Annotated in this window: 52 protein-coding genes, 1 tRNA gene and 1 pseudogene (1 of these 54 cut by a window edge); 35 read left to right on the top strand and 19 right to left on the bottom strand. The window is 42.6% G+C overall.

All coding sequences use genetic code 11. The annotated features are described in order from the left end of the window. From AACW75_RS23520 to AACW75_RS23470, 11 genes are all read left to right on the top strand, one after another. Positions 1 to 666: the 3' portion of a DegT/DnrJ/EryC1/StrS family aminotransferase gene (locus AACW75_RS23520; protein WP_237297553.1), read on the top strand. It extends 513 nt beyond the left edge of the window; the window shows 666 of its 1,179 coding nt (coding positions 514–1,179); the start codon falls outside the window, past its left edge; the stop codon is at positions 664 to 666. Between the two features lie 62 nt (positions 667 to 728). After that, complete coding sequence (locus tag AACW75_RS23515) at positions 729 to 2,645, top strand: polysaccharide biosynthesis protein (protein ID WP_145570115.1); 1,917 nt, start codon at positions 729 to 731, stop codon at positions 2,643 to 2,645. A gap of 151 nt (positions 2,646 to 2,796) precedes the next feature. Further along, on the top strand, positions 2,797 to 3,912 hold the full coding sequence (locus AACW75_RS23510) for an LPS O-antigen chain length determinant protein WzzB (RefSeq protein ID WP_237297552.1): 1,116 nt from the start codon (positions 2,797 to 2,799) through the stop codon (positions 3,910 to 3,912). Positions 3,913 to 4,527: 615 nt separating this feature from the next. Then, complete coding sequence (locus AACW75_RS23505) at positions 4,528 to 4,767, top strand: hypothetical protein (RefSeq protein ID WP_017629890.1); 240 nt, start codon at positions 4,528 to 4,530, stop codon at positions 4,765 to 4,767. A gap of 138 nt (positions 4,768 to 4,905) precedes the next feature. Then, on the top strand, positions 4,906 to 5,610 hold the full coding sequence (locus AACW75_RS23500) for a YjbF family lipoprotein (RefSeq protein WP_237297551.1): 705 nt from the start codon (positions 4,906 to 4,908) through the stop codon (positions 5,608 to 5,610). 21 nt (positions 5,611 to 5,631) lie between these two features. Continuing rightward, positions 5,632 to 6,576 (top strand): capsule biosynthesis GfcC family protein, encoded by a 945-nt coding sequence (locus tag AACW75_RS23495; protein WP_237297550.1) that lies wholly within the window; start codon positions 5,632 to 5,634, stop codon positions 6,574 to 6,576. Further along, entirely contained in the window at positions 6,576 to 8,858 is a 2,283-nt protein-coding gene (locus AACW75_RS23490; protein WP_237297549.1) for a YjbH domain-containing protein, read from the top strand. The genes AACW75_RS23495 and AACW75_RS23490 overlap by 1 nt, the downstream gene beginning before the upstream one ends. A gap of 204 nt (positions 8,859 to 9,062) precedes the next feature. After that, a complete protein-coding gene (locus tag AACW75_RS23485; protein ID WP_237297548.1) occupies positions 9,063 to 9,362 on the top strand; it encodes a hypothetical protein in 300 nt (99 codons plus the stop codon). Position 9,363: 1 nt separating this feature from the next. Further along, a complete protein-coding gene (locus AACW75_RS23480) occupies positions 9,364 to 10,500 on the top strand; it encodes a polysaccharide export protein (RefSeq protein ID WP_237297547.1) in 1,137 nt (378 codons plus the stop codon). Between the two features lie 251 nt (positions 10,501 to 10,751). Then, positions 10,752 to 11,192 (top strand): low molecular weight protein-tyrosine-phosphatase, encoded by a 441-nt coding sequence (locus tag AACW75_RS23475; RefSeq protein ID WP_237297546.1) that lies wholly within the window; start codon positions 10,752 to 10,754, stop codon positions 11,190 to 11,192. A 171-nt stretch (positions 11,193 to 11,363) separates the two neighbouring features. Next, positions 11,364 to 13,535, top strand: coding sequence for a polysaccharide biosynthesis tyrosine autokinase (locus tag AACW75_RS23470; RefSeq protein WP_237297545.1), 2,172 nt, complete (start codon positions 11,364 to 11,366; stop codon positions 13,533 to 13,535). 384 nt (positions 13,536 to 13,919) lie between these two features. Here the strand turns inward: AACW75_RS23470 and AACW75_RS23465 are convergent, their stop codons facing one another. From AACW75_RS23465 to AACW75_RS23455, 3 genes are all read right to left on the bottom strand, one after another. Beyond that, positions 13,920 to 14,255: a hypothetical protein gene (locus tag AACW75_RS23465; RefSeq protein WP_016784030.1), complete on the bottom strand. Its 336-nt coding sequence runs from the start codon at positions 14,253 to 14,255 to the stop codon at positions 13,920 to 13,922. Between the two features lie 98 nt (positions 14,256 to 14,353). Next, positions 14,354 to 14,944 (bottom strand): N-acetylmuramoyl-L-alanine amidase, encoded by a 591-nt coding sequence (locus AACW75_RS23460; protein WP_237297544.1) that lies wholly within the window; start codon positions 14,942 to 14,944, stop codon positions 14,354 to 14,356. After that, positions 14,896 to 15,369 carry a hypothetical protein gene (locus AACW75_RS23455; RefSeq protein WP_237297543.1) on the bottom strand — a complete coding sequence of 158 codons (474 nt, stop codon included), beginning with the start codon at positions 15,367 to 15,369 and terminating at the stop codon, positions 14,896 to 14,898. The genes AACW75_RS23460 and AACW75_RS23455 overlap by 49 nt, the downstream gene beginning before the upstream one ends. A 287-nt stretch (positions 15,370 to 15,656) precedes the next feature. Between AACW75_RS23455 and AACW75_RS23450 the strand changes: the two genes are divergently transcribed. The 10 genes from AACW75_RS23450 to AACW75_RS23410 all read left to right on the top strand — a co-directional run bounded on the left by AACW75_RS23450 (position 15,657) and on the right by AACW75_RS23410 (position 25,587). Next, positions 15,657 to 16,832 carry a helix-turn-helix domain-containing protein gene (locus tag AACW75_RS23450; protein ID WP_237297542.1) on the top strand — a complete coding sequence of 392 codons (1,176 nt, stop codon included), beginning with the start codon at positions 15,657 to 15,659 and terminating at the stop codon, positions 16,830 to 16,832. Positions 16,833 to 16,964: 132 nt separating this feature from the next. Further along, a complete protein-coding gene (locus AACW75_RS23445; RefSeq protein ID WP_237297541.1) occupies positions 16,965 to 17,285 on the top strand; it encodes a hypothetical protein in 321 nt (106 codons plus the stop codon). A 331-nt stretch (positions 17,286 to 17,616) separates the two neighbouring features. Continuing rightward, positions 17,617 to 18,369: an acylneuraminate cytidylyltransferase family protein gene (locus AACW75_RS23440; RefSeq protein ID WP_237297540.1), complete on the top strand. Its 753-nt coding sequence runs from the start codon at positions 17,617 to 17,619 to the stop codon at positions 18,367 to 18,369. Next, positions 18,350 to 19,393, top strand: coding sequence for an N-acetylneuraminate synthase family protein (locus AACW75_RS23435; protein ID WP_237297539.1), 1,044 nt, complete (start codon positions 18,350 to 18,352; stop codon positions 19,391 to 19,393). The genes AACW75_RS23440 and AACW75_RS23435 overlap by 20 nt, the downstream gene beginning before the upstream one ends. Positions 19,394 to 19,396: 3 nt before the next feature. After that, positions 19,397 to 20,515 carry a UDP-N-acetylglucosamine 2-epimerase gene (neuC, locus tag AACW75_RS23430; protein ID WP_237297538.1) on the top strand — a complete coding sequence of 373 codons (1,119 nt, stop codon included), beginning with the start codon at positions 19,397 to 19,399 and terminating at the stop codon, positions 20,513 to 20,515. Between the two features lie 6 nt (positions 20,516 to 20,521). After that, on the top strand, positions 20,522 to 21,604 hold the full coding sequence (locus AACW75_RS23425; protein WP_237297537.1) for a glycosyltransferase family 4 protein: 1,083 nt from the start codon (positions 20,522 to 20,524) through the stop codon (positions 21,602 to 21,604). Further along, the gene (locus AACW75_RS23420; protein ID WP_237297536.1) at positions 21,601 to 22,596 is read left to right on the top strand and encodes a glycosyltransferase family 52; all 996 of its coding nucleotides are present in this window, start codon (positions 21,601 to 21,603) and stop codon (positions 22,594 to 22,596) included. Before AACW75_RS23425 ends, AACW75_RS23420 begins: the two co-directional genes overlap by 4 nt. A 1-nt stretch (position 22,597) precedes the next feature. Continuing rightward, complete coding sequence (locus AACW75_RS26610; protein ID WP_445329526.1) at positions 22,598 to 23,662, top strand: EpsG family protein; 1,065 nt, start codon at positions 22,598 to 22,600, stop codon at positions 23,660 to 23,662. After that, positions 23,625 to 24,848, top strand: a complete 1,224-nt coding sequence (locus tag AACW75_RS23415; RefSeq protein WP_237297535.1) for a lipopolysaccharide biosynthesis protein — start codon at positions 23,625 to 23,627, stop codon at positions 24,846 to 24,848. Before AACW75_RS26610 ends, AACW75_RS23415 begins: the two co-directional genes overlap by 38 nt. Beyond that, entirely contained in the window at positions 24,841 to 25,587 is a 747-nt protein-coding gene (locus AACW75_RS23410; RefSeq protein ID WP_237297534.1) for a glycosyltransferase family 2 protein, read from the top strand. Before AACW75_RS23415 ends, AACW75_RS23410 begins: the two co-directional genes overlap by 8 nt. Before the next feature lie 92 nt (positions 25,588 to 25,679). Here the strand turns inward: AACW75_RS23410 and AACW75_RS23405 are convergent. Next, a pseudogene (locus AACW75_RS23405) lies at positions 25,680 to 26,302 on the bottom strand (sugar transferase); the annotation flags it as partial. Positions 26,303 to 26,374: 72 nt separating this feature from the next. Between AACW75_RS23405 and galU the strand changes: the two are divergent. The 3 genes from galU to AACW75_RS23390 all read left to right on the top strand — a co-directional run bounded on the left by galU (position 26,375) and on the right by AACW75_RS23390 (position 29,058). After that, complete coding sequence (galU, locus tag AACW75_RS23400; protein ID WP_237297533.1) at positions 26,375 to 27,262, top strand: UTP--glucose-1-phosphate uridylyltransferase GalU; 888 nt, start codon at positions 26,375 to 26,377, stop codon at positions 27,260 to 27,262. Between the two features lie 217 nt (positions 27,263 to 27,479). After that, positions 27,480 to 28,490 (top strand): UDP-glucose 4-epimerase GalE, encoded by a 1,011-nt coding sequence (gene galE / locus AACW75_RS23395; RefSeq protein WP_237297532.1) that lies wholly within the window; start codon positions 27,480 to 27,482, stop codon positions 28,488 to 28,490. 142 nt (positions 28,491 to 28,632) lie between these two features. Then, positions 28,633 to 29,058 (top strand): VanZ family protein, encoded by a 426-nt coding sequence (locus AACW75_RS23390; protein ID WP_237297531.1) that lies wholly within the window; start codon positions 28,633 to 28,635, stop codon positions 29,056 to 29,058. A gap of 285 nt (positions 29,059 to 29,343) precedes the next feature. On the opposite strand, the gene AACW75_RS23385 is transcribed toward AACW75_RS23390, so the two are convergent. After that, positions 29,344 to 30,345, bottom strand: coding sequence for a sugar transferase (locus tag AACW75_RS23385; RefSeq protein ID WP_237297530.1), 1,002 nt, complete (start codon positions 30,343 to 30,345; stop codon positions 29,344 to 29,346). A 321-nt stretch (positions 30,346 to 30,666) separates the two neighbouring features. On the opposite strand from AACW75_RS23385, the gene gpmM reads away from it, so the two are divergent. Together gpmM and AACW75_RS23375 are read left to right on the top strand one after the other, a co-directional pair. Next, positions 30,667 to 32,199 (top strand): 2,3-bisphosphoglycerate-independent phosphoglycerate mutase, encoded by a 1,533-nt coding sequence (gpmM, locus tag AACW75_RS23380; protein ID WP_237297529.1) that lies wholly within the window; start codon positions 30,667 to 30,669, stop codon positions 32,197 to 32,199. A 381-nt stretch (positions 32,200 to 32,580) separates the two neighbouring features. Further along, positions 32,581 to 33,141, top strand: a complete 561-nt coding sequence (locus AACW75_RS23375; protein WP_237297528.1) for a hypothetical protein — start codon at positions 32,581 to 32,583, stop codon at positions 33,139 to 33,141. A gap of 46 nt (positions 33,142 to 33,187) precedes the next feature. Here AACW75_RS23375 and AACW75_RS23370 read toward each other — a convergent pair whose 3' ends face one another. Both AACW75_RS23370 and AACW75_RS23365 read right to left on the bottom strand, forming a co-directional pair. Then, the gene (locus tag AACW75_RS23370; protein ID WP_237297527.1) at positions 33,188 to 33,718 is read right to left on the bottom strand and encodes a methylated-DNA--[protein]-cysteine S-methyltransferase; all 531 of its coding nucleotides are present in this window, start codon (positions 33,716 to 33,718) and stop codon (positions 33,188 to 33,190) included. Positions 33,719 to 33,812: 94 nt separating this feature from the next. Beyond that, positions 33,813 to 35,156: an MATE family efflux transporter gene (locus AACW75_RS23365; RefSeq protein WP_237297526.1), complete on the bottom strand. Its 1,344-nt coding sequence runs from the start codon at positions 35,154 to 35,156 to the stop codon at positions 33,813 to 33,815. A gap of 215 nt (positions 35,157 to 35,371) precedes the next feature. Between AACW75_RS23365 and AACW75_RS23360 the strand changes: the two genes are divergently transcribed. The 5 genes from AACW75_RS23360 to AACW75_RS23340 all read left to right on the top strand — a co-directional run bounded on the left by AACW75_RS23360 (position 35,372) and on the right by AACW75_RS23340 (position 41,581). Further along, positions 35,372 to 35,662 (top strand): co-chaperone GroES, encoded by a 291-nt coding sequence (locus tag AACW75_RS23360; protein ID WP_004733324.1) that lies wholly within the window; start codon positions 35,372 to 35,374, stop codon positions 35,660 to 35,662. Between the two features lie 51 nt (positions 35,663 to 35,713). Next, positions 35,714 to 37,360 carry a chaperonin GroEL gene (groL, locus tag AACW75_RS23355; RefSeq protein ID WP_237297525.1) on the top strand — a complete coding sequence of 549 codons (1,647 nt, stop codon included), beginning with the start codon at positions 35,714 to 35,716 and terminating at the stop codon, positions 37,358 to 37,360. 410 nt (positions 37,361 to 37,770) lie between these two features. Further along, entirely contained in the window at positions 37,771 to 38,871 is a 1,101-nt protein-coding gene (locus AACW75_RS23350; protein ID WP_237297524.1) for a diguanylate cyclase domain-containing protein, read from the top strand. A gap of 350 nt (positions 38,872 to 39,221) precedes the next feature. After that, the gene (locus tag AACW75_RS23345; RefSeq protein WP_017076345.1) at positions 39,222 to 39,779 is read left to right on the top strand and encodes a VC2662 family protein; all 558 of its coding nucleotides are present in this window, start codon (positions 39,222 to 39,224) and stop codon (positions 39,777 to 39,779) included. A gap of 323 nt (positions 39,780 to 40,102) precedes the next feature. Further along, on the top strand, positions 40,103 to 41,581 hold the full coding sequence (locus tag AACW75_RS23340) for a sensor domain-containing diguanylate cyclase (protein ID WP_029225229.1): 1,479 nt from the start codon (positions 40,103 to 40,105) through the stop codon (positions 41,579 to 41,581). A 127-nt stretch (positions 41,582 to 41,708) separates the two neighbouring features. Here the strand turns inward: AACW75_RS23340 and AACW75_RS23335 are convergent, their stop codons facing one another. From AACW75_RS23335 to epmB, 3 genes are all read right to left on the bottom strand, one after another. Beyond that, complete coding sequence (locus AACW75_RS23335; protein WP_145570149.1) at positions 41,709 to 42,197, bottom strand: MgtC/SapB family protein; 489 nt, start codon at positions 42,195 to 42,197, stop codon at positions 41,709 to 41,711. A gap of 104 nt (positions 42,198 to 42,301) precedes the next feature. After that, positions 42,302 to 42,817 carry a prepilin-type N-terminal cleavage/methylation domain-containing protein gene (locus AACW75_RS23330; protein WP_065207279.1) on the bottom strand — a complete coding sequence of 172 codons (516 nt, stop codon included), beginning with the start codon at positions 42,815 to 42,817 and terminating at the stop codon, positions 42,302 to 42,304. A gap of 13 nt (positions 42,818 to 42,830) precedes the next feature. Continuing rightward, positions 42,831 to 43,853, bottom strand: a complete 1,023-nt coding sequence (gene epmB, locus AACW75_RS23325; RefSeq protein ID WP_237297523.1) for an EF-P beta-lysylation protein EpmB — start codon at positions 43,851 to 43,853, stop codon at positions 42,831 to 42,833. A gap of 33 nt (positions 43,854 to 43,886) precedes the next feature. On the opposite strand from epmB, the gene efp reads away from it, so the two are divergent. After that, on the top strand, positions 43,887 to 44,453 hold the full coding sequence (gene efp, locus AACW75_RS23320; RefSeq protein ID WP_004733338.1) for an elongation factor P: 567 nt from the start codon (positions 43,887 to 43,889) through the stop codon (positions 44,451 to 44,453). Between the two features lie 286 nt (positions 44,454 to 44,739). On the opposite strand, the gene frdD is transcribed toward efp, so the two are convergent. The 4 genes from frdD to frdA are packed head-to-tail and all read right to left on the bottom strand — an operon-like array spanning position 44,740 to position 48,128. Then, positions 44,740 to 45,144, bottom strand: coding sequence for a fumarate reductase subunit FrdD (gene frdD, locus AACW75_RS23315; RefSeq protein ID WP_004733339.1), 405 nt, complete (start codon positions 45,142 to 45,144; stop codon positions 44,740 to 44,742). 11 nt (positions 45,145 to 45,155) lie between these two features. Beyond that, complete coding sequence (frdC, locus tag AACW75_RS23310; RefSeq protein WP_017076351.1) at positions 45,156 to 45,539, bottom strand: fumarate reductase subunit FrdC; 384 nt, start codon at positions 45,537 to 45,539, stop codon at positions 45,156 to 45,158. A gap of 1 nt (position 45,540) precedes the next feature. Beyond that, a complete protein-coding gene (locus AACW75_RS23305; RefSeq protein WP_017076352.1) occupies positions 45,541 to 46,305 on the bottom strand; it encodes a succinate dehydrogenase/fumarate reductase iron-sulfur subunit in 765 nt (254 codons plus the stop codon). Next, positions 46,305 to 48,128: a fumarate reductase (quinol) flavoprotein subunit gene (frdA, locus tag AACW75_RS23300; protein WP_145570152.1), complete on the bottom strand. Its 1,824-nt coding sequence runs from the start codon at positions 48,126 to 48,128 to the stop codon at positions 46,305 to 46,307. Before frdA ends, AACW75_RS23305 begins: the two co-directional genes overlap by 1 nt. Positions 48,129 to 48,579: 451 nt before the next feature. Between frdA and epmA the strand changes: the two genes are divergently transcribed. Then, positions 48,580 to 49,551, top strand: coding sequence for an elongation factor P--(R)-beta-lysine ligase (epmA, locus tag AACW75_RS23295; RefSeq protein WP_237297522.1), 972 nt, complete (start codon positions 48,580 to 48,582; stop codon positions 49,549 to 49,551). A 70-nt stretch (positions 49,552 to 49,621) separates the two neighbouring features. On the opposite strand, the gene AACW75_RS23290 is transcribed toward epmA, so the two are convergent. The 5 genes from AACW75_RS23290 to rsgA form a co-directional block, all read right to left on the bottom strand. Next, the gene (locus AACW75_RS23290; RefSeq protein ID WP_237297521.1) at positions 49,622 to 50,509 is read right to left on the bottom strand and encodes a DMT family transporter; all 888 of its coding nucleotides are present in this window, start codon (positions 50,507 to 50,509) and stop codon (positions 49,622 to 49,624) included. A gap of 176 nt (positions 50,510 to 50,685) precedes the next feature. Next, a complete protein-coding gene (locus AACW75_RS23285; protein ID WP_237297520.1) occupies positions 50,686 to 52,566 on the bottom strand; it encodes a methyl-accepting chemotaxis protein in 1,881 nt (626 codons plus the stop codon). A gap of 283 nt (positions 52,567 to 52,849) precedes the next feature. Continuing rightward, positions 52,850 to 54,265 (bottom strand): SLC13 family permease, encoded by a 1,416-nt coding sequence (locus AACW75_RS23280; RefSeq protein WP_004733348.1) that lies wholly within the window; start codon positions 54,263 to 54,265, stop codon positions 52,850 to 52,852. Between the two features lie 297 nt (positions 54,266 to 54,562). After that, positions 54,563 to 55,489: an archaetidylserine decarboxylase gene (gene asd, locus AACW75_RS23275; RefSeq protein WP_108151395.1), complete on the bottom strand. Its 927-nt coding sequence runs from the start codon at positions 55,487 to 55,489 to the stop codon at positions 54,563 to 54,565. Between the two features lie 125 nt (positions 55,490 to 55,614). Further along, positions 55,615 to 56,670 (bottom strand): small ribosomal subunit biogenesis GTPase RsgA, encoded by a 1,056-nt coding sequence (rsgA, locus tag AACW75_RS23270; RefSeq protein ID WP_237297519.1) that lies wholly within the window; start codon positions 56,668 to 56,670, stop codon positions 55,615 to 55,617. Positions 56,671 to 56,819: 149 nt separating this feature from the next. Between rsgA and orn the strand changes: the two genes are divergently transcribed. Both orn and AACW75_RS23260 read left to right on the top strand, forming a co-directional pair. Continuing rightward, positions 56,820 to 57,365 (top strand): oligoribonuclease, encoded by a 546-nt coding sequence (gene orn / locus AACW75_RS23265; RefSeq protein WP_135459262.1) that lies wholly within the window; start codon positions 56,820 to 56,822, stop codon positions 57,363 to 57,365. A 179-nt stretch (positions 57,366 to 57,544) separates the two neighbouring features. Then, positions 57,545 to 57,620 (top strand) — tRNA-Gly (locus AACW75_RS23260). Positions 57,621 to 57,671 lie beyond the last annotated feature (51 nt).

Genomic DNA, 57,671 nt, shown 5'->3' with positions numbered 1-57,671 from the left:
ACCATTGGTCACATAGGTGCTTGGTCTTTCTGTCAAGATAAAATAATGACGACAGGTGGCGAAGGTGGGATGGTAACAACAAATGATCAAGAGTTATGGTCATTTATGTGGTCGTATAAAGATCATGGAAAGAGCTATGATGCTATTTATAACCGACAGCATTCTCCTGGCTTTCGTTGGTTACACGAAAGTTTTGGTACCAATTGGCGTATGACGGAAATGCAAGCTGCTATTGGACGTATTCAATTAGTTAGGATGAAAGAGTGGACTGAAAAGCGTCAACTGAATGCTAAGGCGATAGATCAAGCAACCCTTGATTTGACCGTTGTTCGTAACGTTCATATTCCTGATTATGTAGAGCATGCCGAGTACAAGCATTACCTTTTTGTTCAACCGGAAAAACTTAAAAAAGGTTGGACTCGAGATAGGATTGTTGATGCCATTGTTGAGAAAGGTATACCTGCATATCAAGGTAGTTGTTCAGAGGTTTATTTAGAAAAAGCATTTGATAACACACCATGGCGACCGAATAAGCGCTTGAAAAATGCACTTGAACTTGGTGATACAAGCTTGATGTTTTTGGTTCATCCAACACTAACAGAGTTAGAGATCAATGAAACTTGTCGTGTCTTACGTGAAGTCCTTTTAGTTGCACAGAATGGTTAACTCAATACTTTTTATTAAAATGCTAGTACAATACTAGCGTTTTGTTTTCGTTAGTGGATGATATGGCTAAGCTCAATTATATTTGGAATCTATCTCGTTTCAAGAAGCGCATGATTAGTATTTTTGTCGATACGATCTTTGTCATTACATCATTTTACGCAGCATACTGGACTCGCATTGGTCATATTAAACCTCTGGATGATGTAATAAACCAATACGTGTTAGTAGGTACTTTGGTTATAACACTTATTACATTTTCTAAACTAGGCTTGTACCGAGCTATTTTGCGATACCTTACCTTTCATGCGTTAGCTGTAGTCAGTTTAGGCACGCTAGTATCTGCTGCAACTGTTGCTTTCCTCGCTTTCTATTTGGATGCCTCTGTCCCTCGTTCTGTTCCTATTATCTATGGAACCTTCCTTTGTCTGCTTTGTGGTGGTTCTAGGTTGATTGTTCGTGTTTTAGTAACACAAGCGAATAGTAAAGGCCGTAAAAAAGTACTGATTTACGGAGCTGGGGCTGCAGGCCGTCAATTAGCATTAGCCTTAAGAACGTCTGAAAGTCACAAGGTTGTTGGTTTTATCGATGAAGATAAAACGTTGGAAAATACCATTATTATGGGTCTGCGTGTTTGTAGCATTCAAGAATCTGAAACTTTGCTCCTAAAGTATGATGTTGAACAAATTTTATTGGCCGTACCTAGTGCATCACGTTCAAGAAGAAAACAGATCTTAGGGTCATTGCTTCATTTGTCAGCAGAAGTTCTAACTATTCCTGACATGAAAGACATAGTTGAAGGTAATGCTAGTATAGATGAGCTTAAAGATGTGCCGATTGAGGATTTATTGGGCCGAGACCCAGTTGCTCCTCAACAGTCTTTAATGCAAGCAAATATCAAAGACAAAGTAGTTATGGTAACTGGCGCCGGCGGTTCAATTGGCTCAGAGCTTTGTCGACAAATTATAAAACAGAAGCCTACAACTTTGATTTTATTTGAGTTGTCTGAGTTCTTCTTGTATCAAATAGAACGTGAGCTTTCTTTATTGGTCAATAGTGAGCAATTAAGTGTTGAAATCATACCTTTGCTTGGTTCGGTACAAAGGATCAACCGATTGAGCAAAGTGATGACGAGTTTTAAGGTTCAAACTGTGTATCATGCTGCGGCCTATAAACATGTGCCTATGGTTGAATTTAACGTTGTTGAAGGTGTTCGTAATAATATTTTTGGTACTTATTACACTGCAAACGCTGCGATCGAAGCGAGAGTAGAATCTTTTGTTCTTATTTCAACTGATAAAGCGGTTCGTCCTACAAATGTAATGGGAACAACAAAGCGTGTTGCTGAATTAGGGCTCCAAGCTTTAGCTCAACAAGAGAAGGCAAAGCAAAACGGGACTCGTTTTTGCATGGTGCGTTTTGGTAATGTATTGGGTTCTTCCGGTTCAGTGATCCCCTTGTTTAAAAAGCAGATCGCTCATGGTGGTCCGGTTACAGTGACTCATCCCGATATAATTCGTTATTTTATGACTATCCCTGAAGCCGCCCAGCTTGTGATTCAAGCTGGAGCTATGGGTAAAGGTGGTGACGTATTCGTTCTTGATATGGGAGAGCCGGTCAAAATTACGGATTTAGCGGAAAATCTTATTTATTTGTCTGGACTAGAAGTTAAAGACGAACTTCACCCTTATGGGGATATAGAGATTAAATTTTCCGGCTTACGCCCGGGAGAGAAGTTATTTGAAGAGCTTTTAATTGGTGACAATGTTGAACAAACTGCTCATGAGCGCATTATGACAGCTACTGAATCATTTTTACCAATTGGTGAATTTGAAGATTTGATCGATAATTTAGATAAAGCATGCCATAACTTCGAGCATGAGAAAATACGTCAACTTTTGCTAAACGCCCCTGCTGATTTCTCACCTACGGATGGAATAGGTGATCTAGTTTGGTTACATGCGACAAATAAAAGTAATTAGTCGTTTAGAATGCCGGCTAATTGAGGTTCTTTGGAAAATTTGCGTATAATTTTTGGCTAGCAGAGTTCTACCTTATAGTTTGAAAATCACTCGTGAAAAACACGCGTGATGGCATATTGCCTATATTAATTTGATGTTTGAGAGATTTACAGTGAAGCAACAGATACAATCACCGATGTATTCCCCAGAGGATCCTCCGATGTATGGTCCAAAGGATGAAATTGTTTTTAAAGAACTGATTAAAGCTTTATGGAAGGATAAGTTAATAGTTATATTAACGACTATCGTATTCATGCTATGTAGTGTTTTCTTTGCACTGTCAGCGCAGGAATGGTGGTCATCTCGCGCCACAGTTGCAAAAGCTCAACCTCAAGATCTTGCAGAGTATCAACATCAGGTAAAGCAATTTCAACCGATTTTCAATGTTTATCAAGATGATGGTACAGTGTTGATTAGCAAAGAGTTAGATAACTTAATTAACTCTAAAGTATTGTTTCAGCGCTTTATTAATACGTTTGATTCTACGAATAATAAGCGTACTTTTTTAGATAGCAGTTCTGATTTTTTTGATGTTATTTCTACGAATGGGGCGGACATAAGTGAAGGGGCTACGCGTGCATTACATGCCGAGTGGTTTGACAGAATATCAGCTTCTATTACGGATAAAAAAAATAATAACTCACCTTACTTCGTTAGCTTTCAAACTACGACTAAGAAGAGTAGCTTCGATTTATTAACCTCTTATATTGCTGCTACCGAAGCCAAGGTTCAAGAAGATGCATTTAATAATTTACAAGCTGTGGTTAGTGGTAAGAGAAACGAATTAATCCAACAAAAAAAGGTGTTGGAGAACCAAGCTAAGAATCAATTGTTAGTTGAGACTGAGCGAGCTAAGTATGCTGTTATAATAGCAAATGCAGCTGGGGTCGATAAACCGATTCAAACAAGTAATCGTAGCGAGATATTTGGAATTGATTTAGGTTCCAAGGGCTTAGAAGCTAAAGTTCAAGCTTTGGAGTCGGTTAAAAACCTAAGTGTTATTGAGCCTCGTCTTCAGCAGATAAATGCAAAGTTGGAAATGCTAGGTGACCTTAAAATCGAGCGAGATATTGAATTCCATACTTTCCGTTTCCTTGATAATGTCGAGCAACCAATTGGTAGAGATGCTCCTAAACGTTCCATAATTGTTTTACTTGGAACATTATTTGGTGGAGCGTTTGGTGTAGTTATTGTCTTGATTCGGTTTGCATTTAAGAAAGAAGATTAACTCCCTCATATGGCTAGTGGATTCCCACTGGCCACTTCCAATGTCTCTAGTTATTCAATCTCTACAGACTAGGCCCTCATGTAGATCGTTCTTGTCTCTTTAATTGAGGGGGGGGGGGGGTGTAAAGTTCGATGGCAGATGATATTTGGCATCGATACGCTAGTGTTAATGCGTTATCAGCTATCTAATCGTGACATTATTCAAACCGTGTTAGGCAAAGGCACTGGCGACAAAGTGTAGTTAATAGTTAATAGTTAATAGTTAATAGCAAGCAGCTAATAGTAAAGAGTTGATGGCATCTTACCTCTAGGCTCTGGTGTGGTTTGTCTTCTGGGCTTGGCAGAGGTTTATCTTCTCAGCTTAACAATCGGTTTGTGTGCTTAACTTGCCTTATCTTACATAGGCATTAGCATGGGGATAGGTTTCTGCTTTGCACTCATATTTATGTGACGTTATTTCATAAATAATACTTTATAAGGTATTGTTTATGATTTATCCATTTACTTGATTGTGGTTATTATTTATCATGATCAATCAGTTGTTTAAGCTGAGCAACTGATTGAGGGTGTGAAAATCATCTTCTACATATAAACGTTTATATCAATGGAAATCATTATGAAAAAGATGGCTCTAGCAGCTGCATTAGCAGTTAGCTTCTCAGGTGCTGCATTTGCAGCAGAAGAAACAGCGGCAGCTGGTTCAAGTACTGGCACAGCAGCAGGTACTGGTGCATCTGCAGCAGCAGCTGGCACAGCAACAACAGTTGCAGTTGCGACAGCAGCAGTAGCAGCAGCGGCAGCTGTAGCGGTTGCTTCTAACGAAAGCGGTGCAACGACTACAACAACTACTCGATAATTTTTGAGTAATACATGTTTTAGTTAACGTATGTTTAAAACCATTTTATGTGAAAGCATAAAGTGGTTTTTTTATATCTAATTGATTAATTTCCATATTGGACAGCAGCAACCAGATTGCTAGGAAGCAGAACTCGTCATGCTTAAACCTCTAATCATATCTCTTGGTCTTTTTCTTGCTGGTTGTTCTCAGCAGTTTCAAGACGTTAATTCTACTTTTGATGAAGCCTTTTTTGGAAGCTCCGATGTTGAGCTATCAAAGGAATACATTCAGACCTTACCTTATTCCAGCATTTACGCGGAAGTGAATGACCAAGGCAAAATCTTCATGGTTTTGGCTTACGTAGGTGAAAACCCGCAAACGGGCGCAGAGCAGTTAAAGTGGATGTCTTCTGACAAAGCGATGATCGTCACTGAAAATGGACGTATCGTACAAACGCTATTGCTTCCTTACGAAAACCTTTCAGGTTTGGCATTCCAACCGTTAAATACGTTCTCGTCTGCAAACAGCTCGTCGGCAGACTCTTCTTCTACGTTTGATGTGTCAGCGAACCTTGGTGCTCAAAAGTGGCAAGCGGTGTACGACTGGCAACCTAACTATCGATTCGGCTATAAAGCAAATATCACCCGAACGTATGCGGGAAATGAAACGGTCGAAACTCCGTTAGCGTCTATCGATACCAAGAAGTTCCAAGAAAAAATTCAATTCCCAATGTTAGAACAAGAGATCACCAACAAGTATTGGGTCGACAGCAAAGGCAAAGTGGTCAAAACCATACAGTATTTAGGCCCTGATATGACAAGGCTTGAGTTAACCGTCCTTAAGCATTATCAAAGCAATTAACGAACAGGGTAATGAACTAAAATGATGAATTATATGAGTCATACATCAAAAATGACGGGGCGTCGGTTGCCTTTGGTGAGAGCTCTATTAATGATGAGCGCTGTGTTTGTTTTGAGCTCTGCTTCTGCGGCTTCTAATTTTAATACTGCTGCATCTATTGATAAAACTAATAGCGCTTCTTCAGTTAAAACAACAATCGAGCTTCCTCTTCAAGGTGTGACGCTTGAGTATAAAACTAACGTTCGACTGCTTCAGGTATTAGACGACGTGAATGCTAACTTTAATGCGAATGCTAGCTCTAACGAAAATGCTAGCGGCAGTATTGGTTACTTCCCCCTTTCGGCTCAACTGTTTGATGAAACCAATACTGAAGCGACTGCAGCTACTAGATTTAAAGAAGCTAACGAATCTATCGAAGCCAAAAAGCGCAATGTACTGAACCAGCTTGAAGCTTTCGCAGTAGAAGAGCCAGAAGCAAATTTAGTGCGCCAACAATTAGCCTCTTTCCAATATCTCAATCGAGTTTTTATTGAGCTAGACCGTAATGCCGTTATCTCGCAATCAGATAAGAATCCACTGCTTGTTTCAAGTTCTCGTACTAACAAGCCGTCAGCCAGTCAAACTCAAGCCTTTTCTCTGTACTTGCCACAACGACCAACGTCAATTCAGTTGATGGGGGCAATGAAAGAGTCGGTAACAATGAATCTGATTGAGCATGGAACCTTGAATGATTATCTCGATGCATTGCCGAACGGCTTTATTGGTGAATCCGCAGATAAAAGCGTGGCGTATGTTGTTCAGCCTGATGGCGTGGTGCAAACCATTCAATACGCTTACTGGAACGAACAGCCAGTTTACCTAGCACCCGGTGCCATCGTATTTATGGCGTTTTACTCTTTGCCATCGGAATACTCAACGTTGAACCAAGATATCGTCGATTTGCTACGTCATAAGGTTGGCCTGTAATGCTGAAACAGAAATCATTCCCTCTATCGGCAGTGTGCACAGCGGTTACCTGCGCCTTGTTAATAACGAACAGTGCACAGGTTTTTGCAGAGACGGTTTTTGCCGAAACAACCATTGATTCTTCTTCGATTCGAGCAGAAAAATCATCATTCGACGACACAGAATACAGAACCTCACAAATGAACTTTGGTGGTGTTGGCTTAATGCAAATGCCGACAGGCCGAATGGCACCAGAAGGTGAGTTCAACTTTAGTGCTTCGTTTAATAATGAATATTACTTCTATAACGTAAGCCTACAGGTGATGCCTTGGCTTGAAACCACCATTCGCTATACACAAACTCAAGATCTTTATTATAGCGGTAGTGGCAATCAAGATTGTTCTCAGAATTCATTCAGTGGTTGTACTAAGCACACAGATAAAGGCATCGACTTTAAAGTGCGCTTAATCGAAGAAGGGTATTACTTACCGGAAGTGTCGATCGGTGTACGTGACTTTGGTGGTACCGGTTTATTTGATGGCGAATTTGTTGCGGCTACTAAACGCTTTGGCCCTGTTGATTTTACCTTGGGCATGGCTTGGGGATACATGGGCACCAGTGGCAACTTCACCAACCCATTGTGTAAAGCCAGTGACAAGTACTGTGAACGCCCGTCTGATTTTAAAGGCAATGGTGGCAGTGTCGATTTTGAACGTTGGTTTAAAGGCGATGCGGCGATTTATGGCGGCTTTGAATATCAAACCCCGTATAAGCCGCTAACCTTGAAGCTTGAATACGATGGCAATGATTACTCTCAAGACTTCCCGGTTGTGCGCGGTGGTGTCGACATGACACAACACACGCCATGGAACGTCGGCGCTGTGTACCGTTTCACTGATTGGGGTTCGGCTAAAGTGAGCTATGAGCGAGGTGATACGCTAACCCTTGGTTTCGATCTCTCTACCAACTTCAATGAAATGTATTCTGTGTGGCGAGATACCGAAACAGCAGAGTTACGCCCAAGCGGTGTCGAGACGGTTGACGATATTGATATGGCGGCCCTTGCAGAAGAGCTTGAAACCGTCGCAGGCTATGAACAAGCGCAAATCTTGGTCGACGATAACAGCATTGTAGTAAAGGGCACTCAGGTTAAATACCGAGACAGAGATATCGCCCTTGAACGCGGTGCGACCGTGATCGCCAACGCGGTACCGAGTTACATCGATACCTATAGAATCATCGAAAACGATAAATCGATGGAACTCACTGAGACAACGGTAGATGCACAAGCATTCAAAGCGGCGGCTAACAATCATTACCTTAACGCTCAAACCAGCGACGCAACAAGTACTCACGAATTAGAACGCAAGAAATCCGTTATCTATCATGATGGGCGTGAGCGATTCGATGTGTCGATTTCACCAAACCTCGCTCAATCGTTCGGCTCGGCTGAAAACTTCTACTTGTACAGTTTGGGTTTATACACTAACGCTTCGTTCTGGGCGTTAAACAATGTCGAACTGTCGGGCTCGCTTTACGTTAACTTAGTCGATAACTACGACAAGTTTAATTATACCGTCCCTTCAGATGGCACTGACCAAACGCCAAGAGTAAGAACCTTGTTCCGCTCTTATGTTGATGATCCGGTTCGTTTAGACCGTTTACAACTGACTTGGTTTGAAGACTACGGCAGCGGTGTCTACACCCAAGCCTATGGTGGTTACCTTGAGAGCATGTTCGCGGGTGTGGGTGGCGAAATCCTGTACCGCCCATTCAACCAAAACTGGGCCATTGGTGCAGACATGACCGCGATAAGTCAGCGAGACCCTGAAAGCTGGTTCGGCACGTTTGATGATGAGATCCAAGTCAACCCAGATGACAGCAGCCGAACGTATAAAGTGATTGATCAAGGCACGACTGGCTTTATTACCGGTTACTACACCCCACAATGGGACTTCTTGAGCGATACCTTGCTGAAAGTCGGCGTAGGTAAATTCCTTGCGGGTGATATCGGTACTCGTGTCGATTTCTCTAAGCAGTTCAAGAGTGGCGTTATTGCCGGTGCGTTTGTCAGCTTAACCGACATGACAACTGAAGAGTACGGTGAAGGCAGCTATACCAAAGGCTTCTATGTATCGATTCCGTTTGATTTAGTCACAGTGAAACCAAGCTCAAGCCGCGCAGGCTTTACCTGGTTACCAATCACGCGTGACGGCGGCCAAGTGCTGAATAAGCAATACAACTTGTTCGATCAAACCGATGCTCGCTCACCTTGGTTCCAAAGACCAAGTAGCGTTAAGTAGATTTTGGGGCAGATACGAAATAAAGGTTGATGCGAGATAAAGGCAGATACGAAATAAAGACAGATGCGATTAACGAGATTTGAAGAGCTCTTCGCTTTCGTCTATTCGCATCTCGCTACTCTCATCCGCTCCTAGGCTCTCGCATCAGCCCTTAAGCTCTTTCATCTTGAAACCATTCAACTAGGTTGATAATAAGCGCAGATTGTGGATAATGCTTACGCAATAAAAGAACCGCGTGAAAGTACGGTCTTTGACTCGGTTTACGACAAAAAACTTCTATCTCAATTCCAAATAGATAGAGGCACATTAACTACGCAGTGTGATGTCGCGGAATATCAAAGGGCGGTAGCGTCCCACTTCCCAATCGTAAATGGGAGTAAGATCACGGCTCTTTCACTCCTTAGCTCTATTAAATACTGCGTAGCTGATAAAATGACTCGCTTCACTTCCTTTGGGTATCCTTCGGGGTATCACGACACATTCCGTTTCTATGAACTTGGTTAACATGAAGATTAATAAACATCGTCTCCTTATAGCGCTCCTTCCTGCATTGCTTGCAGGCTGTACGACTCCAGGAACACACCTTTCGACTGGCAATAAGAATGTGATTCAGCCTTCAGAGGAGCAGCAAGAGTCTGATATTTCTGACGTGGTTAATCTTTACCCACTCACGGCTCAATCGGTATCAAGCTACCGAAATGAATCTTTATCGGTGTCACAAGCAAACCCGGAACTTGATGTTGATATCGCGAAGTATGAATACCAAGTGGGTGTCGGTGATATCCTAAATATCACCATTTGGGATCACCCGGAATTAACCATTCCTGCCGGTTCTTACCGTAGTAGTACCGAAGCGGGTAACTGGGTTCATGCCGATGGCACCATCTTCTATCCGTACATTGGTACAGTAGAAGTAGCCGGTAAAACTGTTCGTGAAGTGCGTACTGATATTGCAACTCGCTTAGCTAAGTACATCGAAAGCCCTCAGGTTGATGTTAACGTTGCGGCTTTCCGCTCTAAGAAAACCTACATTACCGGTGAGGTTTCAAAACCTGGCCAGCAAGCGATTACCAATATCCCTTTAACATTACTGGATGCCGTGAACCGCTCTGGTGGTTTATCTGAAAATGCCGACTGGCGTAATGTTTCATTAACCCGTAATGGCGTGGAAGAGAACCTTTCTCTTTACGGCTTAATGCAACGTGGTGACCTAACTCAAAACCGCTTATTGCAAGCCGGTGACATTGTTCACGTGCCGCGTAATGATAAGCAGAAAGTGTTCGTGATGGGTGAAGTTAAAGAACCGAAGCTCTTGAAGATAGATAGAGTCGGGATGAGCCTGACGGAAGCGCTCAGTAATGTTGGTGGTATCAACGAACTCACTGCCGATGCAACAGGCGTGTTTGTAATTCGCACTTCCGATGACAAATCAGAGCGTATGGCTGATATCTACCAGCTCAATATAGAAGATGCCTCTGCCTTGGTGATTGGTACTGAGTTTGATTTAAAACCTTACGACATTGTTTACGTAACGGCAGCACCTATTAGCCGTTGGAACCGTGTTGTAGGGCAGTTACTACCAACCATCAGCGGATTTAATAATTTAACTGAAGGTGCGTTACGTGTCCGTAATTGGCCTTAGGCTAAGATAGATTAATCTTCAGGTCACATTTCACGTGTGGCCTGATTTTTTATGTTTAAAAGTAAATCTTGTTTGTAGGCACATTTGTCTTTTAAAACGTCTAGCTTATAAGAACGTTTGGCTTATAAGAACGTCTAGCATTGCAAATGCACTTGGCTTGTAGATGCTCTGCTTCCAAAAAACTCGTTTTATAAGTGCATCAGGTTTATAAATACGCTCGGTTTACGAAAAACTAACGTTATAAGTGAATTATGTTTAATAAAATTTTGGTGGTGTGCGTCGGTAATATTTGTCGTTCGCCGACTGGAGAACGTGTTCTTCAAAAACTGCTTCCCAACAAAGAAGTGGCCTCTGCAGGCATTGCTGCCGAAAAAAGTAGTTTAATCGGTAAGCCAGCAGATAACACGGCGATTTTGATTGCCTCTGAAAATGGTGTCGATGTTGAAAACCATCAGTCTCAGCAAGTGACGCCACAACTTTGTGCTCAGTATGATTTGATATTGGTGATGGAGAAGGGCCATATGGAGGCGCTCACTCAAATTTCACCGGAAGCGCGTGGTAAAACCATGCTGTTTGGTCAGTGGATTGGCCAAAAAGACATTCCCGATCCGCACCGTCAAAGCCGTGAAGCGTTTGAATATGCTTATAAGTTGATTGACGAAGCTGCGCAAGCTTGGGTAAAAAAACTGTAGGTTTAAAAATACAGTAGATTTAAATGCAGTAGGTTTTAAATAGACAGCTTTTTAAATGTCATGCACTACACGTAGGCGTGGCTAAGCCACCAACAGAATCATATAAAAGAGAAGTACGCGGAGCGTATATATCGTCTCTTAAATAGCAATAATTTAGGAAGTAGCAATCTGATGACAACACAACCATCTCAGCAATCACACACAGATAACTCTGATGAGATAGATTTAGGAAAACTGCTTGGTATCTTATTAGATGCTAAATGGCTAATCATGCTCACCACATTTGCTTTTGCTGTGTTTGGTATTGCGTTTGCCCTGCTTTCAACACCGATATACAAAGCCGATGCACTGATCCAAATTGAAGAGAAGAGCTCTGGCGGAATTTCATCGATGGTCGGTGACATGGGAGACATGTTCTCTCAGGAATCTTCTGCCACGACAGAAGTGGAGATCATCAAGTCTCGTATGATCTTGGGCGAAACGGTGGATAAGTTTAACCTAACTACTGTGACATCACCTAACTATGCACCCATCGTCGGCAAAGGGTTTGCACGCTTAACCGGCGACATCAACCACATCGCAGTGAGCCGCTTTACCTTGCCAAGCTATGCGAGCGATTACGCACATACCATTCAGATCGTCGATGCCGAACAGGGTACTTACCAACTGGTTCGTGACGATGAGCGCGTTATCTTGCAAGGCAAAGTGGGTGAGCTAGCCACAGCCGACGACTACAGCTTGTTTGTGGCAGGTTTTGAATCGCACAACGATTTTGAATTCTCGATTGGTCAACGCAGCCGACTAGAAGCGATCGAATGGTTGAAAGCTTCTTTGTCTCTGTCTGAGCAAGGTAAGCAAACCGGTATTTTGAAGTTAAGCTTTGAAGGTGAAAACAAGCAACAGATTTCTGAAATCCTTAATCATATTAGCCAGATCTACTTCTTACAAAACGTGAAGCGCAATTCAGCAGAAGCAGAGAAGAGCCTAGAGTTCCTAGAGAGTCATCTTCCGGGTATTAAATCTGAGCTAACTGGTTATGAAGACGTACTGAACAATTATCGCCAAAAGAACGAATCGATCGACTTAGGCTTAGAAGCACAATCAACCCTAAAGGTAATGGTAGAGCTTGAAGCGCAATTGAACGAGCTAACGTTCAAAGAGAGTGATATCAGTCAGCGTTTTACTAAAGATCACCCGGCGTATAAGTCGCTGATTGATAAGCGAAAAACATTATTGGGTGAGCGAGAGCGCCTGAACAAGCAAGTGCAAAAGCTGCCAAAAACACAGCGTGAAGTACTGCGTATGACACGTGACGTAGAAGTAAACCAACAAATCTACATCCAGTTATTAAACAAGGTTCAAGAACTGAGCATTATTAAAGCCGGTACGGTCGGTAACGTTCGTATCTTAGATGACGCGCAAGCTTACGCTCGCGCCGTTAAACCGAAGAAGCCATTGATTGTTGTATTAGCGACGCTACTGGGTGGCATGTTAAGTGTCGCGTTTGTATTGGTTAAAGCGGCGTTCCACCGTGGTGTTGAAAGCCCAGATCAAATTGAACAAATTGGCCTTCCGGTTTACGCAGCGGTACCAAAATCTGATTTACAGATTGAGCTAACCAACCGCTTTAAATCGAAAAAGCAGCAAACCAAGGGTACCCAAGCTCTGCTTGCCGAATCGAACCCTGCTGACCTTTCGGTTGAAGCACTGCGTGGCCTTCGTACTAGCTTGCACTTTGCGATGCTAGAAGCAAAAAATAACGTTTTGATGATCTCTGGCCCTGCGCCGGGTATTGGTAAATCATTCATCTCGACCAATTTTGCTGCAGTAGCTGCAAAAACAGGCCAAAAAGTGTTGTTGATTGATGCCGATATGCGTAAAGGCTACCTACAACAAAGCTTTGGTGTGAACTGGGATAACGGCCTTTCTGATGTATTGAGCAGCAAGCAAGAGTTCGCTCAATCAGTGAAGTCGACTCCAGTTGAAAACCTCGACATTATTACTCGTGGCCAAGTGCCACCCAACCCATCTGAATTGCTGATGCACCCGCGCTTTGCAGAGCTAATGGAATGGGCAGCTAAAGAGTATGACTTGGTGATTGTCGATACACCACCCGTACTTGCAGTAACCGACCCCAGTATTGTTGGCGCCTTCGCTGGCACCACATTAATGGTCGCTCGTTACGGTCAAAACACCATTAAAGAGATCGATGTAGCTCGTAATCGTTTCGAACAATCGGGCATCGAAGTGAAAGGCGTTATCTTCAACGCCATCGAGAAGAAAGCATCAAGCTCGTACGGCTACGGTTACTACAACTACGCATATTCGAGCGACAAGAAATAACTAAAAGCAGTAACGGGATTCGAGTGGCGAGATACGAAAAGCGCCACTCGAATCTGCTCTTCATCTCTTCATCTCTTCGTTACTCGTTTACTCGCTACCCGCATCTATTCTTTTAAGCTCTTCGCATCTGCACTTTAAATCATTCGAAAACTTCGCTTTTGGTTCTCCCCCTTGAACACCGAACTATTGTGAGTGATGGTGTTAATAGAAGGGGGAGTTAGAGGGGGTTGCTAGCGATGCCTAACCAACCCCTCCCAGCCTCCCCTTATATTGATGTTTTTTGCCAAGTAACAATCGTGATAAAGGGGAGGAGCTAAAAGCACCACTCGAATCTGCTCTTTTAGCTTTTCGCATCCCGTTTACTCGCTACTCGCATCTGCTCTTCTACTTCTTCACCACCCCACCCGTTAAATACAAACCAATCGCCGCTAACACCGGATAACCAAACGCTTCATTGGTCATTTCCCCCAAAGGTTTCCAATCGTAGCCGTGCATACAACCCAAAATCACCATCACATGCAGTGCCACATAAGGAATCGTGAACAACAACACAATGTAGCGCTGTACTAACTTAAAAGGTTCATACGCTTTAAGCAGTGCCAGTTTGTGCTTCGCTTTTTCTTCATCAGTAAAAAACATCGCATCTCCTGTGTTGGTGAGTGCATCTAACCCTTTGTTAATGGAAGACTGGCTCCCGAATATTCTTCCGAACAATGTCATACTGCTCCTTGGTTTATTGATGGTGATATACCGCCTTTCTCGTCACTCCCGCTCTTAAGCCTTTCGCATCTCGTTTACTCGCATCCCGTATCTGCTCTTCAAGCTCTTATCCTTATAACCGGACACGCCTTATTCACGCCCCAATCCTTATGCCCCTTTACATTCTCATCTGAAATCAAGAACTGCTCTTGCAGTGCAGCCATCAAACCAAACAGCGCCTTACGCTGCGCAAGCGTGAAGTTATCTTCTGGTTGCAGCTCGGCATTACAGCCACCGACCAAACAAATCCCAATATTGCCCTTGTTGTGTCCTTTCACATGCGCGCCGGTTTGCGACAGTGGCCTGCCAAGTTCGACATCCCCATTGCGACGAATAACAAAGTGATACCCCACATCGCGCCAGCCTTTCTTTTTATGCCATCGGCGAATCTCGGCTACGTCTACATCTTGCTGTGGTGGCGTGGCGCTGCAATGCACCGTAATAAATGAGAATGCCGGGCAATGAGGCAAACGGAGTAAAACCGAAACCAGACTGAAGGAATAGGGCGCGAGTGAAAAACAAGGCTCTAACGAAGGACTTCGCTCTTCCGTGCTAGCCCGCTCTTCCGAGTCAGCCAGTTTTTGTGAATCAGCAGACGCTTTTAACGGCTGGTGTGGAACTCGATCAGTTGCTGGTGGAGTGTTTGACAAAATAAATCCTCGTGTTGTTGTAAATAGGCGATTAAAGACGTTGATAACGATTCTTTTAAATTAGGGTGCAATCCGATGTGTTGTCGCAAACTGGTGGCTACGGTTTTGGCATAACCAGAGTGGTGGCTTACATAGCGTAAATACATCACGCAATAACCTAATGGTTGGGCGCGCCGTGCTCGGCTTATCATCCAACAAATATCCTCATAGCTTGGGGCGTCACCGCATTCATCCTCATTAAAATAACAATCGTCCATTGGGCTTTCTTTATAACCGCCGGCTTCATAGCTCAGTACTTGGCCAGACCCATCACTATCACTAAAAAATAACGGCTGACGTGACTGAGTGAGGAAGTTAGCACGGCACTCGATGCTCGCCATTCCGGGTTGGTACGCTGAAATAAAAAGAGAAACTATCGCCTTCATTAAGCACCTTATTGCTGCATGGGGAGGGCAATGTACTTCAAGATTCTTGATTGGGGTTGACGGTAATAACGCCAAAACAGAGGAACACAAAAAAGTGAGAGGTGCTTCGAAGGTTATCAGTCTAGATGGTGGTGTTGTTGCATATCGATGAGAGCAAGCAGGAGAAACACTTTTTGTTACTTTTTATCTCGCCTTACCTTTGCCCCCAAAGCGCCAAAAAGTGTTGTTAATGCCCTTTATATCAATGGATTTCTGTACGAATGATCATTTAACAAGGAGCGTTAACCATGTGTGTTTCTCTTATTCTTTCTTTTATCCCATTAAAAACTGGCTCACCGATAAGTAAGTTGGTGCTATTAAAATTGGCCGACAATGCAGACGCGCGCGGCGTGTGTTTTCCTTCCCTAAATTACTTGGCGCAATATTGCGAAGTGTCGGTAAGAACCGTGAAACGACACGTTAACGAGCTCGAAAAACAAGGCTTTGTGAAGCGGATAAAGCGCTTTGATGATTCAGGGCGCCAGCGCAGCAATATATATCAGCTGCGCCTACCCAACGACAGCCACATTCAGCAGACAGATCTAGACCAAGCAGCCATAGCTCTCGATCAAGAAGACAGAGATCTAGACCTAAATGATCAAACCGACCTAGATAACACCAATGCAGAACAAACAGGCTTACCGCTAGCCTCCCCAGAAAATGCGCAGAAGACAGAACGTACAAAGACAACAAAACAGGCGCAGAAAACAGATCATTCAGACACCCTCCAGGGTGACTCAAGATCTACCACGGAGAGTGATCATCCTGCACACATAATCTTTCATAAAGAACATAAAACAGAGTTGAGTTTGAAAAACGGCATCTTGGGTGACACTGATGTTCTTGATCCTCCAAGCGGTTCTGAAGAGCATGAGACCTCCACCTCCACCTCCCAAAGCAAAACCAACAATGAAGCCGTGATTCACCTGCTCACCAAAGAGGGCAGCGCGCCGATTTATCATGAGTTCACCACCATATTAGAACGCACCTACCCCAAGTTAGATGTGCTGCAAGAACTGCATGCCATGCAAGCGTGGCTATACATCAACCCCGATAAGCGCAAACCGTTTGAGCACATTGGCCACTTTGTGAATGGCTGGCTAAGAAGAAGCGCCCAAGCGAAGGCAAAGCGAGACTCATCGCCAGTCTTTCAGCAAGTAGGGACGGGTAAACCTGCAAGGGCTTCTACATCAACATCACGAGAAACAGCGAAGCTTAAAAAAGTCGCACAAGCGATAAGTTCCACAAAAGCAATAGGTTCCGAAACAGCAATACAGGATGCCAACCCCATGGAACCTAAACAACCCACACCTGTCTCCCAGGCCCTAGCGGACTACAAAGCCAAAAGCACCACCAATCCGTTCGAAGCACGTATCAAGGCCCTAGTTCAAGCTAAATCGCCCGGCACGGATTTTAAGCAGTGACCATTCGATTATTCACAGACTAAGCGCTTGTTCAAACAGCCCAAAGCAAAGGAATACCAAAGGCTAAGGTAGACCAAACGCGAATACAGACAAAAAACGTCAAGAAACGAAAGTAGAATTAGGAGAGGCAACATGGACGATACCAGCCTAAAAAAACTGACAACGAAAGAAAAAGTAACCATTTTAGATAAAGAGATAGCGCGAGTGGAAGGGCGCATTGGCGAGTTCTTGAAACTGCTGGTTAACCACTACCCACAAGGGTTAACACGCCCAGAGATTAAAGCTTTATTGGTTGTGAACAACAACTCGAGCTTCGTGTCGCTGTACCGCAACGGTAATATTTTTATTGATATAGAAAAGCGCTATTGCGATGTAGCACAAGAAAACCGGTACCACATAGGGACTCAGTATCTACAAGACGTACAATGCTTCCGTTGGGTTAACGCGTGGTGAGAGGCTTGTCCAAATAGGGTAAATTCCAAACTAGTCAATATGCACTTACTTTGCTAGAATACGCAGCAAATTAAAACCGTATGAAAACCGCATAAAGCGAACAAATTACCACTATTGCCTTTAGGAGCCAAACCTAAGGGCGGTAGCGTACCCAAATGCAAGAGTTGGCAAGTAAGTAGTTAGCAAGTCAAAAGCGCTAAACGCCACAAAAGGCTGCTTTTTGGCTGCCTATTGGGGCCGTTTTTAAAAAGTTAGCAAAATCTAGGTTTTATAAGAGATTGTCTAAAATAGACTGTCTCAAAATGTATAAAAAGTGTCTCAGTAACTTTTAATGGCTGAGATGGATATATCAGTTAAATCAACTTATGGCATTATGAAAAAAAAATTTGTTGGGCTAATTACAGCTAGAGGTGGATCCAAAGGGTTACCGCGTAAAAATGTATTGCCAATTAATGGTACGCCATTAATTGGCTTGACTATCAATGCTGCACAAAAGTGTGGATTGGTAAGTGAAGTCTACGTTTCTACGGATGACGCAGAGATTGCAGAAGTAAGCAAGCAATTTGGCGCTAAAGTAATACAAAGACCGGAGCATCTAGCTAATGATACTGCAAGCAGTATAGATGTTATTTCACACGCTATTGAGTGGCTAACAGAACGACAGGAACTATTTGAAGACATGGTTCTATTGCAGCCAACGTCACCATTACGCACTTGTACTCACTTGAGTGAGGCCTTAACTCAATATACCGAACGTAATGCATCCCTTGTCATTAGTGTTTTTGAGCCTGGACATACTCCAATTAAATCGTATATCCAATCAAGTGACGGGTCAATTAGCGGGCTTTATAGTAATGAAGCACCTTATGAGCGTAGGCAAGACTTACCTAAAGCATTTCAACCTAACGGAGCTATTTATGCATTTTCCGTTGCCGAATTTAAGAAAATAAACCATTTCCCAAGAACCAATGTCTTCCCATATATAATGTCTGAAGCTAACTCAGCTGATATCGACACCATCGAAGACTTGAACATTGTAGAAAAAAGATTGAAGGAATTAAGTAATGACAACCCCTGTATTTGAAATGTCTGGTCGAAAAATTGGCCTAGACTACGACCCACTAGTTATAGCTGAGATTGGAATTAACCACGAAGGTTCTCTTAAAGTTGCATATGAAATGGTAGATGCGGCTATTAAAGGTGGTGCTGAGGTGATCAAACACCAAACTCATGTGGTTGAAGATGAAATGAGCGGCGAAGCAAAGAAAGTCATTCCTGGTAACGCGGATGTTTCTATCTATGAAATTATGGAACGTTGCTCTCTCAATGAAGCTGATGAAACGAAGCTAAAAGAATATGTTGAATCAAAAGGAGCAATTTTTATTAGTACTCCTTTTTCACGAGCTGCGGCTCTTCGTTTAGAGCGTATGAATGTACCTGCTTATAAGGTTGGTTCTGGTGAATGTAATAATTACCCTCTACTAGATTTGATTGCTAGTTTTGGTAAACCAATCATTCTTAGTACCGGTATGAACGATATCCCTTCAATAGATAAAGCGGTTAAGATTTTTCGTAAGCACCAAACGCCTTTCTGTCTATTGCATACTACCAATTTATACCCTACGCCAGATCATCTAATTCGTATTGGAGCAATGGAGCAATTACAAGAATCTTTTCCTGATGCAGTTGTAGGTCTTTCGGACCATAGTATTGATAATCTCGCGTGTTTAGGTGCTGTAGCTGCTGGCGCCTCAGTGTTGGAACGACATTTTACCGACAGCAAAGAACGTCCTGGCCCTGATATTTGCTGCTCTATGGATGCAAAAGAGTGCGCAGAGTTAATTGAACAATCAGCGCGTATGGCGAAAATGCGAGGCGGTAATAAAGAAGCAGCTAAAGAAGAGCAAGTGACTATCGATTTTGCATACGCAAGTGTAGTAACTATTGCAGATATTCAAGAAGGCGAAACTTTATCAAGTGATAACCTATGGGTAAAGCGTCCAGGTACAGGTGATTTTTTAGCTGATGACTATGAATCTTTGTTGGGTAAAGTCGTGACTAAAGCTGTACCTAGAGATATCCAGTTGAAAAAAGAACATATCGAGTAGATTATGAAGAAAATATTATTCTTGACTGGTACTCGTGCTGATTTTGGTAAATTGAAGAGTCTGATAACTAAAGTTGAAGAGCACTCTGGATTCAAAAGCCATATTTTTGTGACTGGAATGCATATGATTGCAAAATATGGTATGACAGCAAACGAAGTAGAAAAGGCTGGCTTTAAATCAATCTACAAATACATAAATCAAAATGGACATGATTCCATGGATATTGTTTTAGCTAAAACAATATCAGGACTTTCTGATTATGTTAAAGAAATCAAACCTGACATGATTGTTGTTCATGGTGATCGTGTTGAGGCCATGGCCGGCGCAATTGTGGGAGCATTGAACAACATATTAGTAGCACATATTGAAGGTGGGGAAGTATCAGGAACTATTGATGAGTTGATTCGACATTCTGTGTCTAAAATGTCTCATTTACACTACGTTGCTAATGAAAAAGCGAAATCAAGATTGTTACAATTAGGTGAAAAAGAAAGCTCGATATTTGTAATTGGCTCGCCAGATTTGGATATAATGACTTCTAATAGCCTCCCAAGTTTGAAAAAGTCGAAAGAGCGCTATGACATTGATTATGATAATTACGCTATATTTATGTACCATCCAGTCACAACAAATTTAGATTCATTGCAAGATGATATAAAACAAGCTGTAGATTCTTTAATTTCTAGTGGTGATAATTATATTGTAATATACCCCAATAATGATCATGGGTCTGAAGTTATAATAAAAGAACTAGAGCGTGTTAAGGGTAATATACGATTTAAAGTATTCCCAAGTATTAGGTTTGAATATTTCTTATCTTTACTAAAAAATTCGAAATATATGATTGGTAATTCTAGTGCTGGAATTAGAGAGGTTCCATTCTATGGTAAACCTTCTATTAATATTGGTTTGAGACAAAACAACAGATCACATGCTAAGTCCATTATAAACGTTACTGATAATAAGCAAGATATTTTGGAAGCAATTCAACAAGCAAAAAATATGAATTTCGAAAGTCATGTTGAATTTGGCGATGGAAAAAGTAATACCCACTTTGTTCAAAGTCTTGAGACGCAGGATACTTGGGATATTAGTTTGCAAAAAATATTTATAGATAGGTAATGTTATATGAATAAAGAGAAAGTTCTGTTTGTTGTTGCGGACATTACATATATAGGTGGAATTGAACGCGTTGTAACTTCTTTAGCTAATAATCTTGATTCAAATATATATGATATAACAATATTGAGCTTATACAAGACCAACTCAAAGTGTAATTATAAAATAAACGCTAATGTGTCAATTGATTATTTGGATGAGTATGATAGCTATTCTGGTGAGCCAGGATCATTTGTTAGAGTAACCAAATTATTAAGAAAAATTAAAATTTTGAAGAGTTATCTCCGTAATCATGTATATGATACTGTTGTAGCTAATTCTTTTCCCATAGCATTATCTTTAATATTATCACGCTGTAAATCAAATTTGGTTGCTTATGAACATGTTCATTATAACTATTATTCTAATACAATTAGGTATCTAAGAAAGAAACTTTATAATTCAGTTGATGAGATTGTATGTTTGACTGAATCTGATAGAGAAAATTATTCAAAATGGCACAATAATGTTAGGAAGATTTATAACCCTTTATGGTTAAAATCGCATGATTCTAGTAACTTATGTAATAAACGAATTATTGCGGTTGGAAGGCTAGAGCATCAAAAAGGGTTTGACGATTTAATTACTTTATTTTCTGAAATCAAAGTACCAGGTTGGAAGCTTGATATTTATGGTGTTGGTAATCAAAAAAGTGAATTAGATAAACTTATAACTCATTTAGGCGTTGATAATATAAAACTTTGCGGGGAAACTGACAATATTGTTGGTGAATATCTTACTTCAGATATTTTAGTTATGAGTTCAAGGTTCGAAGGATTTGGCATGGTGCTAATTGAAGCAATGGAGTGTGGATTGCCCTGTATTGCATTTGATTGTCCTACCGGTCCATCCGATATTATTATTGATAGTGAAAATGGATATTTAATACCAGAGCGAAATTTTAGTGAGTATAAATCTAGGTTACGCTCTGTAATGCTAGATCACTCGTTACGTGAAAGGTTGGGAAAGAGTGCAAAGCTATCAACTAGTAAATTTAATATGTCCTCAATAACTAAAACCTGGGAAAAAGTACTATCTAAGGTGATTGCATGAAAGTTGTTTTTATTTGCAAAACAACATGGGAGCATTTTGTGGCTCTAGTCGAGGCTGCTACCTTATTTAAAAATAAAGGTATAAAGAGTAGCTTTGTAGTAGAGTGGGCCGAAGAAAATGCTGACTTTATAAATAGAGTATCTGAGCTTGAATTTGTCGATCAACTTCAAGTTGTAATATTAAACCAAAACAAATACATAAAGGCATTAGCGTTCCATTACCGATGCTTTTTTAGTTTAAAAAAATTATTGAGCGAATATTGCTCAGATGACTATAAGGTTAATTTATTCGTAGATCAAAGTGTAATTGGTCAAATGTTTATACATTCAGGAAAAAAAGTAGATCTGTATGAACATGGAAATGGTAATTATTTAGTAGGTGGTTATCCTAATTATAAGTTTATAAAGAAAATCCTTGGTATTACAGCTGGATACGGAAGGCATGATAGCGTCGAAAATGTATATTTGCAGAATCCAAATAAGTCTCCGTCTGATATATCTGAAAAAGTTAGAAAATTAGATTTAGATTCAAATTTTGTTAATTTGTCAGAGAATATCAAACAAAATATATTTGATGTTTTCAATGTTAAAGCTATAGATGATTATGCTAATGTAATAATATTGACCCAACCATTAAGTGAGGATGGCATGATTGATGAGTCGGATAAGATTTCGATTTATCAAGGTTTTATTGATAAGTATAGCCATGTAGTGATTAAGCCCCACCCAAGAGATAAAACTAATTATCAAGAGGAATGTATTGGAGACTTTGTTGTACTAGAATCTTCTTTTCCTATAGAGATTCTTAATTTTACTACAGTAAGGTTTGATACTGTATGCACAGTTTGTTCTGGATCTGCTTATAATTTTTCTTACCCTGTTAATGTGGACATTTACGGAACAATAGGCTCTGAAAGAATGGTTTCAGTATTAGGAAGTATAAGGAAGAGCTACATAGAGAAAGAAAAATATATGGACATAGAGTATAGTTAATATGTATCCATATATTCTTTTCCACATGGTTATTATACTGACTATATTTTTTTCGTATAAAAATAAAATTTTGGATGAATATTTTGCTTTTGTATTAATTATAATAAGTTGTCTTTTTATTGGTGGTCGGCTTGAGGTCGGTGCCGACTATACAGAATATAGAGATGTGTTTTATTCTTATAGTGATACAAGGTTCGAACCACTATTTAATATGCTATTTAACTTAGCTAGGGGTAGTATTCTATCATATAATACTTTTTCTTTTTTCCTATATTTCCTGTCAATTAGTGTTTTTTATATTGCTATAAAAAATGAGAAGGGGAAAGTTTTATTATTATCTGGCTTTATTTTGTTTATGTTTGTACCTCTCACATCGACAATAAGGCAAGGATTATCATTGCCATTTTTGGCACTAGCAATATACAACAATCAGTCACCTAAACGGTATTTGATATATTGTTTATTAGGTTCCTTTTTTCACGCGTCTGCATTAATACTTTTACCTCTATATTTTATTTGTGGTAAATATATTTCCGTATATAGAATGATGCTCTTGATTTTGGTTTCATTAATTGTTGGTTATCTTCAACCAATAACAATTGTCATTAAATTTTTAGAAACTTTTTCTATTGTATCGGGTGTCGGTAATAAAATATTGACTTATTCTACTCGATATAATGAACCTATGTCTATAATTGCTCAACTGTATCGGGTTGGCTTTATTTTACTACTGCTCCCAATGTGGAATGTGATTTCACAAGATAGAGTTAGCAACTTTTCAAAAAACATATACATATATATGTTCTTGTTAACACTGGTTTTTAAGGATAATGGGGTCTTGGTTAATCGATTAACTTTTTCTACTAATATTTCTTGTGTGCTTATTCTTGGTCGGGTTCTATACCTAAATTTTAATGAGACTAAAAAATATCTTATCTTCGCAATTCTTTTTTTATACTTTTCTTTTAGTTATTATAAGTTTATATATACCGATTTGAGACATTCTGTAGAAAAGGCTTATCTACCTTATGAAAATGGACTTTTTATTGATGTTAAATATAAATAATAAAATTATATATTTCTTTTCAGATGTCCTTAATAAAGCACTTCCTTTTATATCCATTATATATATCGCTAATTATTTTAAACCTAGTGATTTTGGTGAGTTGGAAATATTTGTTTCTTTATATGTTTTGTATGGATTCTTAGTTGGTTTTGGTTTTGATAGTTGGATGCTAGCTAAGTTTTATAAAGAAGAAAATGAACAGTTTTATAAGACTATGTCTGCGTTTTTTTGTTGTATATCTGTATTGTCTTTTTTTATTTTCTTGATATGTTATCCAGTTTTTGGTAAGTATTCATATGTAATCATGATCGGTCTGTCTAACGCATTGTTGAATATATATACAACAATGCTTCGACTGAACGATAGGTACAGTTTAGCTGGTTGTATTTTGATAATAAATAGTATGCTTAACTTTTTATTGTTAATATTGTTGTTTGAGTTTTATCAAGCTACGTTAGATGTGAGAATTGGAAGTTTAATTATCGTATCTTTCCTGACTATTAGTATTGTATCGTATTTGTTTTATGTTCAATTTTATAAAAGACCTCAGAAAGATGATTTTCTAAAATTGGACTTGGTTTTTTATTTTTGTTTTCCTCTATGCTTATCCCTCATAGCCAGTTGGACTAAAGGCAACATCGATAAGGTCTACATTAAGACTCTAGTCTCTACAGATGAGTTGGGTTTTTATGCTGTGTCCCTACAAATTGCATCTGTATTGAATGTTGTTTGCATTACTATAAATAGAGTTCTTCAGGTGTCTTTATTTAAAGATATGAGTGAAGGTCGGTCCATAGTTAATAAAGTAACCGTTGTTTCAATTACTTTGTTTTTTGCATCTTTACTTTACTATGCAATAATAAATCTATCGTTCTCTATATTTTTTAATGATAGTTATAATAAAGCACTAGATTATATTCCTTATCTCTTGCTTTCTTTTTGGTTAGGCTCTTGCCTAATGTTAATGAACAATGTTGTGGTTTTCTTCGAAAAGACAAAATATATATTATACCAAGTTTGTTTTTGTGCAGTCTTTCAACTTGTACTTAGTTATTTTTTAGTCACCAAATATTTAGTGTATGGTGCGATAATATCAAATCTAGTAACGTCTGCGATTGCATTTAGTATTGTTTTTTTCGTGGTTAAGCATCTTTTGATGAAATTTAAGGTTAGTTGTAATGTTTGAGGATAAATTAGTTTCTATTATTATGCCAGCTTATAATGCTGAACGATTTATTAAAGAAAGCATTGATTCGGTTTTACTACAATCTTACTCTTTCTGGGAGTTAATTGTCATAAATGATAACTCTACAGATAGTACTGAAGATATAGTTAATGAATATTGCAATTTGGATAGTAGAATTAAATTGTATCGTAATAATTCTATAAATGGTGCTGCAAATGCTAGGAATGTAGCACTGCACCTATCTAAAGGTAAATATATTGCATTTTTGGATAGTGATGATATTTGGCTTGAAAGAAAGTTGGAACTTCAAGTTAACATCCTTGATTCTGGTGGTTTCGGCGCTAGCCACTCCTCTTACATCAGAATCGATGAATCTGGTAAAAAGATTAATGAAATTAACTGTCGAGGTGTTGTCACCTACGCTAATCAATTGAAAACTAATTGCATTCCTAATCTTACTGGTATTTATAATCGAGAGGTGGTTGGACTGGTGATGCAAAATAATGTAGGCCATGAAGATTATGATATGTGGTTGAGGATTTTGTCACAAGTTAGTTCTAAAGGAATTCAGGAGCCTCTTGCACAATATCGAGTTTGTAGTAACTCTCTATCATCAAATAAACTAAAATCAGCTCTATGGCACTATAGGATAATAGAAAGACAGGTTGGTTTGTCACGAAATAGAAAAATTAATGCAATGTTGTCATATGTTTATAACGCTATTTTGAAACGTATTTGATTTTCTTGGGATACAAGTGTTGATTCTAACTTACATGTGATAAGTAGTTAATTTGATAGAAGATGGTATAGCTACTATCAGATTAACTATGACTACCTTCTCATTCCAAAAACAACAGTCTTAGCAGTTAAGTAGTAGATATCAAATTTATTCTTCCAAACCGCGTCTTCAACAGAGGAGCCGTCTGGGTATTTTACTTGAGCTAAACCTGTTACTCCGGGCTTTACTGCATGGCGATAGCGGTAGTATGGAATCTCTTTTTCTAGGTCCTCAATAAACACCTCGCGTTCAGGGCGTGGACCTACCATCGAGATCTCACCTTTGTGCACATTGATTAACTGTGGCCGTTCATCAATACGTGTCTTGCGAATAAAGTTACCGACTTTAGTTACTCGAGCATCATTCTTTTCTGCGTCGTTACGCATTGAACGGAATTTGATAACTTCAAATTCTTGATTGTATTGGCCAGTTCATCGTTGTTTAAAAAGGTGATTCAAGTTTCATTAACGCAGTGGTGAAAAGCCCGATAGGAATCGGTAATTAAGCCGATCATGAACACGAAGAGTAGGTTTATAAAGCGTTTTTCATATTTCATATTTCATTTTTTATTTGAAAGAATGAAATAAGCTTTTTGGTATAGAAAGTACCCGCTGTTGAGCAGTTCCGTTTCTGTATAGCCAAGCGTTCCATCAAAGTAGCTGACTAATGGCTCAACTCATATGCCAGGCTCTGTTGCTCCAATTAACGCATAATATAAACCACGTCAGTAACTAAAAGATTAATAAACATGATAAAAAAATGCATTTTCCCTGCGGCTGGTTACGGAACTCGTTTTCTACCAGCTACTAAATCTATGCCAAAAGAAATGATGCCAGTGGTGAACAAACCGCTGATTGAGTATGGTGTTGAAGAAGCGATCCAAGCTGGCATGAGCGACATGTGTATCGTAACAGGCCGTGGTAAACACTCGTTGATGGATCACTTTGATAAGAATTATGAACTTGAACATCAAATCATGGGCACCAGTAAAGAGTCTTTGTTGGATGATATTCGCGGCTTGATCGATTCTGCAAGCTACATCTATATTCGCCAGCGTGAGATGAAAGGCTTAGGTCATGCTATTCTGACGGGTCGAGAACTTGTTGGTGATGAACCATTTGCTGTGGTACTGGCTGATGATTTGTGTGTTAACGAGCAGCAAGGTGTTTTGGCACAAATGGTCGAATTGTATAAACAGTTTCGCTGCTCAATTGTCGCCGTGCAAGAAGTACCAGAATCAGAAACTCATAAATATGGCGTGATTTCTGGTGAGATGATAAAGGATGATATCTTCCGCATCGTTGATATGGTTGAAAAACCTGAACCTGGCACTGCACCAAGTAATTTGGCGATCATTGGTCGTTATATACTTACCCCTGATATTTTTGAGCTGATTGAACAAACAGAGCCGGGTAAAGGTGGTGAAATCCAAATTACCGATGCACTACTAAAACAAGCAAAATCAGGCTGTGTTCTTGCATATAAGTTTAAAGGCCAACGTTTTGATTGCGGCAGCGTAGAAGGGTATATCGAAGCAACTAACCATTGTTTTGAAACGTTTTATAAGAAAGAGCCAAGTGCAGAGCTTGCTAAAAAAACAACCGTGAAGGTGGCTGAAGACACAGGAACGGCTTAGTGGTTTTTGGATTCAAATAGGAAGGGCTAGTTAGTTTTATATCTAGCCCTTTTTTGATTTACGCGCTTACTTGATTTGAAAATAATGCAGAATTTTCTTGTTGTACCTAAATAGATTAATGGGCTTAACCGAATTTTATGTACAATCGAGTGCGTATGTCCCGTTTTCTCATTGGTAGGTTTCGCGGCGAAAGGTGATAAAAAGATAAGGAACGAACATGAAGATTTTAGTGACTGGTGGTACCGGTTACATTGGTAGTCATACTTGCATTCAAATGATTGAGGCAGGAATCACGCCCATTATTTTGGATAACCTCTACAACAGCAAAGAAATGGTGCTAGACCGTGTAAAACATGTTTCAGGTACTAAGCCCGTCTTCTATCAAGGTGATATTCGTGACTCGGCCATTCTTCAAACCATTTTTGCAGAGCATAATATCGCGGGTGTCATTCATTTTGCTGGCCTTAAAGCAGTCGGAGAATCTGTCGAAAAACCCTTGATGTATTACGATAATAACGTCTCGGGGACATTGAACCTAGTAAGTGAGATGGATAAAGCTGGCGTGAAGAGCATTATTTTTAGTTCGTCGGCAACGGTGTATGGCGATCCGGCTTCGGTGCCGATCCGCGAAGATTTTCCAACGTCGGCCACTAACCCTTACGGGCGCAGTAAGCTGATGGTGGAAGAGTGCTTAACGGATTTTCATAAAGCGAACCCAGAATGGAGCATTACGCTCCTTCGTTATTTTAACCCTGTTGGTGCGCATGAGTCGGGTTTACTGGGGGAAGATCCTCAAGGTATTCCCAATAACCTGTTGCCATTTGTCGCGCAAGTGGCGGTGGGCCGCCGCGATAGGCTCGGTGTGTTTGGTAATGATTACCCCACGACAGACGGCACAGGTGTACGCGACTATATCCACGTGGTTGATTTGGCTGACGGTCATTTAGCCGCGTTAAATACGGTGGGTAGCCAGCAAGGCTTGCATGTCTTTAACTTAGGCACAGGTCAAGGTAACAGCGTGCTTGAAATGGTTGCGGCGTTTGAGCAGGCCTCACAACGCGCAGTGCCTTATCAGGTGTTGCCGCGTCGCGCAGGGGACATTGCGGAATGTTGGGCTGATCCCAGTTATGCTGAACAAGTACTTGGCTGGAAAGCTACGCGCTCACTGAAAACGATGGTCGAAGATACGTGGCGCTGGCAATCGAAAAACCCTGAAGGGTATCAATAGTCGCTCTGTCGTGAGTGTCGATTGACGTTCGTGAAAGGGTCGGCTCAAGCCGCCCCTTTTTTGTCTGATGAGTCATTGGTCATGGGCGAGCAATCATGATACTCAATACATTAACCAATTAGCTAATTAAGTATTTATGTCAATGAATGAAACATCGACCGTCTTGCTCTCTTCTAGTTGGCTTTCTCCGCGTATGGTCTCGATAACTACCAAGTTGGCTTTGTTATGTGTATTGGTCGGCATTTTTTATTTATCACTTACGCCGAGTTATTCCGCCACGGTGATGAGCTTTGAGGGCGCCGATAAAATCAAACATGCGTTTGCGTATTGTGTTTTAGGGCTTACGACTTTTGTTGCGCTTCCTCAGCGTTATTTTGTCATGACGTTAACTGGTTTTTGGATCATGAGCGGGGGCATTGAATTATTGCAAGGTACCCAAGTAGAGCGTCATGCGTCTTTTTACGATTGGCTTGCTAACCTCACGGGGCTAGGGTTCGCGTATGGGGTGTCTTTGGTATACAAAAAATATCGTCCTCGCTTAACACGGGTTGTATGCCTAGATAATTGATGAATATGTTTTTAGTGCACGATTTACGAAACCCACATATCGATAGAAACCTAGCTTCTTGATATTACGCACTTATGCGATGGCGCATTCATTTTAAATGGCGAAGGTTGTAAGAAAGGCGGGGGAAGACCGAAGTAAAATAGATTAATGAAATGGTGATGATTCGCCCGTTCTTTGTTCTCGAATTCAAAATACAGGACACTCACGTATTTGACGTTGCTTATAAAGTTAAAGGCATCAATAAACTAATATTGATGCCTTTAATAGAAACGATCAGATTTTCTACTAGCGACCCATTCCAAAAACAACGGTCTTAACGGTTAAGAATAGAATCTTCAATTCCATACGCCAGTTCTGGTGCTTAATGTAGTAAACATCAAATTTATGCTTCCAAACCGCGTCTTCAACAGAGGCACCGTATGGATATTTTACTTGAGCTAAACCTGTTACTCCGGGTTTTACTGCATGGCGAAAGCGGTAGTATGGAATCTCTTTTTCTAGATCCTCAATAAATACCTCACGTTCAGGGCGTGGGCCTACCATCGACATTTCACCTTTATACACATTGATTAACTGTGGCAGTTCATCAATACGTGTCTTGCGAATAAAGTTACCGACCTTGGTTACTCGAGCATCATTCTTGGTTGCCCACTGAGCACCATTCTTTTCTGCGTCGTTACGCATTGAGCGGAATTTGATAACGTCAAACTCTTGGTTGTATTGGCCAGTTCGTCGCTGTTTAAAAAAGACAGGGCCTGGTGATTCAAGTTTGATTAATGCAGCAGTCAAAAGCCCGATAGGGATGGCAATTAAGCCAATCATAAAAACAAACAATAAGTCTATGAAGCGTTTTTCGTTTGCATTTCTCTTATTTGAAAGAATTGAAAAGGCTTTTTGGTGTAGAAAGTATCCGCTGTGGAGCAGTTCCGTCTCGGTATAACCAAGAGTTCGATCAAAGTAGCTCACTAGTGGCTCAACCCACGCACCAAGCTCTGTAGCACCAATTAAAAAAGTACGGTGCTCTTCATCAAGCTCCACACTTTTAAAGTGACATAAAGTTTCACCTTTAAAGTCCCTGATGGTGTAGTTATTGATATCGTATTTAATGTCATGTCGAGCTAAAACAGAATGAAGAATATCTAAACATGATTCAGGCGCGTATATGTGAAGTGTAGATTTACTTTCCGATGATAGAGTTTGTAGAGCCTGGTGGTCTGACTCTGTTTCAATAGCTATGTCGGAAAGTTCTGGTGTGTGGGTCTGTTTTAGAGCAACTGAGTTTTTCATTATAAGTTTGCTTTATAATTGTTTAAGGGGTATTTAGCCGAAGTTGTATACATATCAATAGCGACTTTGAAATTGCGTGCATCTTACGTTAAAAGTGCTCTAATGTACATGCTGTTGATTATGATTTACTCAGTTATTTCAACCAGTGTCATATAAAATGATTATTAAGCCTTAAACACAAAATGACATTTTTTTTCATATCCGATCCTCCTACCTGCGCCCTTTCTTGATCTTCCACTACAGTTTTGACTGTAAACTGTAGTAAAATTACGCTAATTTGTTTTTATACCGATTTATTTTGAATTGAACGAGGTCAGTCCTATGTCAGCTAAGAAGCCAATGGCTCTAGTGATCCTTGACGGTTACGGTTACCGTGAAGACAACCAAGACAACGCTATCGCGAACGCTAATACACCTGTATTAGACGGTCTTATTGCTAACCAACCTAACACGCTAATCTCGGCTTCTGGCTTAGATGTAGGCCTACCTGATGGCCAAATGGGTAACTCTGAAGTGGGTCACACCAACATTGGTGCGGGTCGCGTGGTATACCAAGATTTAACGCGCATTACTAAGTCAATCGCAGACGGCGAATTCGCTCAAACTGAAGCGCTAGTGAATGCTGTTGATAAAGCGGTTAAAGCAGACAAAGCGGTTCACATCATGGGCCTTATGTCTCCAGGTGGCGTTCACTCTCATGAAGATCACATCTACGCAGCGGTTGAAATGGCAGCAGAGCGTGGCGCAGAGAAAATCTACCTACACGCATTCCTAGACGGTCGTGATACACCGCCACGTAGCGCAGAAAATACATTAGCGCGTTTCCAAGATCTATTCGCTAAATTAGGCAAAGGCCGTGTGGCTTCGCTTATTGGTCGTTACTACGCAATGGACCGTGATAACAACTGGGATCGCGTTCAAGAATCTTACGACCTGCTTACCGAAGCGAAAGGTGAATTCACGTTTGATACAGCGGTTGCTGGCCTAGAAGCAGCTTACGCTCGTGATGAAAACGATGAGTTTGTAAAAGCGACTGAAATCAAAGCGGAAGGCGAAGAATCAGCCGCTATCGTTGATGGCGATGCGGTTATCTTCATGAACTACCGTGCCGACCGTGCGCGTGAAATCACACGTGCGTTCGTGCCTAACTTCGACGGTTTTGAGCGTAACGTATTCCCAGCGATCGATTTCGTGATGCTGACTCAATACGCAGCAGACATCCCACTTCTATGTGCATTCCCACCGGCTTCTCTAGAGAACACCTACGGTGAATGGCTATCGAAAGAAGGCAAAACGCAGCTACGTATCTCTGAAACAGAGAAATACGCGCACGTGACTTTCTTCTTCAACGGCGGTAAAGAAGATGAGTTTGAAGGTGAAGAGCGTCAGCTTGTTGCTTCTCCAAAAGTAGCAACGTACGACCTACAGCCAGAAATGAGCGCGCCAGAGCTGACTGAAAAGTTAGTTGCAGCAATCAAAGGCGGCAAATACGACGCTATCGTGTGTAACTTCCCTAACTGTGACATGGTTGGCCACACTGGTGTTTACGATGCAGCGGTTAAAGCGGTAGAGTCGTTAGACGAATGTCTTGGTAAAGTGGTTGAAGCAATCAAAGAAGCCGATGGCCAACTGCTTATCACTGCAGACCACGGTAACGCGGAAATGATGGTAAACCCAGAAACGGGCGGCATCCATACGGCGCACACTAACCTACCAGTGCCACTTATCTACGTAGGCAGCAAAGACGTTGAGTTCAAAGAAGGCGGCAAGCTGTCTGACTTAGCACCAACGATGCTTTCTCTGTCTGGTATCGCAATTCCAGCTGAAATGTCAGGTGATATTTTAGTTAAGTAGTACTGTTTAAGATAAGCAGTGACTGTTTAAGTTAAGTAGATGTTTTTTAGATAAATAGCTACTTACTTTTCATCGAATACGAGAACGGCTGCACGCGAGTGTGGCCGTTTTTTTTGTGATTTTTTTGACTCAATGTCAAGCCAGTAAAACCAGTGTCTATCTGTTTACCTGTCTACCTATCTTTCATCCTGCTTCTATTTTATAGCCAATATGGCCGACATCCGCTCTTGATGAGTTTGAGTCTGATTCTAAGCATGAGCATGAGCATCGAAGCGAAATCTATTCATCCCCCATTGTTTAGCAAATGAACAAAACCTTGCACATCAATTTTGTTAGTGCTAATTTGCTAAATATTGAACGATCGTTCAGTTTTAATTTAATATGATTGGTTTGATGAAGATAAACCTTGGGGTGTTTTTCTATTCAAGTTGTTCTATTTATCTAATGGAAGTTAAAAATATGAATAAAAAGACGCTTATCATGACATTTTTTGTCGGCTTGATGGCTAGTATTGCCTTTATCTTGATTCAGCCTTTGTTTGGTATGTCGACACTGACATCTCGACATGCTGCTGCGTACGTGACGTTGGGTGGTTATGATCCAACGAGTGCACTGGTGTTGTCGTGGGTTGTGCATGTTGGCGTTTCATTGTGTTATGCCTTTCTTTCGAATCTTATTTTTATCTTCAATTCATCGTTTTCCGTTAACCTCATCCAAATCGCCGTATTGGGTTGGATAACCACGCTTATTGCAACGCCAGCCAATGAATGGGTGGTGAAACTCGTGACGACAAAACAGTTTCCGTCTATCAGTTCGTTATCTGCACTGAACACCGATGTCGGGCCAAAGTTATGGCTGCATATTTTGTTTTTTGTTCTTATCTTTGGTGGGTTATGGGTGGCGAAAAAACAACGTTCCGCTATGGCTGTTGCGAAGATTTAAAGGGCTGTCGCGAAGATTTAAAGAGCACTTAAACACGTATCTTGGTTTATTCGGCTATCTGTTTGTTTGAGATTTTTAGCTCGTTGTTTAGCATTTTTAGCTCGCTGTTTACCATTTTTAACTCAAAGCTCAACAACCATTCTTTGCGGTTCATGCCGCCGGTGTAGCCAGTTAATGTGCCATTCGCGCCGATGACTCTATGGCAGGGTACAACAATACTAAATGGATTCTTGCCATTTGCGCCACCCACAGCTCTTACGGCTTTTGGGTTGTCCATTCTTTTGGCTTGTTCGCCATAACTGATGGTTTCGCCATAAGGAATGGTTGTTAAAGCTACCCAAGCTTTGAGCTGAAAATCAGTACCTTGTGGCTTTAAAGGCAAATCAAAGCTTGTACGTTTTCCTGCAAAGTACTCATCTAACTGTTTCGCTGCCAGTTGGCAAAGGTCATCTGGATTGCTAGTCATTAGCTCTTCATGATTTACATGGTCAATTTCAATAAGCGACACACCATTACTCACAATGATCATCTTGCCAATCGGTGCGTCGTAGAGCATTTTGTAAGTACTGTCTTCCATGTCATCTTCCTTCTTTTAGTTTTTTCTGCTCTCAAGCTCTTCGAATCTCGATACTCGAATCTCTCATCTGCTTTTTAGGCTCTTCGTATACCGTTTACTTGCATCCCGCATTTGCTTGAGCTCTAACACGAAGCGCAAAGCAATACCCGGATATACCGCCCATGATGTTTCCTAGTGCTAAGCCAACAAACATCCCTTCAACACCATCGACTTGGCTGCCTATCCACGCAAAGGGTAAGGTAAACACAAACAAGCGCATGAAGCTCCATTGGAATGCTTTAAGTGGTTGATGCATCGCGTTCATGCCGCTGATCAACATCATCACAATACCTTGGAAACCATAGCTAAAGGGCACTACTAGCAGGTAATGCCACAATATGCCTCGCACCGATTCTTCTTGAGAGAATAGGGCGGCTAAAGGAATGCTCAGTGGCACCATCATTAAGAAGACCAACCCTTGGAATAATATGGCAAAGCGCATGCTTAGAAACAGAGCCTTAAAGCTGCGTTGAGGGTTGTTTGCGCCAAAGTTCTGCGCCATGAAAGGTGTAAGAGCAGAAGTAAGAGACATCAACACAATGATCAGAATGGACTCAATACGTTGCGCTGCGCCATACGCCGCCACCGCTTCAGTACCTTGCTTGGCCAGCATCATCATGATGATAGCGCCAGCAAGTGGGTTCAGAGCGTTAGACAGAGCGGCTGGTGTGCCTATTTTTAGGATTTGTCGCCAGTCACTGACGATGTTTTTCAGCTTAGGAGGAGCAAGCAGTTTTTCTCGCACGGTCAACACGTACAGTGAGCCACACAAAGCACCAAACCAGCTGAAACCACTGGCAATGGCTGCGCCTTGAATCCCCAGTTCAGGGAAAGGCCCGTAACCGAAGATGAGCAGCGGATCTAAAATTCCATTGATAAGCCCGGCGAGCAGCATGATCTTGGCGGGCGTTTTTGTATCACCTGTTGCTCGAATCGCGCTGTTGCCTGCCATGGGAATGACCAACAATGGGATCGCGAGATACCACACTGACATGTATTCCGATATCAGCGGCAGCAACTCTTGCTTTGCCCCTAACAGGGTGAACATAGGCTCTAAGAAAGTAATGCCTAGCGTAGAAGCGCAGCCAACAAGAAGCAGAGCCAGCAATAAGCCATGACAGGTAAAGCGTGCTGCATTTTGTGCGCAGCCTTGGCCAAGCAATCGCCCAATACATGTCGATAAGCCAATGCCAATGCCCATGGTGATGCAGTTGATGGCAAAGGTGACCGGAAAGGTAAAACTTACCGCAGCTAAGGCTTGAGTACCAAGCAACGAGATAAAGAAAGTATCGACGAGGTTAAACATCAAGATCGCCACCATACCGAATATGGTCGGTATGGTCATGGTGCGCAATGTGTCTGCTATCGGGGCCGTTAAAAGCCCGTGCTTATCTTGCATGTAAAACGCCGATTGAAACCAAAACCGTAGGATAAACAGATGCGGGATGCGAGTAAACGAAAAGCAGGGAAAGATGAGGGATGAGAATCTGCCCTTTAGCTCACAATTTTTTCTTTCCCCCCTTGGGATCTTTCACATTGCCCCAACATACTGATTAACCCATGCCAATTGTGGCAACTATCATATTAAATGGAAATTATCAGGAGATACGACCGATGAATATCCGTCCTCTACACGACCGAGTTATCGTTGAGCGCCAAGAAGTTGAATCTAAGTCTGCTGGTGGCATCGTTCTAACTGGTTCTGCCGCTGAAAAATCAACGCGCGGTACTATTCTAGCTGTCGGCAAAGGCCGCATTTTAGAAAACGGTTCAGTGCAACCGTTGGACGTTAAAGTTGGCGATACTGTTATCTTTTCTGAAGGCTACGGCACTAAAACTGAAAAGATCGACGGCAAAGAAGTTCTGATCATGTCTGAAAACGACATCATGGCGATCGTTGAGTAATCCGACCCATAAAATTGAACTGATTGAACAAAGAATTTAAAGGAAATAAAGATGGCTGCTAAAGACGTTAAATTTGGTAATGACGCACGTATTAAAATGCTAGAAGGTGTAAACGTTCTGGCTGATGCAGTAAAAGTAACGCTGGGTCCTAAAGGCCGTAACGTTGTTCTAGACAAATCATTTGGCGCACCGACTATCACGAAAGATGGTGTTTCAGTTGCACGTGAAATCGAACTTGAAGACAAGTTCCAAAACATGGGCGCACAAATGGTAAAAGAAGTGGCTTCGCAAGCGAATGACGCGGCGGGCGACGGTACAACAACGGCAACAGTTCTTGCTCAAGCAATCATCACAGAAGGCCTAAAAGCCGTTGCTGCTGGCATGAACCCAATGGATCTTAAGCGCGGCATCGACAAAGCGGTTATCGCAGCAGTAGAAGAGCTAAAGGCACTGTCTGTTCCATGTGCAGATACTAAAGCTATCGCGCAAGTGGGCACTATCTCTGCAAACTCTGACTCAACAGTCGGTAACCTAATTGCTGAAGCAATGGATAAAGTGGGCCGTGATGGCGTAATCACGGTTGAAGAAGGTCAGGCTCTACAAGATGAGCTAGACGTAGTAGAAGGTATGCAGTTCGACCGCGGTTACCTATCTCCTTACTTCATCAACAACCAAGAAGCCGGTTCTGTTGATCTAGAAAGCCCATTCATTCTTCTTATCGACAAGAAAGTGTCGAACATTCGTGAACTGCTTCCGACTCTAGAAGCAGTAGCAAAAGCATCTCGTCCACTTCTTATCATCGCTGAAGATGTAGAAGGCGAAGCGCTAGCAACTCTTGTTGTAAACAACATGCGTGGCATCGTGAAAGTAGCGGCTGTTAAAGCGCCTGGTTTCGGTGACCGTCGTAAGTCTATGCTGCAAGATATCGCAGTCCTAACGGGCGGCACAGTTATCTCTGAAGAGATCGGTCTAGACCTTGAGAAAGTAACGCTAGAAGACCTAGGTCAAGCTAAGCGTGTAACGATCACTAAAGAAAACTCAACCATCATCGATGGTGCGGGTGAAGAAACAATGATCCACGGTCGTGTTTCTCAAATTCGTCAACAAATCGAAGATGCAACGTCAGACTACGACAAAGAGAAGCTTCAAGAACGCGTAGCTAAGCTAGCTGGCGGTGTTGCAGTAATCAAAGTTGGCGCAGCAACTGAAGTTGAGATGAAAGAGAAGAAAGACCGCGTTGAAGATGCACTTCACGCGACTCGCGCTGCTGTTGAAGAAGGTGTGGTTGCTGGTGGTGGTGTTGCACTTATCCGCGCTGCATCTAAAGTTGTTGGCCTTGAAGGTGATAACGAAGAGCAAACTGTTGGTATTCGTTTGGCACTTCGCGCAATGGAATCACCACTTCGTCAAATCGTTAAAAACGCAGGTGAAGAAGATTCAGTTGTTGCTAACAACGTTCGCGCTGGTGAAGATAACCACGGTTACAACGCCGCGACTGGCGTTTACGGCGATATGATTGAGATGGGTATTCTTGACCCAACTAAAGTGACTCGTTCTGCACTTCAGTTCGCAGCATCAGTTGCTGGTCTTATGATCACAACAGAAGCGATGATCACAGACAAGCCTCAAGATTCTGGTCCTGCAATGCCTGATATGGGTGGTATGGGCGGTATGGGGGGGATGGGCGGCATGATGTAATCATCCCCCTGACTTAACCCTATAAAGTCTGAAAAGCCCCGTAAATTTAGTGTTTACGGGGCTTTTTTAGTTTTTATTTTCTAAGACATCCAACAAAACTTCACAACTTCTACGATAGCTCTGAAGTCTCAGGGGAAAAAGCTTTTTGGTCAAAAGATTATGCAGAATAGATAGGCTTTTTGTATGTATTGATTTGGCTGGTATTTGTAACTTGTATATAGAAGAAATCGATACAAGGCATATTACTGATCTTATTTTGGCTTGTTGTCTTTGTCCGTCGTACCTTCGATAACGTGAAGTCCGGTCAAGAAAGAGAAAGACATTAAAATTAAATGTGTTACTAAGAGCATAGAAACCCCCGATTTTTTTATTTATATTAAGATGCTACTTCCACGACTGCCGTCAAGATCATGCAAACCTATTTGAACATCATTGCCGAATTCGAAAAAAAGATTGCAGGACTCGAAAAAGAGAATGCTGAGCTCAAACGAAGTAATGCTCGCCTGAAAGAAAAGTTGAATGCCGCACTCGACAGTAATGGGTTGTGTCTATGGGAGCACCATGTCCCTTCAGGAAAACTCACTATCTTTAATGTGGATTGGGGAAAAATGCTCGGCTACCAACCGCATGAGTTGAGTGCGACGTTTGAGACTTGGAAAAATAACTTACACCCTGATGATTATCATCAGGCCATGAAAGCTTTTGAAGACCATCTGTCGGGGAGCTGTGACTTGTATGAAGTTGTTTATCGAATGACTCATAAAGACGGCAGTGATAGCTATGTGTATGACAGAGGTCGTGTTGTCGAGTTTGATACCAATGGGGCACCGCTCAGAATTATGGGCACGCACATCGATATCACGCAAGAAAAACGCTTTGAACAACAGTTGGCGGCCTTAGCCTCTACCGATAGGTTGACGGGGCTACTCAATAAACAAGCCATCGAACAACGTTTTCGTGAAATGAAAAGCGTAGATAAGTTAGTCAGAGCGGCAATGATCTTTATTGATATCGACAACTTTAAAGCGGTGAATGACACTTTAGGCCACCAGGCGGGCGATCAGTTGCTGAGTTTTATTGCTCAGCGCTTGGTTACGCTAGCCTCTGATGTAGCTTCGTTAGCTTCTGATGCGGTTTCGCAAACTTCTGGTATCGATTCGCAAACTCCTGATGCGGTTTCGTTAACTCCTGGTGTAGCTTCGTTAATTTCTGGTTTAGCTTCGCCATCCTCTGAACCGGCGCAAATCGGACGGATTGGCGGAGATGAGTTTGTCATTTTGTTTCCCGATACGGAACCCGATCAAGTCACGCACTTTTGTGAAGAGTTGTTGCAAACGGCTGTACCTGAAAGTAATCAAATGCTGACGGACGTCGCCATCGGAATGAGTATCGGTGTGTGTTTCTTTAACCAAGGTGAACATCATTTTAATGATGTGTACCAGCAATCTGATTTGGCCATGTATCAAATTAAGAGAAACGGCAAAAATGGCGTGAAAACTCTGTATCTTTGATGAGAAAGGCGCTTTCATTAAATCTATCTATCTATCTATCTATCTATCTATCTACCTATCTATCTATCTATCTATCTATCTATCTATCTACCTATCTACCTATCTACCTAGGTTAGGTTGAGCATCATGGGTATTCCATGCCCCCAATAGTTTGTGCGAACTTTCTTTCTTCTTTCTTCTTTCTTCTTTCTTCTTTCTTCTTTCTTCTTTGTTCTTTCTTCTTTTAGGCCTATATTCAACAGTACGGTTATGACATTGATCTAACATGGATAGCTGTTGAATAAAGGATAATAAATGCTTGATTGAAAATGGATTAATCAAGTCAACAATAAGTCAGTGGAGACTCCCCAATGAAAAAACTACTTTCAGTACTTGCTGTTTCTGCAGCGGTAATGGCGCCAGCAGCATTTGCTTCTTCGCCTGTTATGTTCTCAACGATCAACGGTTTTAACGCACCCGATTCAGATGCGGTTGGCGGTGTACGTGTTGCGTTGCTTCATGGGCAAGTGAATGACGTTAAAGGTGTAGACCTTGCTATTATTGGTATGTCAGAGACGCAAACGACGACAGGTGTAAACTTGGGTATTTTTGGTGCGCATAAAGTAAACCAAGAAATGACCGGTGCTTCACTGGGTATATTCAACTGGAACCCTGGAAAAACGACAGGTTTGAACTTGGGTGCAGTTAACATCACTAATGATGTAAAAGGCGCGAACGTGAGTTTTGTTAACTATTCTGAAGGCGACACTTTGGTTGATGTTGGTGCGGCTAACCTTTCAGAGGTGTCTACGGTCCAGGTTGGTATCTTCAACAAAACAACGAAGATTGAAGGTGTGCAAATTGGCTTGATCAACTGTGCTGATAACGGCTTCTTCCCGTGCTTCCCAATTGTCAATTTCGCTAAATAGAATATGAATTTTACGAAATAGATTATGCATTTTACGAAATAAAACGCGGTTGAGCCTCTAGATTCACTATTGGTGAGTTAAGCGATTCATTAGTGCTCAAACCTATCAATGCCTAAATTCTTTTGTTTAGGCATTATTCTTTTGTTTAAGCATTGTTCTTTTGTTTAGACACTGTTCTTTTGTTGAAGCACTGTTGTTTCAATCCCCTTTCCGATTTACATACCTCAAATTAGTTAATAAGCACTTGGTTTTATACTTTCTATTGCAGTATTTTTACTTATAAGTACAATGTGCGCTAAAATCACAACGTCGACTTATATGCTTTGATAAAACACCATACCATCGATTTTAAAAAGGCTTTCTTAAGCCTTACCGCCAGTTTTTTAGTCGTTTTGGGCTTATTGCTCGTTGATTCAGCGGAAGAATCAGATAAACAGTATGGAATCGAAAACCAAGGTGTCACGCGCTCTCTTGCTGAGCTCACAAAGATCATTAATGCCCTTGAATACAACATCACGGCACTTTACCCACTGCATGGCGATACTTATGTGTTCTCGCATGAAAAAAAGGTAGAGGGTGAGACATGCTATTTCATCAGTGAGGAGCAACAAGCCCCTCGTTTTGACTTCATGTTCTCCGGCCCTAGCGAAATGTGTGATCCGAAGTCAGAGCTTAACTCGGAAGCCGGTAAGCGATTATTCATCGCTCCAACCATGGCTTATTTTGCCAATACTATTGATACCATCTCTGCGATTTATTTTATCTCGAAAGAGAAGTTTATTATCTCTTCGCCTTCCGATTTTGCCCGCACGATTAAGGGCGATACCTTTGATTCTGTGGTGAACAGTCGTCCGTACTGGGTGAATACGATTCGTTTTGGCTTAGCGCAAGGTCAAGACCAAGTTGTCTATACGGGCCAATATGATGATTACCTGACGGGTAAAAAAGTCGTGACGTTAACCAAAGGCATTTATGTCGATGGGGAGTTTAAAGGGGTATTAGGGGTTGATGGCTATGTCTCGAATTTAGTGTCAAACCCTGCTCACGGTTATAAGGTGACGAGTACGCGCGGGGCAAACAAATACGGCTTTATGGACTTTACGCATTCGCGGCCTTTGTATGTTGACGGTATCAATACCCAACTCTATCTAAGTATTGAGGAAGACAAGAGTGAGCACTTGTTACACGTGCTGGAGATGGAGCGATTCCAATTACTGATTTTGCTGGCCTTATATGTTGCCTCGGCATTGTGGCTGTGGCGCTTTTATACCAAACAAGAACACAATCGTTTAAATGACTTAGCGATGCTCGACCCGCTAACCGGTTTATTGAATCGACGCGGTTTTGAAGCTCGGTTGTTGGCACAAGATGAAGAGCCAATTATTGGTGTTGGCGTGTTTGATATTGATGATTTCAAAGTGGTCAATGATCACTACGGTCATAAGGTGGGAGACGAGGTGATTTGTCACGTTGCTCAATTGATGATGAACAGCGTTAGGCAGCAAGATATTGTCGCTCGGTTTGGTGGTGAAGAGTTTGTTGTCGCGATCACGGGTGAATCATCTGAATTGCTTTCATCGATTTTTCAACGAATTCAAAATGACATTAGCCTACAAAGTTACCGATGTCCGACGGGTGACAAGGTGAATATTTCTGTTTCTGGTGGCGCGACGCTCTATTCTCTGTACAAGTTCGACAGCGTTGGTCACTTGTGGGAAAACCAGAGTATTCGTTCGTCTGATGAACAGCTTTATAAGGCGAAAGCCGCCGGTAAGAATCAAGTGTGTATTCACGTGCATTAAGCGCTTGTCTAAAAACTCAAAGCCTAGTCGTTTGACTAGGCTTCTTTTTCGTTTCTAAGAATTCGTCTCTAAGAAATCGAATCTAAGGACAAAATGTCTTTAAGATAAACGTATTCAAAACTAGAGGCTACTTCTTCATGCGACCTTTATTCATCCACTTCTGATGCACACCACGACGCAGGCTTTGGAAACTGTTTTCCACCTTGTCGACACCAAGCAGTATGACAAGCGCCATTAGAGTGATGATGACAGACTGAGAAAGGTGTCCTAAGGCAATCATCATGCCTAATGCTGCGAGTACCCAAATGATCGCGGCTGAAGTGACGCCATGAATCTTGCCATCCAATGTCATCATTACCCCGGCCCCAAGAAATCCCACACCCGTTATTATCTGACCAAGCACGCGGGCTTGATCGAGCGTGTTAGGAGATAAGCTAATCGCCATGGTGAGAAAAAAATAAGTACCGCTGATAATCAAAATGGAGGTTCGTATTCCTACGGGTTTACCGCGGGTTTGCCTTTCGATTCCGATTAATGATCCACACAGCATACATGCTGCGAGGCCTGCCCAGCTAAAGGGGGCAAGGTTGAGAGTTTGTTCTATAAATTGTGGCATATCACCCCTCCTAAAATTTTAGAATAGAGCCGAGTATGCTAATAATAGACCGGACGATCGAACAAAAACTTTTTGTCTTAACGATTGGATTGTCTGCTTAAGGTTTAACAGCCGGTGGTGGTCAACGAGAAGGTAGGGGTTTCTGTCTCTGTCGCTTCTTGGTATTCAAGGTAGCAGTTATCAGATTGGTTTTTGCGGCTCGCGGGTGCATACAGAATAATGCCATCATTCGCATCTGTGTTGGTAAAGAACCAGTCAGCTCGACCCGTATCCCAAACTGCATCTAGAAAAGTTGACTCAATGAGCTGTGACCAAGTTTGATCATTCATCGCTGCAGGATAGCCATAGACGACTGAGATATTGTCACCCTCAACGTTAATCGATGCGCTAGCCGCTTTATCTAAGCCTAGTGCTGATGTCTTACCATAAAGCATAGCACTTGCGCCCTCCATTCCGCCTTTAAGGCCATTTAATGTCGAGATGCGAGCATCGGTTTGCAGGTTGAGAAACTTAGAAGCTGCGGTGACTGACACAATACCCAGAATGACAATTACGATAACCAATTCGATCATTGTAAAGCCTCGGTTAGAGGACCAGTTATTGTTCGGATGCGTCTTCATTTTGGTAACTTCTTTATTCAATATGTAGGTCGAGTGGCGTCTTGCTGCTGCGGCCACCAATCTCGCGAGTTAACTTAGGTACGAGGTAGCCAGAAACCTCAGAGATCAAACCCTTAAAGTGCATCTTTGCTTCTTCATCGGAGATATAGAAGTGAGCGGCGCCCTGAACTTTATCAAGCACATGCATATAGTAAGGTAAAACACCGGCATCGAATAGCTTTTCGCTTAATTCTTTCAATGAGTTAGCGCTGTCATTTACGCCTTTTAGCATCACACCTTGATTAAGCAGAGTCGCCCCAGTTAGCTTCAACTGATGGAAAGCTTGTTTGAGTTCTAAATTGATTTCATTGGCGTGATTGATATGACTGACCATCACCACATTGAGGCGAGTTCGAGCTAACAATTGGCATAGTTCATCAGTCACTCGAGCAGGGATCACAACCGGTAATCGGCTATGAATTCGAACTGTTTTTACATGCGGAATCTGTTCGATGGCATGGATCAGCCATTCGAGTTCGCTGTCTTTGGCCATCAAAGGGTCGCCACCGGATAAGATAACTTCGTTGATCTCTGGATGAGTGGCTACATAGTCGAGGCTGGTTTGCCACACAGACTTCGAGCCCTTGTTATCTTGATAAGGGAAATGACGACGGAAGCAGTAACGGCAGTTGATGGCGCAGCCCCCTTTTACAATCATCAATGCGCGACTTTTGTATTTGTGCAGCAACCCCGGGATTGCGTTTTCTTGCTCTTCTAGTGGGTCGGCTGAATAGCCTTGATGAACCTCGAACTCTTCGCTGAGTGGTAACACCTGACGCAATAGAGGGTCGTGTGGGTTGCCTTTTTCCATTCGTTCTACAAAGCTAAGAGGGACTCGAAGTGAAAACAGCTCACGTGCTGCGAATCCTTTTTGCCACGGTGTTGGGTCTATTTCCAATGCTTGAAGCAGTTTTGTCGGGTCAGAGATCGCATTCGATAGTTGTTTGAGCCAGTTTTGCTCAACAGATTCGACTTTTCGGGTTATGATATGCGGCATTGAAATTAACTCAAAGATGTGGAAGAGAAAATCATGGCGTCAGTAAGCACCAATGAATTCAAAGGCGGTTTAAAATTCATGTTAGATAATGAGCCTTGCGCAATTATCGACAATGAATACGTTAAGCCAGGTAAAGGCCAAGCGTTTAACCGTGTAAAACTTCGTAAACTGCTGTCAGGCAAAGTGTTAGAGAAAACATTCAAGTCAGGCGAAAGCTTTGAGCTTGCAGATGTTGTTGACGTTGAACTAGGCTACCTATACAACGATGGCGAATTCTACCACTTCATGAACAACGAAACATTTGAGCAAATCGCAGCAGACGTAAAAGCAGTCGCTGATTCAGCAAAATGGTTAGTTGAAAATGACGTTTGTACTCTAACGTTGTGGAATGATAACCCTATCACTGTTACTCCGCCAAACTTTGTTGAGATCCCAGTAACTGAAACTGATCCTGGCCTGAAAGGCGATACACAAGGTACGGGTGGTAAACCTGCAACTCTAGCAACAGGCGCGGTAGTTCGTGTACCTCTATTCATCGCTATCGGTGAAGTTGTTAAAGTTGATACTCGTACTGGCGAATACGTTGGTCGTGTAAAATAATTTGATTGTGTCCATCTTTTAGGGTGGCTCAGTGAAATAGAAAAGGTCGCTTATGAGCGGCCTTTTTTGTATCTGGCGTTCAGGAAACGCAGAAGAGCAGATTCGAGTAAACGAGATGCGAGATACGAGATACGGGATACGAAAAGCAGGAAGATCGAGTGAGCTAGGTGTGAGATTCGACAAGCAACAAAAAAGCAGAACAAGAAATTCCTGTTCTGCTTTTAGTCTTTTCGCTCTTAAGCTTTTCGAATCTCGATTACTCGAATCCCGAATCTGCTCTTAACTGTTAGATCATGAAAATGAAGATAACAGACAGTGCGCTGATTAGGCCTGCAACGAAGTAGCAGCCCACTTTACCTGCAACGCCGACGTGGAACTTCAGATCGTGCATGCCGTGGTGAAGACGGTGCATTGCGTGCCACATTGGTAGTGCTAGTGTACCGATGATGAATAGCGCACCGATAATGCTGGTGGCGAATTCAGATACACGTTCGTAGCTCATTGCATCCGCATCGATAATGCCCATTGGCACTAAGATACCCAGCACTAAAATCGTGATTGGTGTGATCATCGCGAACCAAGTACCGCCAGCGCCAAATAGGCCCCACCAGATTGGTTCATCAGAGCGTTTAGGGTTTTGGTTAACAGACTTAAGGTGGTTAACAGGTTTCATTTTGTAATTTGTGTTCATAACGAAGCTCCTTACACCACCATGAGAACGATTAAAGAAATAAATGCCACCGCTGCCCATTGGGTCAGTACGATGATTCTTTTATCTACCAATTTGCCTTTAAGGCGGATTGGCATTACTTGAGGCATCATGCTGAAGAAGGTCTGAGCGTGCAGTAAGCTGCCTAGCAGTGCCACGATATTAATACCGATAACGATAGGGTTAGCCATAAAGCTTAACCAACCTTCCCACGCTTCAGGGCCTTTCACTAGCGAACCTAAACCGAAGGTTAGGAACAGAGTGAATAGAATCAAAGGCAGTACAGTCGCTTCACGTAGCATGTAGAAACGGTAGAACGGATGGTTGCTCCACCACGTTCTCTTCATTTCACGAACATAAGGTTTACGATTGCTCATATTACGCTTCCTCCGTCGCTTTAACCGGTTCGCCATCAGGTTTGAACATCGAAATAACGAAGTCCATTGAAGACTCAACTTTACCTTGGTTTACTGCCGCTGCTGGGTCTACTTTCTTCGGACAAACGTCAGAACAGTAACCTACAAACGTACAGCCCCAAGCGCCATTGTCGCCATTGATAAGCTTCATACGTTCAGCTTTACCATTGTCACGGCTATCTAGGTTGTAGCGGTGAGCAAGAGCAAGTGCCGCAGGGCCGATGAACTCTGGGTTTAGACCAAACTGAGGACACGCTGCGTAACACAAACCACAGTTGATGCAGCCAGCGAACTGTTTGTACTTCGCCATTTGCTCTGGAGTTTGGATGTTAGTGCCGTCTTCTGGCTTACGGTCGTTACCAATGATGTAAGGCTTGATTGCTTCAAGGCGTTCGATGAACGGCGTCATGTCGACAATCAAATCTTTCTCGATTGGGAAGTTAGCTAAAGGCTCAATCTTGAAGCCATTCGGGTAGTCACGTAAGAAGCTTTTACATGCCAGTTTTGGCACGCCATCAACCATGATGCCGCAAGAACCACAAATCGCCATACGACAAGACCAACGGTAAGACAGGTCTTTATCTAGGTTATCTTTGATGTAACCGATCGCATCAAGTACTGACATGGTTTCATCAAACGGAACTTCAAAGGTTTGAAAGTGAGGTTCTGCATCTTGCTCAGGGTCATAACGCAGGATTTCAATTTTTTGGATTCGATTCGCTGACATTATGCTTGCTCCTCTTCGCTCTTCTTAGCATTCTCTTCTGCCGCTTTTTCAGCAGCAGCGGCTTTCTCGGCTGCTTCACCGTATAGACGAGCTTTAGGTTGAGATTTAGTAATCTTAACGCCGCTGTAGTCGATAGTTGGTGCCGCATCTTCGTTGTAGAAAGATAGAGAGTGTTTCAGGTAGTTCACATCGTCACGTTCTGTGCAGTTGTCGTCTAGACGTTGGTGTGCACCACGAGATTCTTTACGAAGAATCGCTGAGTGAACCATTGCTTCAGCAACTTCAAGACCGTAGCCCACTTCGATAGCGTAAAGTAGGTCAGTGTTGAACACTTTGCCTTTGTCTTTAATGCTGATCTTCTTGTAGCGCGCTTTCAGTTCAGTGATTTTGTCGATGGTTTCTTGCATCAAATCTTCTTGACGGTAGATACCACAACCCGCTTCCATGGTGTGACCCATTTCAGTACGGATGTCAGCCCAGTTCTCATCGCCTTCTTGAGCCAAGATGCCTGCGATGCGATCTTCAACCGCTTTAATTTGCTTAGTGATGGCTTCTTCATTCCAGCCTTTGAATTCAGCTGCACGTTTCACGGCTTGTTCACCGGCTACGCGGCCAAATACTACGAACTCAGCCAGAGAGTTAGAACCTAGGCGGTTTGCACCGTGCAGGCCAACTGAAGCACATTCACCAACGGCGAATAGGCCTTTAATGCGAGTCTCACACGTACCGTTAGTTTCAATACCACCCATGGTGTAGTGAACGGTAGGGCGAATTGGGATTGGCTCTTTTGCTGGGTCAACGTTTACGTACGCTTTTGCAAGCTCACAGATGAACGGAAGACGCTCTTGCAGGTACTCTTCACCAAGGTGGCGAAGGTCAAGGTGTACGACATCACCAAGCGGGTGCTTGATGGTGTTGCCTTTCTGCTGCTCGTGCCAGAATGCTTGAGAAACTTTGTCACGAGGACCCAGTTCCATGTATTTGTTTTTCGGCTCGCCCACTGGAGTTTCAGGGCCCATGCCGTAATCTTGCAGGTAACGGTAGCCGTTCTTGTTGACGATGATACCGCCTTCACCACGACAACCTTCAGTCATCAAGATGCCAGTACCCGGTAGGCCTGTTGGGTGGTATTGAACGAACTCCATATCACGTAGTGGAACACCGTGGCGATAAGCCATTGCCATACCGTCGCCAGTTACGATGCCGCCGTTGGTATTGCAGTGGTAAACACGACCTGCGCCACCCGTTGCTAATACAACAGATTTCGCTTTGATCGTAACAAGCTCACCTTCAGACATATGAATCGCGATTAGGCCTTGTACTTCGCCATCTTCAACGATCAAATCCACCACAAAGTACTCATCAAATCGTTTGATTGTGTCGTACTTCATCGAAGTCTGGAACAGAGTATGAAGCATGTGGAAGCCGGTTTTATCCGCTGCGAACCACGTTCTCTCTACTTTCATACCGCCGAATCGGCGTACGTTTACTTCACCGTTTTCTTTACGACTCCATGGGCAGCCCCATTGTTCCATTTGGATCATTTCGCGAGTCGCGTTTTCAACAAAGTATTCAACAACATCCTGTTCACATAGCCAGTCGCCACCGCCAACAGTATCGTTGAAGTGGTTATCTAGGCTATCTTCGTCTTTAATTACTGCTGCTGAACCGCCTTCTGCTGCTACCGTGTGCGAACGCATTGGGTAAACTTTAGAAATCAGTGCTACTTCCAATTCAGGATTAGCTTCAGCCGCAGCGATAGCTGTACGAAGACCAGCGCCGCCTGCGCCGATGACTGCGATATCTGTGGTAATTGTCTTCACAGTTATTCTCCAGTGTGATGCGGAGTATTCCGCTTGTAATTATAAAAAGCTTATTTAGAGAGCAATAAACGGCAGCAACCGTTTCTCACCCCTAAGCCTTAAGTGGTAGGTGCAGTGTACGAGAGGAAGGTATTTGAAAAGTTGATGTATTTGGGTTTTTAGGTCGGTAATGCATATGGGGGCATAGAAATTATAGGTTATGTGACTGCAATCACGGCAATGAATTGTTGATAACTATTCCCCCACAAGACACGTGTTAACGGCTTGTTGAGTATGATTTTTGTTATCAATATGGGTTATGGTCAAATATTAGTAAATGTATTGTAGAACGTAATTTTCTGGCTTCATAAAATCTACATTCTGCTTTCATTAAGAGAAAGATAGAAGCTTACAAAAGAGATGAAAGGTGGTAATTTTCGTCACCTAGAACTCAGTGATATGGAACCTAACAATGCACTCCACATGGCAGCCTGCCGCAACCATTAAGCAGTTAAAGCAACGTGCTGATATCCTTAATCAAATCCGCCAGTTCTTTACAGAACGAAACGTGATGGAAGTGGATACGCCAGCGATGAGTCACGCCACGGTGACGGACGTGCATTTACATACCTTCAAAACTGAATTCGTAGGGCCGGGTTATGCGCACGGCCAGCCACTGTTCTTTATGACGAGCCCAGAGTTTCATATGAAACGACTGTTAGCGGCGGGCAGTGGCTGTATCTACCAAATTTGTAAGTCTTTCCGTAACGAAGAAAATGGCCGTTATCACAACCCTGAGTTCACTATGTTGGAGTGGTATCGTGTTGGTTTTGATCATCATGACCTGATGGAGGAAATGGATTTGCTGTTACAGCAGGTGCTTAAATCAGGCTCAGCACAGCGAATGACTTACCAACAAGCCTTTATTGATGTGTTAGGTGTTTGTCCGTTGGAGGATTCGATGGATACGCTAAAGCAAGCTGCAGCGAAACTAGGGCTCAGCGACATTGCAGATCCAGAAGAAGACCGCGATACGCTATTGCAGCTGCTGTTTAGTATTGGGGTTGAAGCTAAGATAGGGCAGCAAGTCCCTGCGTTTGTTTATGACTTCCCAGCATCACAAGCGGCGTTAGCCAAGATTAACCCGAATGATCCACGAGTGGCGGATCGCTTTGAGGTGTACTTCAAAGGGATTGAATTGGCAAACGGCTTCCATGAACTCGATAAACCACAAGAACAACTTCAGCGCTTTGAAGGTGATAATGCCAAACGTATTGAGATGGGATTGTCACCTCAACCGATTGATCACCATTTGATTGAGGCGTTAAAAGCGGGCTTGCCAGACTGTGCGGGTGTTGCTTTAGGTATCGATAGGTTAATCATGCTGGCGTTGGGGTACGATCACATAGATGACGTGACGGCTTTTCCTTTCCCACGTTCTTAGTTTTTTGCTTTTGTTTTTACTGAGAGTTAATAGTCCTTAGCTATTAACTCTCAGCTTCTAATCCGCTGCACTAGCTGACTAGAATACCAGTGCCAACTACGGCAACAATGGCTCCGATCCAAGCGTAAGCGTTCGGTCTTTGCTTGGTGTAAAGCCAGAGTATTGGTAACAACATGATGGGCGTGGTTGAAGATAACAGTGCGACCATACCGACATTGCCTTCCTGCAATGCGTACAAGATCAGCGTCATTCCCACGGCCATCGCTAAAAAGCCATTAACCGCAGTAATTGCGAATATCTGTTTATTCATTGGATTGATCGCGCGCGAAAGCTTGGCGCCTGTTAAACGAAACAGTGAGTGAGCCACAAAGGCGGTGATCATTCGAATGGCAGAGGCGGCTATTGGGTCGATACTGGTTTGCATCACGGGTTTGGCAATAATGCCGCCCAATGCTTGGCAGATCGCGGCGGTGATTCCCAACGCAACACCAATCCACACCGTGCCCTTAATGGTTTCGAGTTGGTTGTTCGCTTGTCCACGACGACCAAAGAATATTGCGGTTAATACACCACTAAACACCAATGCAGAACCAATCAGCTCCACCGAAGTCATGCTTTCGCTAAATAGGAAGTAACCGAGAATCGCCGAGAACACGGCGTGACAAGAGAACAGCAAACCGGCTTGGCGCGGACCCATGCGGTTCAAACAGGCAAATAGGGCGGTATCACCAATGAAGATGCCAATTAGCCCGGACAGCATCATCGGTGTGACTAAGTCGGCTTCGACACTTGACCAACCATCGGTAAACCAAGCCATGCTTGATAAGATGATAGCGGTACAACCCATTCGCCAGCGGCTATAGGCGAAAGAACCTAAGTGTTGAGCAGGCTTTACTGACATTAGGCTCGCAATCGCCCAAAGAAAAGCGGCAGCTAGAGCTAACCATTCGAATCCCATCTGAATAACATCCTTGTGTCTGGGATAAATTAGCTCATCAATATGCATCAAACCGAACTGAGAACAAAGTGATTATTATGAAAGAACGACTTTGTTTCAGTGATTAGTTTATGTCAGCTGTCGCTTGCTGGTGTGGCTCAACTTACTTTGCTTGAGGCGCGCTATACCTCAAAGCGCTATACCTTAAAGCGCTCTACGTCTTGGCGCATTGACTCTGCAGCGCTGCTCATTTCATTTGAGCTATTGCGGCTGCTTTCCGCTTGTTGTGCTAGATCGTCAGAGGCATCTTTGATTCCTTGCGTATTACGGCTGATGTCTTCGCTTACGGCGCGCTGTTCTTCTGCGGCACTCGCGATTTGCAGCGCCATGTCGTTGATTTCCGTGATCGCTTGCGTGATTTTAGTGAGGCTGCCATGGGCTTGCTCGGCGAAGCCAACACTGTTTTCGGCCAGTTGAGTGCTGGTGGTCATGCTTTGAACGGCATGTTCGGTATTCTTCTGTAGCGTATCAATCATCACGCGGATCTCTTCCGTTGAGCCATGAGTTCTCTGACTTAGCACTCGGACCTCATCAGCCACAACGGCAAACCCACGGCCTTGTTCACCCGCGCGAGCAGCTTCAATCGCTGCATTCAATGCCAATAAGTTAGTTTGCTCGGCAATGCCTTGAATGGTGGAGAGGATCTGGTTGATGCTTTGCGCATTGCTCTCTAATTCACGAATCACATTTGCGGCGTCTTCAACTTGAGTTGCGAGGCCAGTAATCGCATCGCGGTTTTGTTGGATTACCTCTTGGCCTTCGTTACAAGCGGTAGCGGATGCCTGAGAAGCGGATGCGGTTAATTCGGCATGGCTAGCCACTTCGGCTGCGGTAGCCGACATTTCATGAATCGCAGTCGCAATTTGGTTGATGTCGTTTTGTTGATTCTCAACGCTAATCGAAGATTGGGTAGCCAGTTGGTTGGCTTTCTCTGCATGGTTGTTGAGATCATGGCTGTGCTCTATTACGCCTTTCAGCATGCTTTGCATCTGGCTTAAGAACTGGTTCACAAGCTCGGCAAGTTTTCCAATCTCATCCATACGTGTGATATCAATGCGTTGGGTGAGGTCGCCTCTGCCTTGAGCGAGTTGAGTTAACGCTTCAGACAAGGTTTGTAATGGAGAAAGTAGACGGTTGATGACCATTGTGCTCGCAATTGAAATGACGATGTACAAAATCAAAGAAGTCAGAGCGATGAATTGAATGGCATCGGAGACTGCAGAAAACGCCATTTCCTTATCGATAACAATACCTAACGACCAATCGGTGTTCGGTACATTGGCAATGTAGACCAGCTTATCGCCTTGACCAGGCCAAGTGAGAGTGGTGATCATTTGGTCTTGGAGCAGCTGTGACACCTTGTTGGTTGTTAGCTCTGGGTTCAAACTGGTCAGTGGTTTTTGACTCAAGGCTTCATCACTGTAGGCAACGATGTTGTTGTTACCATCCACTAAAAACGCAAAACCATCGTTCTCGAGTTTTACATTGAGTACGGTATCTATAATGCTGGTTACGGTTAAGTCCGCCGCGAGAACGCCCTGTTTTTCACCGTTGAATGCTTTAGCAAAACTGATGACGATGCTGCCGTCAAAGTCTTGATAAGGTTCGGTAATGATGAGGTCTGATGTCGCGTTGGCATCTTTATACCAAGGGCGAGTGCGCGGGTCGTAGCCTGCTGGCCAATCTTCACCTTTGTCGCCATAAGCGATAGTGCCATCGCTGAACCCTGCATATACAGACAGGAATTGTCCGGCTTGCTTGGTGATCAATAACTCGCGGTCAGAGTTACTATTATTTGAAATCGTAGATTCATTAGCAAGCATCATATCGCTGCGGATTGAGAGCCAATCGGCAATGTAATTCGTCGTGCCAACGCTAACATTTTTCATTTCTTGGTTGATCGCTACTTCAGTCTCTTGATTGAGTTGAGTAACCGATATCCAAGCTTGAGCGCCACTTACGACGGCAATAATGACCGCAATGGCGATCTGAATTTTAAATTTAATAGTATGTCTCAAGGTCTATTCCTCTCTATTAGACAAAAACCTAATTACAGTGACGTACTTGATGGTGAATTGGTGTGTCTCTGATGCGTGTATAGTGCCGTTGTCTTGATGTTGGTAAATGTGTTTAAAATCAAAAATTTAAAATGACTTATCGTTATTTTTAATAAACCGTGAAGTAGAATCACAATTATCTATCGATTAAAAACTGATAAACCCTCCAGATAGCGAAATCATGATTGCTATCTGGAGGGTTGTAGTGAAAAGTTAACGTGTTAGGTGATAATAAGCTAACGTGCTAAGTGATAATAAACAGTGCGAGGTAGACCATCAGCAAGCCGACAATCCCTAAGATAATCCCCATCTTCGCCATGTCTTTACTTTCGATAAGCCCGGTCGAGTAGGCCAACGAGTTTGGTGGTGTCGATACGGGTAAAATCATACCTAGCGATGCAGAGAAAGCGACCACAACCAGTAGTCCTTGCAGGCCTCCTATCGCAACCAAGCTTTCCATTGATGCACCAATCGCAGCGGCGATCGGCATCAGTAAGTTGGCCGTTGCGGTGTTTGACATGAAGTTCGCCATTAACCAACATACGATGGATAACGTTAGCACTACCGCCGTTGGTGAGAGCGACTCATAATCAATCGCGTGTGCGAGTGCCACGGCTAAGCCTGTTTTATCTAGTCCTATACCAATCGCAATACCACCGGCTACTAGCCACAATACATCCCAGTTAATCAGCTTAAGCTCTTCTTTGCCCATGATACCGGTGAGAGTAAACACCGCCAGTGGAATGATAGACACCACATAGGTGTTCATGCCGTGCAGTTTGGTGGTCATCCACAATAGGATAGTGGCGGCGAAGGTGACGTAAACCACAATCGCACGCCAGCTTTTTCTAAATTGGCCATCAAGCTTGAGCACCATGTTTCTTTCCTTGGACGGGAAAAACTTCTGTAGAAGGAACCAAGCGATGGTCAGTTGAATGATCACAAAGGGCAAGCCCATCATCATCCAGCTTAGGAAGTCGATACTGTTCTCACCCGTCAGGTATTGCAGTGCGATGGCATTGGGCGGTGTACCGATTGGTGTCGCGATACCACCGGTGTTAGCAGCAATTGGAATACACAACACGAGCGCTTTAATCCCCATGTCGCCTTTTGGCGCAGACGCCACGATTGGACCTAGCAGCGCGAGCATCATTACCGTTGTGGCGGTATTTGACATGAACATTGAGAACACGGCGGTGATCAGCATTAAGCCGAGCATAATGAAGCGCGGTTCTGTACCAAATGGTTTGAGCAATACTCGTGCTAAGTTGTTGTCGAGTTCGTACTTAGATGCCGATATCGCGAGAGCGAAACCACCCATGAAGAGGATGATGATTGGTGACGAAAATGCACCGAATATGTCGGTATATTTGATTAACTCACCGAGATCGTGTCCCGCTGGTGGGTTTCTAAATAGGTGTAAGCCTTTGTCAGAAATCATCACAAGTTCAAGTGCTATGATCAAAATGGAAGTGGCGAATACCGGAACAGGTTCAAGCACCCACAGTAGAGCGGCCAACAAGAATATAGCCAACAAGCGGTGTTGAATCAGCGTGAGATCATCGATTGGTATTGAATCTATCGGCATGAATAACACGCCCAAGGGAATCGCAAAACAAATCAACAGCTTGGCCAGAACGCCAACATTGAGTTTAGGCATGTACAAAGACCCTATGAATAAAATATCTTCAAATAGAGTAAGTTATCTGGTTTTTTGGTACTTGGAGACGGGTTGTAAAATCGGAAAGTTGTTTAAGGTTTCGACAGTTGTTTTGTTTTTGGTCAATCTTTTTATGAGGTAATTCGACGTACTGCTCGTTGAGAATAAGGTTATCGATAGTTAGATTTGTTGAAATCTTGAAGGGAAATGTCTCGAACTAGATAAGAAAAAGGCGCGCTATTCTCTAAAAATAGAAAACTAACGCGCCCTTAAAGCTTACTAAGTTAACTCAGGAAGTTATGCTTGGTCTGTGTTCTCTGTTGAATCAACAGCTTCAGCAGTCTCTTCATTTACTTCAACGTCTTTGCCCGCAATATGCGCGAAAGGGGTGCCTAGAACGGTTTTCTCACCATTTTGCATCGTTTCGTCAAACTTGATTGCGTCTTTAGCGAACAGGTTGATAACCGTTGAACCAAGCTTAAAGCGGCCCATCTCTTCGCCTTTCTTCAAGACGACGGCTGTATCACCTTGTGCAGGGTAATCCCACTTGTAAACTGAGTTACCACGAGGTGGAGTAATGGTGCCAGCCCATACTTGCTCGATGCTGCCAACGATAGTTGCGCCAACCAGCACTTGTGCCATTGGGCCAAACTCAGTATCAAAGATACAAACCACACGCTCGTTACGTGCGAATAGGTTTGGAACGTTCTCTGCCGTTAACGGGTTAACTGAGAAAAGGTCACCCGGAACGTAGATCATCTGACGCAGTGTGCCGTCACATGGCATGTGCACGCGATGGTAATCACTTGGCGACAAGTAAAGCGTTGCGAATTCGCCGTCTTTAAATTCATCCGCTAGAGCAGCATCACCACCCAATAGCTCACGAGCTGAGTAGTTATGGTTTTTAGCTTGAATCAGTTGACCGTCAGTAATTGGGCCAAACTGGCTTACACGTGCATCAGCAGGGTGAACAATAACAGAGTCACCTTCTGCGATAGGGCGCATGCCTTCTTTCAATTCACGTACGAAGAATTCATTGAATGTTTTAAAGTGTTTGGGATCGCTATGCAGAGCTTCATCCATGTTTACTTTGTATTGCTTGATGAACCAGTTGATGATCGCTGTCGTTAAGCCACCCGCTTTAGCAGATGCCAGTTTACCGACTAGGCGAGTTAGCCCATGCTGTGGGATCCAGTACTGCAATCCAACTTTAATCTTATCCATTGTATTAATTTTCCAATGCTAATTGTTTTTCAATTAAATCTGTCGATGACGGTTTAGGGCGCGAGATGTTACTTAAATTCGCGCCAATTGTCAGTAAATGCACACATTTGTTCACAAAAACGCGATTAGAGATCGGCTTTCTTGCTTCGTGAGTACTGACGGTTATCTTTGTTGTCAGCCATTGTTTCAATAATGCGATGGTAGCTAGCAAAACGTAAGCGGCTAATTTTACCGTCTTCAACGGCTTCACGTAGAAGGCATCCTGGGTCGTCATTGTGTTTACAGTCACGGAATTTACAACCACCAAGGTATGGCTTGAATTCAATGAAAGCATCAGTGACTTCATCGGGTTCTAAATGCCATAGGCCGAATTCACGTACCCCTGGGGAATCGATAAGATCACCACCAGAAGGGAAGTGATACAAACGCGCCGCAGTCGTCGTGTGTTGACCCAGTCCTGAGTTTTCAGAAACGGCGCCTTCTTCAATGTCTAATGTTGGCATTAGTGCATTCACTACGCTGGATTTACCCACGCCAGATTGACCAACGAAAATGTTGATACGATCTTTCAGTTCGGCTTCCAACTCTTTGATGCCGTAGCCAGACTCTTTACTCACGAACATCACTTTATAGCCGATTTTCTCGTATATTTTCAGCGTTTCGCGGTATTCCGCAATTTGCTGTTCAGTGAGTAGGTCGACTTTATTGAGAACCACAAGTGGTGCGATGTTGACGGTTTCAGAGGCAATTAAGTAGCGGTCGATGATATTAAGTGATAGCTCCGGTAGTACAGCAGATACGATAACCATTTGGTCAACGTTAGCAGCAACCGGTTTTAGGCCGTCGTAGTAATCAGGGCGAGTTAGCATTGACGTTCTAGGTTCAACAGCTTCTACAACACCAGAAATGCCAGCCATTGATTCAAGTCCTGCGCGCCAAATGACTTTGTCTCCGGAAACTAACGTTTCGATACTACGGCGTAAGTTACAACGGTGAACTTCGTTGGTTTCAAGATCTTCGATATCGGCATGTTGGCCAAAGCGTGTAATAACGAGTCCACTCTTTGTTCCGCCAAGCATGTTCTCATCCCACTGGATAGAATCTTCTTTCTTGAGTCGCTTGTTCTGGTTGCTACGTACGCGACGTACCTGACCTTTGGTTAACTTCTTTTTTTTAGCCACAATTTTTCACTTAACACATCTAACTTGATGATTGAGGACTCAAACGGGATGTTGTTGGTACCACTGATTTCGATGGCCCTAAAGCTAGTTTGAGTATAGTTATTTGGGTATAGTACCTCTTTTATACATAAACAAATAGGCGACGCCTTATGTCCTTTAGCGATCAGAACCTTATTTGGGTTGATCTAGAGATGACCGGACTTGATCCTGAAACTCATAAAATTATTGAAATTGCTTCTATCGTTACAGATAGTGAGCTCAACATCCTGGCTGAAGGGCCTGTTTTGGCCATTCACCAGCCTCAGAGCGAACTGGACAAGATGGATGAGTGGTGCACGACAACTCATACTGGCAGCGGTTTAGTGAAGCGAATTCAAGAAAGCACTGTTTCAGAGCAGGACGCAATTCAACAAACGATTGAGTTTCTTGAGAAGTGGGTACCAAAAGGTAAATCGCCTATTTGTGGCAACAGCATTGGCCAAGACCGTCGTTTCTTATACAAGCACATGCCAGAATTGGAAGAGTATTTCCATTACCGTTATGTTGATGTTAGTACTCTGAAAGAGCTTACTCGCCGTTGGAAACCTGAAATCCTAGATGGTTTTTCAAAGTCGGGAAGTCATCTCGCATTGGATGATATTCGAGAGTCGATCGCTGAGCTGCAGTACTACCGAAAAACGATTATTAACATTTAATCTGATCAAATGATCACGTTTGTCTAACTTTTCAGGGACATAAGAGTTGTTTTTTTTGCAAATTTGTGTGCTTTTTCAGCAGTTGAGTAAAAACTTACTGATTTTTGCATTAAGGACTTGCATCACAAAAAAATGCTCTTATAATTCGCAGCCCTGAACGACGAAAGACGTTTCAGATTGCGATACTAGCTCAGCTGGTAGAGCGCAACCTTGCCAAGGTTGAGGTCATCGGTTCGAACCCGATGTATCGCTCCAATTTCTTTCTTAGGATTGATGTTGGGAAATAGACTCATTGACTTAAACAAT

Source organism: Vibrio sp. L3-7 (assembly GCF_963898195.1).
Lineage (GTDB): Bacteria > Pseudomonadota > Gammaproteobacteria > Enterobacterales > Vibrionaceae > Vibrio > Vibrio echinoideorum.
This window is presented reverse-complemented; position numbering and strand designations above follow the sequence as displayed.

Excerpts from the sequence above, each read along its gene's own strand:
- AACW75_RS23515 (WP_145570115.1), top strand. The coding sequence starts at position 729 with ATGGCTAAGCTCAATTATATTTGGAATCTATCTCGTTTCAAGAAGCGC.
- AACW75_RS23505 (WP_017629890.1), top strand. The coding sequence starts at position 4,528 with ATGAAAAAGATGGCTCTAGCAGCTGCATTAGCAGTTAGCTTCTCAGGT.
- AACW75_RS23500 (WP_237297551.1), top strand. The coding sequence starts at position 4,906 with ATGCTTAAACCTCTAATCATATCTCTTGGTCTTTTTCTTGCTGGTTGT.
- AACW75_RS23495 (WP_237297550.1), top strand. The coding sequence starts at position 5,632 with ATGATGAATTATATGAGTCATACATCAAAAATGACGGGGCGTCGGTTG.
- AACW75_RS23490 (WP_237297549.1), top strand. The coding sequence starts at position 6,576 with ATGCTGAAACAGAAATCATTCCCTCTATCGGCAGTGTGCACAGCGGTT.
- AACW75_RS23480 (WP_237297547.1), top strand. The coding sequence starts at position 9,364 with ATGAAGATTAATAAACATCGTCTCCTTATAGCGCTCCTTCCTGCATTG.
- AACW75_RS23475 (WP_237297546.1), top strand. The coding sequence starts at position 10,752 with ATGTTTAATAAAATTTTGGTGGTGTGCGTCGGTAATATTTGTCGTTCG.
- AACW75_RS23470 (WP_237297545.1), top strand. The coding sequence starts at position 11,364 with ATGACAACACAACCATCTCAGCAATCACACACAGATAACTCTGATGAG.
- AACW75_RS23465 (WP_016784030.1), bottom strand. The coding sequence starts at position 14,255 with ATGACATTGTTCGGAAGAATATTCGGGAGCCAGTCTTCCATTAACAAA.
- AACW75_RS23455 (WP_237297543.1), bottom strand. The coding sequence starts at position 15,369 with ATGAAGGCGATAGTTTCTCTTTTTATTTCAGCGTACCAACCCGGAATG.
- AACW75_RS23450 (WP_237297542.1), top strand. The coding sequence starts at position 15,657 with ATGTGTGTTTCTCTTATTCTTTCTTTTATCCCATTAAAAACTGGCTCA.
- AACW75_RS23445 (WP_237297541.1), top strand. The coding sequence starts at position 16,965 with ATGGACGATACCAGCCTAAAAAAACTGACAACGAAAGAAAAAGTAACC.
- AACW75_RS23440 (WP_237297540.1), top strand. The coding sequence starts at position 17,617 with ATGGCTGAGATGGATATATCAGTTAAATCAACTTATGGCATTATGAAA.
- AACW75_RS23435 (WP_237297539.1), top strand. The coding sequence starts at position 18,350 with ATGACAACCCCTGTATTTGAAATGTCTGGTCGAAAAATTGGCCTAGAC.
- neuC (WP_237297538.1), top strand. The coding sequence starts at position 19,397 with ATGAAGAAAATATTATTCTTGACTGGTACTCGTGCTGATTTTGGTAAA.
- AACW75_RS23425 (WP_237297537.1), top strand. The coding sequence starts at position 20,522 with ATGAATAAAGAGAAAGTTCTGTTTGTTGTTGCGGACATTACATATATA.
- AACW75_RS23420 (WP_237297536.1), top strand. The coding sequence starts at position 21,601 with ATGAAAGTTGTTTTTATTTGCAAAACAACATGGGAGCATTTTGTGGCT.
- AACW75_RS26610 (WP_445329526.1), top strand. The coding sequence starts at position 22,598 with ATGTATCCATATATTCTTTTCCACATGGTTATTATACTGACTATATTT.
- AACW75_RS23415 (WP_237297535.1), top strand. The coding sequence starts at position 23,625 with ATGAAAATGGACTTTTTATTGATGTTAAATATAAATAATAAAATTATA.
- AACW75_RS23410 (WP_237297534.1), top strand. The coding sequence starts at position 24,841 with ATGTTTGAGGATAAATTAGTTTCTATTATTATGCCAGCTTATAATGCT.
- galU (WP_237297533.1), top strand. The coding sequence starts at position 26,375 with ATGATAAAAAAATGCATTTTCCCTGCGGCTGGTTACGGAACTCGTTTT.
- galE (WP_237297532.1), top strand. The coding sequence starts at position 27,480 with ATGAAGATTTTAGTGACTGGTGGTACCGGTTACATTGGTAGTCATACT.
- AACW75_RS23390 (WP_237297531.1), top strand. The coding sequence starts at position 28,633 with ATGAATGAAACATCGACCGTCTTGCTCTCTTCTAGTTGGCTTTCTCCG.
- AACW75_RS23385 (WP_237297530.1), bottom strand. The coding sequence starts at position 30,345 with ATGAAAAACTCAGTTGCTCTAAAACAGACCCACACACCAGAACTTTCC.
- gpmM (WP_237297529.1), top strand. The coding sequence starts at position 30,667 with ATGTCAGCTAAGAAGCCAATGGCTCTAGTGATCCTTGACGGTTACGGT.
- AACW75_RS23375 (WP_237297528.1), top strand. The coding sequence starts at position 32,581 with ATGATTGGTTTGATGAAGATAAACCTTGGGGTGTTTTTCTATTCAAGT.
- AACW75_RS23370 (WP_237297527.1), bottom strand. The coding sequence starts at position 33,718 with ATGGAAGACAGTACTTACAAAATGCTCTACGACGCACCGATTGGCAAG.
- AACW75_RS23365 (WP_237297526.1), bottom strand. The coding sequence starts at position 35,156 with ATGCAAGATAAGCACGGGCTTTTAACGGCCCCGATAGCAGACACATTG.
- AACW75_RS23360 (WP_004733324.1), top strand. The coding sequence starts at position 35,372 with ATGAATATCCGTCCTCTACACGACCGAGTTATCGTTGAGCGCCAAGAA.
- groL (WP_237297525.1), top strand. The coding sequence starts at position 35,714 with ATGGCTGCTAAAGACGTTAAATTTGGTAATGACGCACGTATTAAAATG.
- AACW75_RS23350 (WP_237297524.1), top strand. The coding sequence starts at position 37,771 with ATGCAAACCTATTTGAACATCATTGCCGAATTCGAAAAAAAGATTGCA.
- AACW75_RS23345 (WP_017076345.1), top strand. The coding sequence starts at position 39,222 with ATGAAAAAACTACTTTCAGTACTTGCTGTTTCTGCAGCGGTAATGGCG.
- AACW75_RS23335 (WP_145570149.1), bottom strand. The coding sequence starts at position 42,197 with ATGCCACAATTTATAGAACAAACTCTCAACCTTGCCCCCTTTAGCTGG.
- AACW75_RS23330 (WP_065207279.1), bottom strand. The coding sequence starts at position 42,817 with ATGAAGACGCATCCGAACAATAACTGGTCCTCTAACCGAGGCTTTACA.
- epmB (WP_237297523.1), bottom strand. The coding sequence starts at position 43,853 with ATGCCGCATATCATAACCCGAAAAGTCGAATCTGTTGAGCAAAACTGG.
- efp (WP_004733338.1), top strand. The coding sequence starts at position 43,887 with ATGGCGTCAGTAAGCACCAATGAATTCAAAGGCGGTTTAAAATTCATG.
- frdD (WP_004733339.1), bottom strand. The coding sequence starts at position 45,144 with ATGAACACAAATTACAAAATGAAACCTGTTAACCACCTTAAGTCTGTT.
- frdC (WP_017076351.1), bottom strand. The coding sequence starts at position 45,539 with ATGAGCAATCGTAAACCTTATGTTCGTGAAATGAAGAGAACGTGGTGG.
- AACW75_RS23305 (WP_017076352.1), bottom strand. The coding sequence starts at position 46,305 with ATGTCAGCGAATCGAATCCAAAAAATTGAAATCCTGCGTTATGACCCT.
- epmA (WP_237297522.1), top strand. The coding sequence starts at position 48,580 with ATGCACTCCACATGGCAGCCTGCCGCAACCATTAAGCAGTTAAAGCAA.
- AACW75_RS23290 (WP_237297521.1), bottom strand. The coding sequence starts at position 50,509 with ATGGGATTCGAATGGTTAGCTCTAGCTGCCGCTTTTCTTTGGGCGATT.
- AACW75_RS23280 (WP_004733348.1), bottom strand. The coding sequence starts at position 54,265 with ATGCCTAAACTCAATGTTGGCGTTCTGGCCAAGCTGTTGATTTGTTTT.
- asd (WP_108151395.1), bottom strand. The coding sequence starts at position 55,489 with ATGGATAAGATTAAAGTTGGATTGCAGTACTGGATCCCACAGCATGGG.
- orn (WP_135459262.1), top strand. The coding sequence starts at position 56,820 with ATGTCCTTTAGCGATCAGAACCTTATTTGGGTTGATCTAGAGATGACC.